The organism is Aliiglaciecola aliphaticivorans (genome assembly GCF_054782055.1).
Genome location: NZ_BAAGTF010000017.1, coordinates 1 through 57,671 on the forward strand (window position 1 = coordinate 1; position 57,671 = coordinate 57,671).

The window sequence follows — 57,671 nt, forward strand, 5'->3', positions numbered from 1 at the left end:
AGGAATGACACAAACGGTCGATCGGAATGAGGGTCAGAAAGTCCGGTACATTATTTGTACCATGTTTCTAGCATGAAACATTAATGGATGATTTACACTATTAAACAAGGCAAAGACATTATTACTATCTGAATGCACAATTGCGCTCCGCAAAGTCAATTTTGAAACAGCGGCAAATAGAATTAGAAGCCGCTCAATCTTTGGGGAAAAAGGGCTTTCAATCCCAATCGGCTTTGGCGCAAGCGGATGCTAATGTTGAGTTAGCAAAAGCGGAAATTGAACGATTGGAATTGGCAATCACTAAAACCACCATTGTTGCGCCTTTCGATGGTGTCTTAAACCGTCGTGAAGTCGAAGTGGGAGATTTACTCAGAGATGGCGACACTATAGCTACTGTTATTGATTTAGATCCTCTAATTATTTCAGCTGATGTGACAGAAAACTGGATTCAGAAAATTTATCTTGGTCAACCTGCCCACGGCAGGCTTACCACTGAACAGACTGTGGCAGGAAAAATTCGTTATATCTCCAGTGTTTCAAACCAAGGTACTAATACCTTCAATTTGGAAGTTGCAGTACCTAATCCCGAAAGGACTCTGTTAGCTGGAATGAGTACTGAATTGAAAATTCCACTGCGCCAAGAGCGTGCTATCAAAATTACACCAGCGGTAATGGCCTTGGATGAAGAAGGTAACTTAGGCGTGAAAATTGTGGAAGGTGAAACCGTTAAATTTGTTCCCATCGATATTGTTAAAAGTGACAGTCAAGGGGTATGGCTAACGGGGTTAGGTGAGCAAGCGCGGATTATTACCCGTGGACAGGGGTTTGTCCGTGATGGTGATAAAGTGGAAATTGTCGAAGATTCGACATCAGAAAAGTAGCATTACTATCTTCCTATGAAAAATATTATAACCGCTTCAATCGACCATACGCGCACTGTATTAATGATCTTTGTGTTATTGATAGTTTCAGGTGCAGTAACCTATTTAAATATTCCCAAAGAATCGAATCCAGATGTTCCGATTCCATTTATTTACGTTTCCATTGTCCATGATGGTATTGCTCCTGAGGATGCAGAGAGGATGCTTGTTAAGCCAATGGAAAGGGAGCTGCGATCCATCGATGGCCTAAAAGAAATGAAAGCGACTGCGGGCGAAGGGTTTGCTAGTCTCACCATGGAGTTTGTGGCGGGCTTTGACTCAAAAGAAGCGCTGGCTGATGTGCGTGATAAAGTCACGGTCGCGCGGGCTAAATTGCCTGATGAAACCGAAGAACCCACGATTCATGAAATTACCATGGCAGGTCAACAGGCTGTATTAACGGTGGTTTTGTCAGGGCCCGTGTCAGAAAGAGCGCTAATTACAACTGCCCGAGAGTTACAAAATGGACTCGAAGGCATATCTGAAGTACTCGAAGTCGACATCGGCGGTGACCGTGAAGATTTAGTCGAAATTATTGTCGACCCATTGTTATTAGAGTCCTACGGACTTGATCAAAGTGAAATTTTAACCCTTCTATCACGAAATAATCGCCTTGTCCCTGCCGGCACTATGGATACTGGTGTTGGCAGTTTCGCGGTAAAAGTGCCGTCGGTTTTCGAAACAGTAGCGGATGTATTAGAGCAACCCATTAAAGTGGATGGTGACAGAGTGATCACTTTTGAAGATGTTGCTCAGGTACGACGATCTTATAAAGACCCGTCTGGTTTTGCACGTCTAAACTCTCATCCTTCAGTGTCAGTTGAAGTAAAAAAACGCCCTGGTGAAAACTTACTTATCACCGTTGAAAAAGTAAAAGCATTTGTTGAGCAAGCTCAAGGTTCTTCGGTTTGGCCAAACAGCGTGTCTGTGACATACACAGGTGATCAGTCAATAAATATAAATATGATGCTGGGCGACTTACAGAACAATGTCACCAGTGCCATAATCTTGGTGGCTATCGTCATTGTCGCTATATTAGGAGTGCGCACTGCAACCCTAGTTGGGGTATCTATTCCTGGGTCATTTTTAACCGGTATTCTAGTGATTTCCTTGTTTGGCTATACCATGAATATGGTTGTGTTGTTTTCACTGATCATGGCCGTGGGGATGTTAGTTGACGGCGCCATTGTGGTAACTGAGTTTGCCGATCGATGTATGAGTGAAGGTCAAGATAAGAGAACCGCATACAAAAATGCTGCGCAACGAATGGCTTGGCCGATTATTGCCTCTACAGCCACTACTTTGGCTGCATTTGCGCCGCTTATGTTTTGGCCAGGCATGATGGGGGAATTTATGAAATATTTACCCTTTACGTTGATTGCCGTTTTAACTGCTTCCCTGTTAATGGCATTGGTGTTTGTTCCAACGCTGGGGGCGGCTTTCGGTAAACCTAGATACATCAGTAGCAAAACCAAACAACAACTTGAGCAAGCTGAAAACGGCGATATTTATTCCCTTGAAGGATACACAGGTCGTTATATACGCTTCCTATCCTTGGCGATTGCGCACCCTTTAAAAAGTTTAGCAATTGCAGTTGTTTTTGCTGTGATCACTTTTACGCTTTATGCATCGTCTGGTTTAGGTGTGGAGTTTTTTCCAAAAGCAGATTCCCAGGGCGTGAATATTACTGTGAGGTCCATTGGAGATTATTCAGTCTACGAAAAAGACAATATTATTAAAGAAGTGGAAGCAGAGTTAATTGATATGCCAGAAATAGAAACCTTGTATTCGCGTTCTGGTGGGCAAGATCAAATAGGTACCTTAAGGTTGAATCTCGTTGATTGGCATTTAAGACCGCATTCAGATGAGGTTTTAAAAGACGTTGAAAACCGCATCGGTAATATGCCTGGATTGGATATTGAAGTTACTCCTGATCAAGAAGGACCTCAATCTGGTAAGGATTTACAAATAGAGATTTCCTCTCGTTTTCCGGAACTTCTAAATGAAGCGGCATTAAAAATTCGTAAAGCGTTAGATGCAAACGATAAATTTACCTCCATTGGTGATACTGCCTCAAAACCGGGTATTGAGTGGCAATTAAAGGTGAACCGGAGTGATGCTGCTCGATTTGGCGCTGACGCAACCTTAGTGGGGAATACGGTGCAATTCGTGACTACGGGGTTACGGATCGGAGAGTATCGACCCGATGATGTGGATGATGAGTTAGATATTCGAGTGAGATTTCCAAGTACCGATAGATACATTGGAAAACTTGATGAATTGAGACTTAAAACCGCTAATGGTTTAGTGCCCATTAGTAATTTTGTTGAGCGTACTGCCAAATTGAAAACCGACTTGATACGACATGTTGACAGTAAACGAGTGCTGCGAGTCGAAGCTAATATGGTTCCAGGTGAGTTGTTAAGCATTGCCCTTCCTGAGCTAAAGCAACAATTACCGACGCTGAATTTAGATCCCAGAGTTGAAATTACTATCAAAGGTCAAAATGAGCAACAAGACGAATCTCAAGCTTTTTTACTTAATGCCTTTTTGATCGCGTTATTTGTTATGGCTATTATTTTAGTGACTCAGTTTAATAGTTTTTATCAAGCCTTCTTAATTTTAAGTGCAGTCCTGTTTTCCATTGTTGGCGTAGTGCTGGGATTACTTATATTCCAAAAACCGTTTAGCATCGTCATGTCAGGTGTGGGGGTTATCGCCTTAGCCGGCATAGTGGTCAATAATAATATTGTACTAATTGATACATACAATATTTTAAAAAGTGAAGGGCTAAAAAGCACCGAGGCAATCTTGCGCACAGGTGCGCAACGATTGCGTCCTGTTATGCTAACCACTGTAACCACTATTTTAGGTTTATTACCTATGGTGCTTGGCATCAATATTGATTTTATTGGGCGCAATGTTGATATAGGTGGACCTTCAACCGAATATTGGTCTCAGTTAGCCACAGCGGTTGCTGGTGGCTTAGCTTTTGCCACAGTACTAACTCTGGTGCTTACCCCGTGCATGTTAGCGTTTAAGGATAATCTGCACTTATCTTCTGACAAGTAGTCGAATTTAAAAGGCAAAAAAGGTTAAGTGGGAGAGGGAAAAATAGGCTTTAGATAAAACAAGTGAGGTGTGTCACCTCACTTGTATATTGGTTTTTACCGTGTCACTGTTAGTTTAATTTAGACCGATTTCTTTCTTTAAGCTCACTGTCAAATACGTCAGGAAAAACTACAATCCCTTCTTCATCTGGGTTTGGGAATACTGCGATATTGACCCCGTCCCCTTCTAGACCTCTTGTCCAGCGTTCAAACCAGTCTGATAGGGTTATTGCCTTAGGCGTGCAGTCAGCCCAATCACCCGTTGCCCAATATTTAGCAAATTCTTCAGATGGCCAAACTGGTACACAGTCTTCATCTTCACTATTTAGCATCACGCAACCATGCTCGTCGGTGAGGATCCAAATCTTTTGGTGGATAGTTGCCTGAGTTAATAAGTAGGCATGGCGTTTTTCTGGAGACAGTTGAATAACATCGTGAAATTGCGAAGACATAAATGTTTCCTTATTTGAAGCAGAAGTTAGGTACAAGAAAAATCCATATTGATGTTAAAAAAGTTAAAACACGTATTTGAAAAATTATGAATTAAGTAACACTATGAACATGCAAAGACTTATATCACTAAAACCTATATTGATACTAGTATTTAGGCAGGGATTTATGTGTCTAGATGCCAACTATTTTAGATACTCAAGGTAAGGTGAGATGTGCTTTCATCATTTATTGAAGGTAGATTTTTTATGGGCTAGCCATTATCCAATATTTTAAGTCAACTGATAGAGGGTGGGTACTTACTTACATTACTGATTCACTGCCTACTTTCGTTTGTGTTTTCGTCCTGCTCCCCAACCAATTATGCCAGCACCAATAATTGCGCCTAACCAGGCAAACGGCATAATTTGCGGATTCAGTTCTTTAGCAAACACAATAGTGAGCATTGACGATGCACATAATATCCAGCCGAATAGCTCTATTTTATTGAAATATTTTGTGACGAAGTTAGATTTACTTTCTGGTGAAGGTGGCATTCAAGTTTCTTTATTTGCTATTAACTGTTGATTGTAGCTGGGAATATGCCATATTTTGGTCTTACAATAACGCTTTTTACTTGATTAATTTTAGGCTACGCAACAATTATTACGACCTAAACCTTTCGCTTGATACATTGCACGATCTGCTCGGCCTAGCCATTCAAAGGCGGTTTCATGAGGGCTATATTTAGCTGTTCCTATTGAAATAGTGATTTTATGCTCTGCTAACCAACCTTCTTTTTCAATGGCTAAACGGAGTTCCTCGGCTAATGTAATAGCTTCTTTCAGGGGAGTGTTGTCTGCAATAACCACAAACTCTTCCCCTCCAAACCGATATAAATCATGGGATGAACGGATACTATTTTCTAACGTTTCTACAAATACTCTTAAAATATCGTCACCTTTAGCATGACCATAGGCATCGTTAACCTTTTTAAAGTTATCTAGGTCCATCAAAATTAGCGAGACGGGTGAGTTATGCTCTTTTCTCTGCAAAGCAATGACTTCCAGCATTTTTTGCTCCATAGCGCGTCTATTACCAGCACCTGTTAACGGATCACAGGTTGCCAATTCTGTTAATTGTTGTTGCTGTTTTCGCATTCTATCTGAAAATGCATAACTGAATAGCAAAGTCGCTATGGCCGTCACATAAAACTCTAATGCCAAAAACACAGTCAACTGCTCTCGCAGCACATATCCTATAGAGAAAAGAATTAACATACTGTAAATAGCAGCCATGTTAGCTGGAAGCAGGAAAAACACAGCAGTGAGTGCTGGAAAGATCCACATTAATTGGCTAATACCTTTGAGCAATATAGTAACAAAGACAACGAACATGGATACAAACGCAAGAATACGGCCAGGTAATTGGGTATTATGGGTGCGGTAAACATAAATAAATAGAGAGCCTAAAGCTAAAACTGCAAATAAGTCTAAACATGCAACCGCCCAGTCTGATTCTAAAAAACGATAGATAGCAAAGGGCAATACGCCGATGGAGCTTGCGCCGCTAAGTGTTAGAATTATGCTCTCTTCTGCACTTCGCTTTTTGATGGGGGCTGAATGCGTAATCATAATATTTGCATCTTCCGTGATACGTTTACCATTTAATTATTCTTTGTGAATATTTAGCACAGCATATCAAAGTCTACAGATTCTACTTATGATTATTTACACTAATACAAATATCTTTAATAACCTTAAATAGTAGTTATCTTACGCCTAAAAAAGAGTTAACTGGCTTATTAGTATCCCTTTTTCCAATCGACCAAATGCATTAGAGTTTGTTTGTTTTGAAATAATCGAAAATTCTCTAGAAAAATGTTGCTGATTTCCTTTGGCTTTGAAATTGCAGCTGTATGCTGGGAGATATATAGGTTATTTAAACTCCAAAAAGGGTGGCCTTTAGGTAAGGGTTCTTCAGTAAAAACGTCTAAAACTGCGGCTTGCAATTGATTTTGCGAAAGCGCATGAAGCAAGGCCTTTTCATCAATGACTTGACCTCTGCCTGCATTAATTAAGATGCATTGCTCATTTAACTGAGATAAAAATCGTTGATCGATTATCTTGTCAGTTTCATTTGTGTGGGGCAATAAAACCACTAGGTAGTCTAAACGATGGGCGAAGCTTGCGAGTTGTGAAAGCCCATAAAACTGATCGACGCAATCTAATTTTCGCGCGCTTTTTGCGACACCAATAACTTCCATCTGAAAGTGCTTTGCTGTTTTAGCAACTTCCACTCCAATTGATCCCATACCTAATATACCTAGGGTTTTTCCTTGTAACTGGGAGCAACTCGGCTGCGACCAATTTTGCTGCGATTGCAGTTCGTTGAAGGTTTGAATTTTCCTAGAAAAATACAACAAATAACTGAAGACATATTCGCGCATTTGTGACCCAAAACAATTTTTAATGCCAGTTAATTTAAAATTATGAGGTGCCGAATCCACAAAAGGTTTAATCCCTGCCCAAGTCGACTGAACCCACTTAACGTTTGGGCAGTAAGGAAGTGCGCTAATACATAACTCAGGTTCGCCAAGCAACACATCAACCTCTTGCCCATTGATTATTGACCCAGGAGATTTAGGGCTAATTTGAATCTTGAGGTTCGCTATTTTTGCCTGTTCAATTTGCTCTATATAATCAAGTGCGTCTCGGCTACATATCAATAAATTAGTCACATTGAAGTCCTACAGTAAACTTAACTTTCCTATTTAAATACAATTTATTTGAAATTATATTTGGTTGTTTTGTTATTTTTCCGAATAAAATTACCTGGTATGTTTTTAATCGAAATGAAATACAGTCAGGTGGCCTGTTAAATATAAGGTAACTTTATGAATAATGAGCAACAAGCTAACCAAGTTAAATTACTTTCTCCAAAACGTAATACCACTGAAGCAGCCAGTATTGATGAACTGGCTTATGAGCAGTTGGCACACTTTGGTATTGAAGCAAGCTCCGACTATGGTAAAGCATTGTTTGCTGTGGCTAAACACCTTTACTTAGCGCAACTTGATGTAAACAATCTTTGGAAAATTACTAATGAAACCCTAGATGGTTTGAGCAGAGAAAATAAATTGGCATATTTTAATGCGAAAAAGTTTCTTTCTTTTCAAATTGCTAAAATCTTAGACACTTTACAGAATCCGTTCAGGGCAACTTATCAGAGTATGGCCCACCAATCTGGTTCTCAGGTTTGCAAAAGTCATTATCCCCTGTTTGATAATATTCCCGCGTTGTTTTCAGCTACACCTGTTATTGTTCGCACAGCCACTTATGTTTATGCTTGCACAGAGTGGGTAGATGATGCCTTTCACGGCAAAGAGTTTACTCACCAAATATATTCAAGGTTACTTAATCCTACCAACATTTCCCTGGCAAATGCGATTGTAGATTTAGAAGCTGGACCCTATTCTGCAGACTACTTAGCATGGAACTTTAACTCAGGGATGGCTGCAATTGATGCGCTACTTTGCAACGTACTTTCCCATTCTGATGTACTGATTGTTTCACGCAACGTGTATGGCGGTGTTTACCAATTGTTATATGATTATTTCGCGCGAGAAAATCGATTGAATATTCAGCTTGAGTGGTTCGATGGATATAGCGCTACGGCGTTTTCTGATTTTATGCGGCAAGTTAAAAATAAGCATGCTGCTAGATTAACAAAGCATAATTTGCATGTGTATTTGGAATCACCTTGCAACCCTCATGGTTTCATTTTGGATGTTGCGGGAATTTGTGAAATTGCCCATAGCAATAACCATCTGGTAATGCTAGATGCAACCCTAGCAACGCCTATATTGCACCAACCTTTGCAACAAAAAGATAAATCTCTAAGACCTGATTATGTAGTACACAGCTACACTAAGGATATTTGCGGAACCGGTGCCACTACTGCAGGCGTGGTGATTGGCGAAGGCTTTCGTATGTTTCAGCCAAAAGGAAGTTGTGTTGATGGTTTCGACTGGTCGCAAACAATGTTTTGGGATGTGTACTACATCAAAGGTGCTTTTCTTGATTCGGAAAAAGCTTTTGACGTTTTAAGTGGTATGAAAACTCTAGAGCAAAGAATTATGAATAAAGTGATTAATACTCGAGTGTTTAGTCAGTTTTTAGCTGCTCACCCATTGTTCAATGTAAATAGTCATGGGTTACCTAACCATCCCAATGCCGAATTACGAGAGCAGCAAATGCGACATGGTTGGCCGTGCGCACTGTTTACCATTGATCTTGAAAAAGCCGGCTTACCGAGAGACGTTTTTGTGCGCTTCTTTGATGCATTGGAGCCGGCTTTTAGTCATCAGGTGAGTATTGGGCAAAATAACACCATTATTTTGTGCCCCGCATTAACTTCCCATTCCGAGTTATCTGTAAAGGAGCAACAAAAAGGTGGAATTCACCCCACCACCATGCGGATCGCAATGGGAACAGACAACGTAAAAGCACTCATTGCCCACTTAATAAATACGGCAAAACTGCATATCGATCCCTGTGTTGCCAATTTTAGTCAGCAATTTATGAGTGCAGACAAAATCGATGAGTTGTATTTACAAATAAGTTCACATGTTTGTCAGCAACACTTTGCTTCTGGCCCCAAAATGCAACAGCTAATCGATTAATAACACCAAGTGGTGCAGATGACGAATGGTCGGATAGGATAACCAATGGTTAAGTTGGCGAATTGTGTTATCTCTGGTGATTGACGTTAGGCAGAGTATGACTGATTTGATGATCATAAACTAAGGCCGTTTCCACATGGTTGACTTCTTGTCTTGCGGTAATGGCATTAAATACGAAGTCTCTGAGGTGAATGGAATCGACAACAGTGACGTGTACAAAAAAGTCATTCTCCCCTCCCATATGAAATACACTCAATACTTCATTCATGGGTAACAGCGATTTTTGGAAGTTATCTACCGTTGCTCGATTATGGTCTTTTAAACGCACTGATATCATCGCTTGAATATGGCCGCCAAGGGCTTGTAGGTTTACCTGCATATTCAGTGTTTCGATGATGCCATCTGACTGTAGTTTTTTAATCCTTTCCAAGCTTGAAGAGGGAGCTAACTTAACTTTCATGGCAATATCTTTATTGCTTAAACTGGGGTCAGCAAACATGACGGCTAAGATCTCTAAGTCTATTTTATCTAAAACTCGTTTTAAATTTTTCACGTTATATTTTCAATCTTATTGAGTATTGTTGCGCCACAAAAACGTTTAACCGGCAGGAAAATAGCCCCCTAGCACCGCAGGACGGCTGGCACCAGTAACCGACGGTAAATTTCCTGGCATATCTTGATTGAAGGCATATGCAAGCCAAGCAAATGCCACCGCCTCTACACTATCTGGGGAAATGCCCAACATATCTGTTGTGTGTAAGTCGCACTCTACAAGTTCGTTCTCCAAGCATTCCATCAAGAAATCATTTTTTGCCCCACCACCACATACAAAGACTTCTTCCACACCATCAAGTTGGTTAATTTGTTGTGCGATGGAACAGGCTGTTAACATTGAAAGGGTGGCTTGCACGCTTTCTTTGGAAACCTCATTTGGGAAATCAATCAGATGTTTCTCTAACCATTGTAGATGAAATAATTCTCTACCTGTGCTCTTCGGGGCTGGAAGACCGAAAAAAGGCTCTTTGAGTAGTTGCTGTAACAACTGTGAATCATGACATCCTTGGGCAGCCCAAGCACCGTTTGCATCATAAGCCTTATTAAGGTGCTTTTGGCACCAAGCGTCCATCAAGGTATTGCCAGGACCAGTATCAAAACCTAACACTGACTGTTTGGCATCACTTGGAATATACGTAATGTTAGCAATCCCGCCAATATTTAAAATAACTCTAGAATGGTGAGAGTGACGAAATACGGCTTGATGAAATGCGGGTGTTAATGGCGCACCTTGCCCTCCCAATGCGATGTCTTTGCGTCTAAAGTCGGCGATGACATCAATACCTGTCAAAATGGCTATGCTATTGGGATCGCCGATTTGTAAAGTAAAACCGTTGTCACCCGTTGGGTGATGACGAATTGTTTGCCCGTGGGAGCCAATCGCGGCGATTTTGGATGCAGAGATTTCGTTTTTCAACAAAATATCGTTTACAGCGCTGGCGAAGACTCTGGCAACTTCTCGGTCAGCATGGCCCATGGTCACGACTTCGTTGTCAGAATTGGCGCATAATGAGTTCAATGTACGCGCCAGTTCAGGGGGATAGTCATAGGTTTGACAATCTATGATAGTGGGTTTAATTTTGGAAAAATCTACTAGTGCTACATCAACACCATCCATACTGGTGCCAGACATCAAGCCTACATAAAGGTTTGACATAGTGCTCCTAATGCTAACTAACGGTTCATTGCAAGCATAATTCGTTTTGTGTTGTTAAGCTGACTAACACGTTTTTCAGCAATTTTTGCAAATTGCGCCGCTTCAGATTTTGCAATGGGTTGTGCTTTTGGCAATGTCACGGTGCGCGGGTTGCGATGCACCCCGTCCACCAAAAATTCATAATGTAAATGCGGACCTGAGGCTAACCCAGTAGAACCGACGTAACCAATTACCTGTCCTTGCTTCACCGTTTGACCTTTCTTCACTGCGCGTTTAGTAAAGTGTAGGTATTTGGTCACATACTTTTCCCCGTGTTGAATAAACACATGGTTGCCATTGTATTTGTCATAAGTTGAACGAATAACTTTACCGTCACCCGCTGCAATCACTGGCGTCCCTTTATTGGCGGCATAATCTACGCCTCTGTGAGCCTTCCAGCGCTTTTGAACAGGGTGGAAGCGTCTTTTCTTAAAGCTTGAACTAATATATTTAAAATTAACGGGAGCACGCAAAAAGCTCTTGCGCATACTTCTTCCTTCAGGCGTGTAATAGTTACCATCGTCATATAAGATTGCGGTAAATGCTTCACCTTGATTAATAAACTCTGCAGCCACTATTTTGCCGCTTTCTACATACTCACCATCGATAAAATGTTCTTCGAAAACGACATTAAATGTGTCGCCTTCACGCAATCCTAATGCGAAGTCGATGTCCCAACCAAAAATACCTGCCAAGCTCATGATATGTTTTTCTGACAAATTTGCTTTAACTGCAGCGTTCCAAAAGTTGTTTTTTATTTCACCTTGAGCGTAGTTTAATCGGGTATCTACTTGCTTAGTATCAATGCTACTGGCAAAGCTATTGGCTTCTTGTCGTTTGATATATAAGGTTTGTGTAGAAGACAGCTCGTAACCTAAAGATTCAAGCTTTCCTTGGTCATCAATCAATAATTGCAAACTTTGACCCGGACGCATTTTGAGTAGTCTTTTGGCATCTTTTCCGGCATTACTGACATAATAGGTTTCTTGCGGAGTGAGATTAGCACGTTTAAATATATTAGCTAAGGTATCGCCTTTTTTGATTTTAAATGTTTGCCACTGTAAAGGTTCGTCATCTAACGCATCTGCCAATTGTTCTGGGGTATCAATAGTGAGCGGCACGTCATAACGTTTGCCAACTTCCAATATTTGACTGTTTTTGGATGCTTTAGCGGATTCAGTCGGAATGAACAACAAGAGTAAGAAAAATAACGCAAAGCCAGATAATAAGGCTTTGTGTTTGGTGGGTAGGCGTTTTAAAGTTCTTTGTACCACTGTAACGAATATCTCTGAAATTAGTCGGCTAAATTGAGAATATAACGATTTTAGTTACTTTTCTAGTTTGAGGTCAAAAAATAACCAGTTATATGAGCATGTTACAGGATACATGATTATACAAAAATATACAGAATTCCTTTCACTATCGACTCTGCATGGGTAAAATGCGCGGCTGATAAAAACTAATGTGTGAAAATTGAGGTAGCAAAATGACAAATTGGCAGGACGCAATTCGTGAGATTAAGCGCGGAGCGGACGAAATTTTGATCGAAGAAGAACTCATTGCCAAGTTAAAAGAGGGCAAACCTCTAAAAATTAAAGCTGGCTTTGATCCTACAGCACCAGATTTGCACTTAGGTCACACCGTTTTAATCAATAAACTGCGGACATTTCAAGAGCTAGGCCATGAAATAATATTCTTGATCGGTGATTTTACCGGAATGATAGGTGACCCAACAGGTAAAAATGTAACCAGAAAGCCGTTGAGTCGAGAAGATATTATTGCCAACGCAGAAACCTATAAAGAGCAGGTGTTTAAAATTCTCGATCCTGAAAAAACCACTGTACGATTTAATTCCGAGTGGATGGATAATTTGGGAGCCGCTGGTCTGATTAAGTTGGCCGCAAGACAAACTGTTGCGCGAATGTTGGAAAGGGATGATTTCAAAAAGCGTTATAACAATGGTCAAGCCATCGCGATTCATGAATTTCTATACCCGTTAGTACAAGGTTGGGATTCAGTGGCATTGCAGTCTGACGTGGAACTTGGTGGTACCGACCAACGCTTTAATTTGTTAATGGGGCGGGAGCTGCAAAAAGCCGAAGGTCAATCTCAACAGACAGTGCTGATGATGCCGTTACTTGAAGGTTTGGATGGCGTGCAAAAAATGTCTAAGTCACTGGGTAACTACATCGGAATTACGGATGCGCCTAACGATATGTTTGGCAAGATTATGTCTATTTCCGACGAACTTATGTGGCGTTATTTCGATTTGCTAAGTTTTAGACCGCTTACGGACATTGCACAACTCAAAGAATCGGTTAATGACGGAGCTAATCCAAGAGATATAAAAATTGAATTAGCGAAAGAGATTATAGCCCGATTCCATTCACAGGAAGCTGCAGAGGGGGCCCATCAAGATTTTATTCAGCGTTTCCAAAAAAATGCAATTCCAGATGATATTCCTGAAGTTGAAGTGGCCGCAGAGGGGGATGGAATGCCTATTGCCAATCTACTAAAAGAAGCTAATTTAGTTGGTTCAACGTCGGAGGCCATGCGCATGATAAAACAAGGCGCAGTTAAAATTGATGGTAATAAAGTTGACGACACTCGCCAATTAATTGCGCGCAACAGCGAAGGCGTGTATCAGGTGGGTAAACGCAAATTCGCTAAGGTTAAACTGGCTTAAAAATTAGCGGGTTCAAGCCTAGTATCAACGAGCCATTGTCGACTCACCAGTAACTTGAATGCCTTCTGGTTACTGGTGAGTGCTTAGTTGTTTTAATCTCGAAGTGAAGCTAAAGCATAATAAGCGCCTAAACCAAGCCGACGAAATCGTGCCAATGGAAACCTTGGAAGTTGACTCTGCCAAAAAGGCAAATCTGGTAGACTCTCCGGTTCACAAATACTTTGGGCTAACCGTTTGCCTGCCAATGTAGAAAAAGCCAGTCCAGAGCCGCAGTAGCCCATTGAATAGTAAACACCTTTATCGTCACTGTGATTTATTCTAGGGTAATTATCGTAGGTGGCACTTATCCAGCCACTCCAAAAGTGTTCAACCTCAATAGCATTTAGCTCCGGGAAGGTGTCTTTAAGCCCTGCCAACAGGCGCATCTTAAAGCTAGCGTTATTTGCATTCTTACCTTGAATTGCCCCTCGGCCACCAAACAGAATTCTATTGTCGGGTAACAGTCGATAGTAGTATTTCATTCTTCGAGTATCCATTGCCATCAAGCCAGATTTTAGGCCAATACTGCGAAGTTCACTGTCGGTTAGCGGGCGAGTGACAATAATGCTTGAAAGGACAGGGAAATGGCGTTGATTGACCAGTTTATGCATATTGGTGCCTGTATAGCCATTAGTGGCGATAACCACCTTGTCAGCAGTTACTCGGCCATTTTGAGTATATAGACAGTGATGATTCGATTTCTGCTGCCATCTTTTTACTGGGGAATTTGAAAACACTTTGACTCCAGCCTGGCTCGCCATTTCGTAATAGCCTAAGACCAACTTCATTGGGTTAACCGCAAAACTTTGGTCGAAGTAGATGCCACCATACATGTTGGCACTTCTCAAGAATGAGTTGCTAACATCTTGGCTACAAATAAACTTAACCGACTCACCATAGCGTTGTTGTAATTTATCTGCTTGTTTCCTTAATAATTCGACTTTGGCTCTTTTATGGGCGAGCTTGAGATATCCGCCTGGGGTTTTGTCACAGTCAATATTTCCCTGTTCAATAAGGTCATTAACCGTATCAATAGATTTCATATATTCTTGGAAGACACCTTGAGCTGTTGATTCACCCCATTTTTCTTCCATATCGAATAGAGATAACCTCCCTGTGCCGGGTAACACAAACCCCGCATTGCGGCCACTGCATCCCCAGCCAGGATCATTTGCGTCAATGACTACCACTGATTTCCCATAATTTTTGGCTAAGTGATAAGCACAGGAAAGGCCGGTGTATCCAGCACCAATAACTGCAACGTCAGCCTGTATATCATTGACTAAAGATGTAGTTTCTGGAAATTTTTCGATACTGTTTGCCCAATATGAATCTGGGTACTGTTGATAAGATTTTGGATAGGGTTCAACGATGGGATCATACATATTCAATTAAATACTTATTGTTATCTGTCGTTTACAGAAATTGAGTTACATACTACTAAGGGGAACACGAACATTTAGATCAATGCTTAGGTCAGATAAAGACCTGTTAGTAAACTCAAAAATAAAAGTGCTAGAACGTTAAAAGCATTTCAGCTGCGACACATTCACAATTTTGTTTGCAAACCGGACAAATATAACCATCTTCAATATAACTAGAATGCCATTTTCCCGGATGCCGCTTGATTAGCTTTCCACCACATTTAGAAAAATACCTAAATGCGCTATTCCCTGGGCTTGCTAGCCAAATATGTGCCAGACCGGCCAGAGCACCTTGTTCACGAGCTTTTTCAATGGATAAAGAAAGTAATTTTGAACCAATACCTGCTCCACGGTAGCTGCTATCTACGGTATTGCACTTAAAATAACAAACTTGCTTAGTAGCAATATTCCAGTGTTGCGGAGTACACCATTTATCGGGATGCCAATTATTTGCAGCAATTGTTAGTCTAAAGCCAATGAGCTTGTCTCCTTTTAGAGACACAAAGCTGGCATTGATATTATTTTGAGAGGATTGAGTGAAGAGGCGTTCCAAATCCCTCTCATTAAGGTAATTATCTCCATGAACATCATTTCCCAATGCAAGCACTCGCTGGAAGTGGGAGGGGTTCAATGAGCAATATTGAATGTCCCGATTACTTACTGGCTTCACTGCTAGACTCAAATTGTGCCAAAACTGATTGAACGAAACTAACACACTGCTGATAATCGTCGAAAATTCTTTCGTCTAGAGACGCTGGGTTTTTTGCGTCGCTTCGTATGCGTCTCATTTGTTCCCTCGACAAAGCTGTGCCCATGCAATAAGCATCTACTACGCAACCTGCTTTTTCTGTCTTCTGATGAGTCAGGTGGACGACACCAGTCGCATCATCGGTATAGGCTTGACACGCTGAAAAGTCGCCTACGTATGCAAAATACTTATCTGCTATGGAGTGTAGAATTTGGGTTAGATCGCGGTCGTATTGGGTGGCTAATTGAATTCCGATTGAGCCCGTTACCACGCCAGTTAATATCCTATTGCTATAGGATAAACTATAACTCGCATATCTATCTCTTCCTGAGTATACCGACATCATTTCTCTTTGGGGTTTAAGTGTTAAGTTTCAGATTTCAGTATATTAATAATAGCACTTAACCAGAATTTTCAAATAGCATATAGGAGGGATTAGACTAAAGTTGGCTGCTGACTGACTGTTATTCAGTGTTGCAAATAACAGTCAGTAAGTACTGGGCTTTGAAGATAGAAGTTCGAAACTGGAGTTAATAGCGATAAGCGTCGGTTTTAAAAGGCCCTTCGATGGGCACGCTAATATAATCTGCTTGCTGCTCGGTTAATTTAGTGATTACTCCACCAAAACCTTCCACCATATATCTAGCGACTTCTTCATCTAAATGTTTGGGCAGCACTTCTACCCGCAATAATTGAGCTTTTTGTGTATCATCAAGGTCTGCGTATCCTTGCTCATACAATAGAATTTGGGCTAGCACTTGGTTCGCAAAAGAGCCGTCCATTATACGAGAAGGGTGCCCGGTAGCATTACCTAAATTAACTAATCGGCCTTCAGATAATAAAATGAGATGATCTTGTTCATCCTCGCTTCTATAGACTTTATGAACTTGGGGTTTGATCTCATCCCAACGCCAATTTTTACGCATGAAAGCAGTATCTATTTCATTATCAAAATGACCAATATTACACACCACTGCGCCGCACTTAAGAGACCGGAGAATATTTGCATCACATACGTTTACATTACCTGTGGTGGTTACCACTAAATCGATGTTACTGAGTAAGGAAGAATTAACATCTTCAATCTTGCCGCTATTGTTGCCGTCAACATAAGGGGATACAAGCTCAAAACCATCCATACACGCTTGCATGGCGCAAATCGGATCAATTTCCGAGATCCGCACTATCATTCCTTCTTGTCGAAGTGATTGTGCTGAACCCTTACCGACATCACCATAGCCAATTACAAGGGCCTTCTTACCTGCCATTAAATGGTCTATTGCGCGTTTTATGGCATCATTGAGACTATGCCGACAACCGTATTTATTGTCATTCTTAGATTTAGTGACAGAATCATTAACATTGATTGCTGGGACTTTTAAGCTACCTGCTTCTAACATTTCTAATAAGCGGTGAACGCCAGTAGTGGTTTCTTCAGTGATGCCATGGACCTTGTTTAACACTTCAGGGTAATTGTCATGGAGCATTTGAGTTAAATCCCCACCATCATCCAAAACCATATTCGCATCCCATGGTTCTCCATCTTTTAAGATAGTTTGCTCTAGACACCATTCGTACTCTTCTTCGGTTTCACCTTTCCAAGCATAGACTGGCACACCTGCAGCAACAATTGCGGCAGCGGCTTGATCTTGAGTGGAAAAAATATTGCAAGATGACCAGCGGACATTCGCGCCTAAATCGACCAAGGTTTCAATCAGCACACCGGTTTGAATCGTCATGTGGATACAGCCAAGAATATTGGCTCCTTTTAACGGTTGAGAGCTTCGATACTTTTCGCGGATCTTCATCAATGCGGGCATTTCGCTTTCAGCAATGGTGAGTTCTTTGCGCCCCCAATCTGCTAAGTTAATATCTGCAACCTTATAATCGCCGGTGACCATAACATGATTTTCTTGATTCATATAAACTTCCGATTTTACTTAAGTGAAAGATAAGTCGTTTCTTGAATACAACACTAACTAAACGAATTACTGTTAGCTGTTTAATTAAACTACAAGTTGTTTAATTGTGCTAGCTCACATTAATAGAAAAGAAAATACCAAAAAGATCAGTTAAGACGATTTATAAATGATGGCCAATATTAAGGTGATTATGGTGAGGAATATAAACAACGTATAATTGATACTTTGCCAACTCCTTTGCAGATCAGCGAAGCGCACCTCTCGGCTAGCACCAACACGTGGATATCTAACTTTGGTATTGTGATAAATGGCGGGGCCACCTAATTGAATACCTAAAGCGCCACCAATCATCCCTTTAACGAAACTATTGATATGTGATTTTGAGGGAACGGATTTAACCCCTTTAAAAGCACCAACAGGGTTAGTTATCATTGAAAAAATCAGAGCAAAGATGAGCTGAGGTAGGCACACCAGCAATTGAGTTAATAATGCAATGGGCAAACCAAAGTAGCGATTTTTAGGCCGTTTCATATTCCAAACTTGATTTAATTCTATCAACATACGAACGACTAAGGCGCCTAGCCCTCCAGCTAACAAATACCAAAAAATAATAGCTAATTGCTGATATATGAATCGCTGATTCAGGGATTCAATTGCCGCTTTTGCTATCCCCATGGGCGAAAGGGTACTGGTATCTCGAAGTACAATTCCATTTAAGTGATGCCTTGCCAGATTCTTTTTCTCTGACTTTAAAGCTTTTTCAAGTCCTTTAAAATGACGTCTGATAGGTTGAAACTGAATGGCAACAAGTAACATTATGGCATCAAAAAATAGTGGGTATTGGGCCAGAAATAAGGGGATTGAAATAATCACTAAAATTGGAGCTAACAGAACGATAATTGCTAGACTGCCAGAGATACGTTGCTGCGCTGTGCTTCTAGGTGCATTAGGATTAACTCTTGCGGCTAGATTGGTTGCCATTAGCCGCAAAAGTGTCAGAGGGTGTGCTTTTTCCGGCCAAGGTATTAGCCACTCCAATAGCAAGGCGATTATGATTACCAATAAAGGTAAAAAACCAGATTGCTGAAGGGCTTCATACTCAGCCATCATCAGGGTTAACTCTGCTGCTCAGCCATTTCTGCAATCATACTCATTACTAGCTCAGCAGAATTTTTAGCGGCTTGATCAATATATGATTTAAATGAAACCGATGAAGTTTGTCCGGCAATATCTGATAACGAACGAATCACTACAAAAGGCGTATCCAGCATATAACAAGTTTGGCCGATAGCTGCGCCTTCCATTTCCACTGCTCTCATGTCAGGAAAGAGTCCTCTTAACCGTGAAGCTGCATCATCACATCCAATAAAGGAATCGCCAGTACATATTAAACCGCGCTTACTTTTAACATGTACAACGTCTTTAGCGGCGTGCTCTGCGGCCTCTATGAGGCGTTGGTCACAAGGAAAGATGGCTGGCATACCATATACCTGACCGCGTTCATAACCAAAATGAGTGAGATCGACATCATGGTGCTGAACACTGGTTCCAATAACGAGATCACCAATATTCAAATCTGTGTCAAAGCCACCTGCTGAGCCGGTGTTCACCACAAAGTCAGGGGCGAAACGATCTATCAGGATTGTTGTGGCTACGGACGCAGCTACTTTACCTATTCCACATTTTGCGACTATTACATCGACGCCATTTAATTGACCAGAATAAAAATTAAGGTGGGCGTACTCAGATACTTCTACGTTTTCAAGAGTTTCTTTTAGCAATGCTACTTCTTGATCCATAGCGCCTAGAATTGCTATTTTCATGATATTTTTAGTTAATTGAATTTGCGCGAATTTTAATATTTACCGACTCAAAATGCGAGGATTGCGGCAAGATAAAATGAAAAGAACAGGATTAGATGTTCGAAAAACGCCCTTTGATGTTGTTTTCAGCAAAGGGCGAGCAATTTATCCTAATAAGTCTCTTGTCAATTAGGCTGCGACAGGACGATTTGAGCGTATAGGTCTTTTCGGTTTATCCGCGCGAGGGTTATCTGGATTGTTGGTACCTGGTACAACAGGCTTAGGTGTTTTGCGTTGCACTGTCGCAAGCTTCGCATCTATACATTCTTTTAATTCCGCTTTTGTGTATCCCGATTTTACCTTTATACGCAAATGGGGGATTCGAGCGGCATCCAAAGCACTGGTGACATACCAATCGCGTTGGGTTTTATAACCACCTTTGCCGCCGTTGTGGACTAAATCTATTGCCATAACTGGGCTCATATCGGATTTATGGCACAATACAAAATCTAACTGACGACTTGACGCTTTGATAAGTGCATGTTTCGCGGCACGTTTGTCAGTATTTTGACGCAAAGAAACGATTTCAGACAATCTTGTTCTACACAATACCCGGTAGCGCTGGCCCATGGCGCTTTCGATTAAATCTAAAAAGCTAAGCTCAGTGTGGGTGAGTAGGGAGGCTTTTCGTTTAAATGGGAATGATAAACCATTGTCACTTAACTTAAGTGCAGCTATTGCGACTATGATTAACATCATCATTAAAATAATGGCTAGTTCCATAAGGGCTTTCCTCAATAAAAAAGACAAAAAATTGACGTTTTTGTCAATTCATCATCAAATTTGTAATCTTTATGGATAAATAGCAAAGACAGTGCCACAAGGTAACAACTCTGTCAGAAGTGGAGCTTAAAATTTTTTAACTAAAAGTGCAGAAGTATAGAGCAGCAACCTAGTCGTGAAAACACTAGGATTTCACTAATACATCGATTTGTGTCCCAGCCCCATCTTTGGATAGGATAATGATTTTTTTCGCGTCATCATATTGCATCATGATCCGACCTTTTAGGGTTTTAACCTGGTCAGCTTGTCCTAATTTCTCGGTATAAAAGCCCATGGCACTTTGTTGATCAGTAACGGCATGGTAGGTCAAACTGGCAGGCAGTTCAGGAGCAAACACTTGACACAATTTGGGATTAGGGAACAGGGGTAACGAATAAAATTCCTCGGGACAAGTTTGTGACGTCATCTGCAACGTCTCATTATCTTGGGCGTTAGTTTCCATTGAAAAAATCAGTGTGGCAGATAAAACTGTCACTATTGAATGGATTTTTGAGCTTAAACTAAACTTCACTGCCTTTTACCTGTCATAAATGTGCGTCTTGCTTCACTATAGAAGTTGGCGAGGTTAGGAGCAAGACGATTCACTTCTTTTAACGTATACAATTGAGTAAGTCAGTATGATCAGATGGTTACTCCGACAATTTGCAGATTATCTACGACTTTTTTTATTCGCAAGTGGCGTGTTGATTGGCGTGCAAGCTCCCGGCTTCATGCAACAATATCAACAACGAGTTGATGCCCACTTAACCGAAGCCAAACAAAATCTTTCGGGCTTTCAAGTCACTGCAAATAGGCATTTTGGCGGCAATATTGAAAAACTCATTGCTCATTATAGTGAAAGTAACGATCCTGTATTTCAACAAGATGCTAATAGTATCAGGGCAATTTATCAGCGTGTTGAATTGCTTCAAGCTGAAAATTTTGCGATGTCACAACATCCCATCAAACAAGCTTGGCATTTAATTCACGATGCTGACGAACAACTTAGGTTAGAAGCCTTCCAAGGCTTTAATTTTACGGTACCTTTGAGTCCTTTGGCGATTTTATGGGGGATAGGTTTCGCAGTGATATTACTGCTAAGCATAGATACCACAACGTTCACTTGTCGTAAGTGTGTGGCTAAACTTCGTAACCATCAACATAGCCATTCTTAAATTAAACTCAGTTATTTGATAAGGATTAAAATTGAAAAACATGCAAATCGACATAGTTTCCGATGTATCTTGTCCATGGTGCATCATCGGTTATAAATCACTCTCCAAAGCAATTAGTCATTTGGCTGGAGAAATAACGGTTAATATTGACTGGCAACCCTTTGAACTTAATCCGCAGATGCCCCCCGAAGGTCAAGAAATTGGTGAGCACATTACCCAAAAGTATGGCATCAGCCTGGAACAAGCAGAACAAAATCGTGAAGCAATTAAACAGCGCGGTTTAGAGGTAGGGTATGAATTCGGCAACCGTGGAGGAGGGCGAATTTTTAATACCTTTGATGCTCATCGCCTGCTTCATTGGGCCCATGAGTGCGGTAAACAAACAGAACTCAAACTCGCATTATTCGATCTCTATTTTAAACAATCAGGTAATCCAAGTGATCATAAGCAATTGCTAGAGGTAGTTGAACAGGTCGGTTTAGATACAGAAAAAGCAGCTGAAATTCTCAACTCTGATATGTTTGAACAAGATGTACGAAAAGCCCAAGCCCATTACCAACAAGCCGGGATCAGTTCTGTTCCTGCTGTCATTGTTAATAACAAACATCTAATCAGCGGTGGCCAGCCAACAGAGATTTTCGAGCAAGCGCTAAAACAAATAGCCAAAGAAAATTAACCTTGCAAAGGTTGAGTCGTCGGTGCGAAGGAGTGCCTGGCGTAAAGTACCCAAGCAAATTAATAAAAAAGGGCCATTAGGCCCTTTTGTCATTCTTAATTATTTAAGTGTTCGTTAAAGCAACTTAAACACCCAGGTAATCCATAATACCGTCGGCAGCCTTGCGACCTTCGTCAATGGCGGTAACCACTAAGTCTGAGCCACGCACCATGTCGCCTCCAGAGAATATCTTCGGGTTCGAGGTTTGGAACGGGAAACGCCCTTGTGCAGGAGCACGAACGCGACCTTTTTCATCCAAAATAATCCCATAATCAGAGAACCAATTAGCCGGGCTAGGTTGGAAACCAAAGGCGATAATCACAGCGTCAGCTTCTAGCACATGTTCAGACCCTTCAACTACAACCGGACGTCTGCGCCCTTGTGCATCAGGTTCACCCATTTCAGTTTTTACCAACTTAACACCACAGGCTTTACCCGATTCATCTACGGCAATATCTAGAGGCTGTAAGTTAAACTGGAATTTCACACCTTCTTCTTTAGCATTCACCACTTCACGGCGAGAGCCAGGCATGCTTTCTTCGTCACGACGATAGGCACAAGTGACTGAACTAGCGCCCTGGCGAATAGATGTGCGCACGCAGTCCATGGTGGTATCACCACCACCCAATACAACGACTTTTTTATCTTTCATGTCGATGAAATCAGAGGCTTGTTTTTCAATCCCCATAACACGATTAATATTGGCGATGAGGAAAGGAAGCGCTTCATAAACACCTTCAACCCCTTCATTCTCAAATCCACCTTTCATGGAGTTATAGGTTCCCATGCCAAGGAATACCGCATCATATTGGTCCATTAACTGTTGAAATTCGATATCTTTGCCGATCTCAGTGTTCAAAACGAATTCAACACCCATATTGGTAAATATTTCACGACGCAACTTGATAACGTCTTTTTCCAGTTTAAATGAAGGAATACCAAAGGTAAGCAATCCGCCAATTTCTTCATATTTATCGTATACAACGGGTGTTACACCGTTTCGAACAAGGACATCAGCACAAGCAAGACCAGCAGGTCCTGCGCCGACTATGGCGACTTTCTTGTCAGTTTTAATCACACCTGACATATCTGGACGCCAACCCATTTTAAACGCAGTGTCAGTGATATATTTTTCAATACTGCCAATGGTGACTGCGCCAAAATCGTCGTTAAGTGTACAAGCACCTTCGCAAAGTCTATCTTGTGGACATACTCGTCCACAAACTTCTGGCAAACTGTTGGTTTGATGAGATAGCTCGGCGGCTTCTAATATTTTCCCTTCATTCGCTAGCTTTAGCCATTGGGGAATATAGTTATGAACTGGACATTTCCACTCACAATAAGGGTTACCGCAGTCCAAACAACGATCTGCTTGTCCTTCGGTTTGAGATTGAGAAAGTGGTTGATAGATTTCACCAAAGTCCTCTTTGCGCATAATTATGGGCTTTTTCGGAGGATCAATTCTTTCTACATCTACAAATTGGTATACATTTTTAGCCATTTTTTAAACCCTACCTTTACTGAGCCTGAACACGTAATTCTGCTGTTGACCGACTGATGTGGCCTAGCAGATTTTTCACGTCGCTAGTCTTAGGTTTTATTAATCTGAATTTTTGCAACTGTTGGGCAAAATTAGTTAATAACATAAGTGCATGCTCACTACCCGTTTCTTCGTAGTGTTGGTTTATCAAACCACGTAAATGCTCAGACAAAATGCCTTTTTCTTCAATCGACATGATATCCACAAGTTCACCATTAACTCGATGCTCGATATCGTCAAATTCATCATATAAATAAGCGAAACCACCGGTCATGCCTGCGCCAAAGTTCACGCCTACACTACCTAAAATGGCAACAATACCGCCGGTCATGTATTCACAACCGTTGTCACCTGCACCTTCAATAACGGCTATGGCACCTGAATTACGTACACCAAAGCGTTCACCGGCTTTACCTGCAGCGAATAACTTTCCGCCAGTTGCCCCGTATAAACAGGTGTTCCCCATAATCGTACTTACGTGAGGATCAAAGGTAATATTGCGCGGTGGGAAAATAACCAATTTACCACCCGTCATGCCTTTACCAACATAATCGTTGGCATCACCACAAAGGGTTAGCTCCAATCCACCGGCATTCCATACTCCAAAACTCTGTCCCGCCGTACCCGTTAAATGCACTTTAATGGGGTCATCATGCATGCCTTGGTTGCCATGCTGTTTGGCTATTTCACCAGAGACAAGGGCGCCTACAGAGCGATCGGTATTACGAATCGAGAAGGTCAAGTTCGCCCCGGACAAGGAGCTGATCGCCTTCTGTGAAGCCGCTAAAATTTGTTTGTTAAGTAAGCCTTCATCCAGAGGTGCATTGGCATCCTGAGAGCAAAATAGCTTAGTATGTGAGCCTTCTTTAGGTTTCACCAACAACGGACTTAAATCGAGTTTTCTTTGGCGAGCAGTAAGACCATCAATCACTTTTAATAGCTCAGTACGTCCCACTAAGTCTTCAAACTTAGCTACCCCTAAAGAAGCCATGATTTCACGCACTTCTTGAGCAATGAACTTAAAGTAATTCATCACCATTTCAGGCAAACCGATAAAATAGTTATCACGCAGTTTTTCATCTTGGGTTGCAACACCTGTTGCACAATTATTCAGATGGCAAATACGTAAATATTTACAACCTAAAGCGACCATAGGACCTGTTCCGAAACCGAAACTTTCTGCACCTAGAATACCGGCTTTAACCACATCTAAACCGGTTTTAAGACCGCCATCGGTTTGTACCCTAACTTTATGACGTAAACCATTTTCGACCAATGCTTGCTGAGTTTCTGCTAGACCAAGCTCAAATGGGCTACCTGCATATTTAACAGAAGTTAAAGGACTAGCACCTGTACCACCGTCATAACCTGAGACTGTGATTAAGTCTGCATAGGCTTTCGCTACACCCGTTGCGATAGTTCCAACCCCTGGTTCAGAAACCAGTTTTACTGAAATAAGCGCTTTGGGATTAACTTGTTTTAAGTCAAAAATAAGTTGCGCTAAATCTTCTATCGAATAAATATCGTGATGGGGAGGGGGCGATATCAATGTTACACCTGGAACTGAAAATCTCAGTTCAGCTATGTAATTATTCACCTTATCACCAGGCAATTGTCCACCTTCTCCTGGCTTAGCACCTTGCGCGACTTTAATTTGGATAACATTAGCATTAACCAAATAATGTGGTGTTACACCAAAACGACCTGAGGCAACTTGTTTAATCTTGGAGTTTTTCTCAGTATTAAAGCGTGCTGGATCTTCTCCACCTTCACCGGAGTTTGATTGTCCGCCTAATCGGTTCATGGCAATCGCGAGGGCTTCATGGGCCTCGGGACTTAGCGCTCCGATGGACATAGCTGCAGTATCGAAGCGAGGGAATAACTTATCCGCTGGCTCTACTGCATTAATGTCAATGGGATCCGTATCAGGGTTCAGTTCAAGTAAGTCTCGGAAGTGGGACGGTGAACGCCCATTTACTAACGCTGAATAAGCTTGATAGTCTTCATATCGTCCAGATTTGACCGCTACCTGTAATGTGGTAACAACATCGGGGTTATACGCATGATACTCACCGCCATGAACGTACTTCAATAGTCCGCCATGGGACAAAGGTTTACGCTTCAACCAAGCTATTCGATTTAAATTGATTTGATCTTGTTCGAAGTCTTCAAAGCCTGCGCCTTGAATACGACTTGGAATGCCTTTAAAGCAAAGCTCAGTAACCTCTTTATTAATACCGATAGCTTCAAATAATTTTGAACTACGGTAACTGGCGATGGTACTGATCCCCATTTTCGACATAATTTTATACAAGCCTTTATTAATTCCCTTGCGGTAATTTAAGGTGGCTTGCATTGCGGTCAGTTCAATTTCACCTTCTTCTACCATTTGTTCAATGGTTTCATAGGCTAAGAATGGGTAAACAGCCGTTGCGCCCAGACCAATTAACACTGCGAAGTGGTGAGGGTCACGGGCCGACGCTGTTTCTACCACTATATTCGCATCACAACGAAGTGACTTTTCAATTAAGCGGCGCTGTACTGCACCTACAGCCATCGCTGCAGGAATAGGCAATCGGTTTTGTTTAATATTGCGATCAGATAACACAACAAAAGCGGCGCGTTTTTGCTTAACTAAGTACTCTACTTCGTTACAAATGCGTTCAATTGCTTTTTTGAGTCCTTCTTCAGGAAGGTAATTCAAATCGATAATTTCTGAATAATAATATTCTGAATCGTATTCGCGAAGTTGTTTTAGATCGGTATACATCAATACAGGTGAGTTGAATAACACTCGATTTGCATAACCGGAAGTTTCACTAAACACGTTTTGTTCACGACCAACACAAGTCGCCAACGACATAACGTGATTTTCCCGCAAAGAATCAATTGGCGGGTTGGTTACCTGGGCAAACTGTTGGCGGAAATAATCGTATACAGTGCGTTGCTTCGATGACATAACGGCCATAGGAGTATCATCACCCATAGAACCAACTGCTTCTTGTCCATCATTGGCAAGTACTTTTATGATTTGCTGATTTTCTTCGTAGCTATAATTAAATAGCTTGTGATAGGTGCCCATCATATCGTCGTCAAAAGCGCGCTTGCCAATTTGGCTCGCATCACACTCTTCTATTGGCTTAAGGTGTTTGATATGTTGATCAATCCACTCTTTATAAGGGTGGCGTGTTTTTAATTCTTCATCAATTTCGTTGGAACGCCAAATCTTACCCGTATATGTATCTACGGCAAGCATTTCACCAGGCCCTACACGTCCTTTTTCAACCACGTCTTCGGGCTTGTAGTCCCATATACCAATTTCTGATGCTAAGGTTATAAACCCGTCTTTAGTTAAAACATAACGAGCAGGGCGAAGACCATTTCTATCAAGGTTACAGGCAACATGTCGACCATTGGTCATAACAATACCGGCAGGTCCGTCCCAAGGCTCCATATGCATTGAGTTAAATTCGTAGAAAGCACGCAAATCATCGTCCATGGTGCTGTTGTTTTGATACGCTGGTGGCACAAGTAAGCGCATGGCTCTGAACAAATCCATGCCGCCGGCTAAAAACAATTCCAACATATTGTCTAACGAAGATGAGTCAGAGCCTTCCGTATTAACAAAAGGGGCTGCATCTTGAAGATCCGGTAACAAAGGCGTGATAAATTTTTTCGAACGAGCTAATGCCCAGTCTCGGTTACCACGAATTGTATTGATTTCGCCGTTATGAGCTAAGAATCTGAAGGGTTGGGCTAAAGGCCATTTAGGTAATGTATTCGTTGAGAATCGTTGATGGAATACACAAATAGCCGATTTCAAGCGTTCGTCGGCAAGATCTAAATAAAAGTTTGGTAAGTCTTTAGGCATTACCAAACCTTTGTAAATCATGACTAACGCAGATAGACAGGCGATATAAAAGTCATCGTCTTCAGCCAGTCTTTTTTCAACTCGTCTTCTAACCATAAATAAGCGGCGTTCTAAATCTCTTTTGCGCCACCCTGGAGGTGCATTGACGAATACTTGTTCAATTTGTGGTACACCTTGAGCTGCAAGATCACCTAAAACCGAATGATCAACCGGCACTTCGCGCCAACCAACCACTGCTAGGGTTTCTTTAGATAATTCTTCTTCAATGGTTTGGCGGGCTATCTGTGCCTTTTCCTTATCTTGATTGAGGAAAATCATGCCTACGCCATACTTTTTGCCCAATTTCCAACCGTTTTCTTCGGCGATTAAATTGAAAAACTCATCGGGTTTTTGCAACAGCAGTCCACAACCATCACCGGTTTTACCATCCGCCGCAATACCACCGCGATGCTGCATGCGATCGAGGCCTTCAATTGCGGTCGTTACTAGTCTATGACTAGCGTCACCTTCAGTGTGCGCGATTAATCCAAAGCCACAGTTGTCTTTTGAATCATTTGGGTTATACAAACTCATTAACGTAACTCCTTCAACCTTTGGCTGAGAAAGGTTGTATATGCCAACTTTAACGTTGGAATTTAGCTGCACAGAGCCTGACTTCTGTGGTCAGTTTTGCTTGTGCTGGTTATATGTTGTTTTCTTGTCGTTTGTTTGAGGGTACCAGCCGGTTATCGAATTTTTATGAATTTTTAGCCGAGCAGCCTGACAAAATACCGACATTAAAGGTAGAAATCAATGTGCACGACAAGCGAATCATTCAATTTTTTCGATGTTTAGCGATTACTGGTAATAAAGTGAAATAAAATCAATTGGTTATAAAATCTATTTTAATCAAGTAAATCACTTTAAAAAGCCTGAAATTAGACAATAATTTGTTAATAAAACGTTTATTGTTTGATTGTTTTTGTAACAATCTGTTTTGTTGGTCCTTTCTAATAGCATAATTATTTAATTAAACTGCATAACTGTAAAGAACTAGCTGAGAATAATTTATATCTAATTGTTTCGATTGTGAATTAAATAGCCCTTTGGACCTGTTTCCAGTCGCGTTCCTTTATTATTTAAATTGTTAGTGTGAATATAAAGAGTTAGTGAATTTTTGTTCATGTGAATTTCAAGCTAGTGGCAGAAATGAGACTAAGTTTATACCCAAAAGCCTTAGGTTTTAGCCTTTTGGGTAAGCAATTGCATACAAATTCAGTTTATTTAATATTAATTTAATTGAAACATTCACCTAGGGTAGTGTTTCTTGATAGCATTGACTTTCTACTCATTCAGAGATTTCAAAAATGCATTCAAAAGCTCCAATTGAATCTTGGGCAATCGACGTAGCTCGATTTGTGATCCGTTTCGGCACACTCAAAATAAGTATATTTTTTGTTTTATTAACTTTGCTTTTTACTATTAGTGGCTCTTATGTGATACGCATGGTGATGAGTGGTGAAGTCGAAATTGAGGATTTTATTAGCGCAGTCATTTTAACCATGTTGAGTGCGCCTTGGGTGCTCACTATTTTTGTTAAGCTGGTAAAACAATTGGAGCAATCTAGGGACAGTTTATCTGAAGCCGTCCATCAACTAGAATTATTGCGTGAAGAAGATGTATTACGCAATCATGAATTACAGTTAAGTGTGCAAAAGCTCAATTACGAAATTGAGCAACGAAAAAATGCCCAATTAGAACGCGAGATGGTTTTACACGACTTAGAACGTGAAATTAATAAAAAATCTGAACAAGAGTCTCAAGCTAAACGTTTATCTACCTTGCTCCGCTCGATAATAGACGCCTCACCCGATTTAATATATTACCGCAATGAAGAAGGTCAATTTGCCGGCTGTAACCGAGTGGCAGAGCAAATGACAGGGAAAACCGAAGAAGAACTAATCGGTTTAACGCCGCACCAAGTATACGATGAAGATCTCGCTCGGCAAGTGGTCGCTAGTGATCATGAAGTGTTAGAAACGAATGCCAGTATTACCGAAGAAGTCTGGTTGCGATTTGCCGATGGTCGTCGCCGTTACTATGAAATGCGTAAGGTGCCATTCTACGATAAAAAAGGCACACGCTTAGGCTTACTTGCGTTTGGTCGCGATATTACCGAGCGTAAACAAGCAGAAAATGTAGTGACGAAAGCGAACAAAGATAAAACCGCCTTCATTGCCACCATCAGTCACGAACTCCGTACGCCTTTGAATGGGATTGTTGGCCTAAGCCGCATGCTGCGAGATACAAATTTATCCGACGAACAGTATGCTTGGGTAAGTACGATTTATGCCAGTGGTATCACCTTAGGTAATATCTTCAATGACATAGTTGACTTAGATAAACTGGATCGCGATAGGCTAGAGCTCTCCCTAAAAACCGTGTCGTTGAAAGAGTTTACCAATGAATTGGGCAGTATTATTCAGTTGCTTGCCGCGGATAAAGGTTTACGTTTTGAGACGCAAATTATTGAACCTCTGCCATTTCAAGTTGAAGCTGATGGCACCCGTCTACGTCAGGTCTTATGGAACTTGCTGTTTAATGCGGTGAAATTTACCCAGAAAGGTAAAGTCAATCTAACCGTTGAAGCAACGGAAGAAAAACCAGGTATCAGTTCGGTTAAATTTACCATAAAAGATACCGGGGTCGGTATTCCTAAAACGGAATTGGATAAGATCTTCGCCATGTATTATCAGGTGAATCATCCAGATCATCAATCTGCCACAGGAACCGGTATTGGTTTGGCTATTTGTAAAGAAATGGTCACCTTAATGAATGGCGAAATTAAGGTGAATAGTGTTGTAGGAGAGGGAACTTGCTTTACCGTAGAGCTGCCTCTGACGATTAATAACAAGCCTCTGCAATTACAGGAATTACTGGTTCATGGTTTGCAGATACTGCTAGTTGAAGATATCGAACTCAACGTAATGGTCGCTAAGGCCCTATTAGAAAAGCTTGGGCAAACTGTTGAAGTCGCTATGAATGGTCAAGATGCGCTAAAAATGGCCCGTGAGAAGCAATACGATTTGATTTTGCTAGATATTCAGTTACCCGATATGACCGGATTTAACGTCGCTTCAGTCTTACATGAAGAAGGTTTAGTAGAGCAAACACCGATAGTGGCGTTAACCGCAAACGTAATCAAAACGCGACAAGAATATCTTAATAATGGCATGGATGACGTTATCGCTAAACCAATTAAAAAGAGTCGCGTAATCGAAGTCTTTAATAACCTATTTGTTGATCAAAAAGATATACCACAATTTTCGGTAGAGGAAGCTAAACCTAGCGAACTAGAATCTATTTTGGACTTGGATTTATTAGAAATGTTAGTGGATACCATTGGCCATGAAATGGTGCGCACCAGTGTTGGTGTTTTCCAGGAAAACATGCCTGATTATATGGAAATATTAAATATCAACTTAAGTGCAAATGATAAAGAAGAGGTCTGTTCTCAAGCTCACAAAATTAAAGGGGCGGCAGGTTCGGTTGGTTTAGCCAGAGTACAAAAAATTGCGAATCGAATCCAACAAGGGGATCACCCAACATGGTGGGAAAACGTCCATGACTGGGTAGAAGAACTTGAGATGGCTGAAAAGCAGGATACAGGGAAGTTAAATGATTGGCTAAACTCAAAAAATATAGATGATTAATCTAACTGATTAATCATCTTTTCTTCTTTCTTCGAGAACCGGATTAGTTTGTTTGCTGTTGTTTACCGTAGATTACTAATCCGATACCGCCAAGGATTGCGCCACTGGCAATTAACATTTTTGCTGTGAGTAGCTCATCCAACAGCAATAAACCCCCTACTGCAGCTATTGCCGGCACACTTAGTTGTAAAACTGCAGCCACGCTAGAACGAATGTGAGGAAGTACTTTATACCAAATGGCGTAGCCAACCCCAGAAGTGATCATTCCAGAAGCTAGTGCATAAACAACTCCCATGGTTTCAAATTGACTTGCTTCAATCAACAACAATGGGACCAATATTAAACAAATGAGTGAAGCTCGAATGAAGTTAGACGTTGTATCAGTCAAAGGGGTTGATGAACGACTCCCGATGATAGAATAGTATCCCCAAGCAATACCAGCCCCGGCCATTAACATTACACCCATTATCGAAGGCGAATCGACACCAGGCGATACAAGGTAGATGAAACCGGCGAATGCAACCAAGACACCCAAAGACTCGACTAAGGTTAAGCGAGCTCCGTAATACCAACTGATGATAAGCATGGTAATTTGTACGCAAGCAAATAAAATTAGCGCACCTACGCCAGTATCCAATTCAATATAAGCATAGGAAAGCCCAGCAGCATAAATGAAAAGTGCCAAGCTAGCAGGCCAGGTGCCACTCTTTTTGACTTGCTTGGAATTACCTTTCACAACCAAGATTAGCATTAACATTGCCGCGCCCGATATTAAGCGAATTAATGTGAAAGACGTTGCGTCTATGCTTGATTCTGCTAAGGCGAGTCTACACAAAATAGAGTTACCAGCAAAAGCCAATAATGCCACAATAATAAATCCGACTAATTGTGGTGTAGATTTAATAATTTTATCTCCAGTGACTAGACAAGCAGCAAGGTGGCAGTGCCTAAAAATGCAAAAATACCGACCACATCAGTGATCGTGGTTAAAATGACGCTTCCAGCAAGGGCTGGATCAATTTTTAATTTTTTCATCACTAGGGGGAGCGTAGCCCCAGCTAGTCCGGCAGCAACCATATTTATCATCATTGCGAATGCAATCACGCCACCTAACATCCAATCTTGTTTCCAAATGGCGATGACGGAAGCGATTAATATTGCCCAAACTGCTCCATTTAGAAAGCCAATGGCCAATTCTTTACTTATTAGCCACCTTGAGTTATCGGTGCTCACATGACCTAGAGCCATGCCGCGAATAACCAGTGTTAAAGTTTGATTACCGGCAACTCCCCCCATACTCGGTACAATGGTGTTTAAGATGGCTAATACCGCCATCTGACTTAAGGTCGCTTCAAACAAGTCGCTTACCGCTGCGGCGAGCAGGGCCGTGACTAAATTAACCGCAAGCCACACAGAGCGGCGCTGAGTACTTTGCAGTACGGGTGCAAAAGTATCTTCTTCGTCATCTAAACCGGCCATACTCATCATGGAATGTTCAGCGTCTTCACGAATAATATCCACTACATCGTCAATAGTAATTCGCCCTAGTAATTGTCGATTTGAATCGACTACTGGGGCGGACAACCAGTTATAGCGTTCAAATAATTTGGCTACGTCTGTTTCAGCCATATCAACTGGAATGGCCTCAGCTTCCTCATCCATAATATCTTCAATACTGGAGTCAGGTAATGCGGTGAGAAGCGCTGTTACAGGTACAGTTCCAATGAGGGTGTCATTTCTGCTTACCACATAAAAAGTGTCAGTGCTTTCGGGAATTTCGCCTTTGAGTCGTAAATACCGCAAAATCACGTCAATATTCACATCAGAGCGCAGGGTAATGGTATCGGTATTCATGATGAACCCGGCTGTGTCCTCGCCATATGACAGGGCCTTTTCCGCTCGCTGACGGTCTTGTTCATCCATGGACTTGAGAACGTCTTTGGATACGGATTGCGGCAAACTGCTTAAGGTTTCCGCTAAGTTATCAATCTCCATATCTTCAAGGGCATCAACCACTTTATCGGGAAGCATTTGTCCGATAATACCGTTGCGCACATCTTCGGATAGCTCCTCTAAAACATCACCATAAAAATCGGCGTCTAACATTTCCCATAGTTCGGTTCTAGACTTGCTTGGGGATGATTCAAGGAGTAGAGCGATATCACAAGCGGGCAAATCGTGAATGGTTTTGCGGACATGCATAAACCGGCCACTGGCCAAGGCTTTATTGATAGCCTTCAATTGACGTTGTGCGTGTTTAACCTCTAATGCTTCAGCCATGGAGTACAGCTCGATGAAAAAACTACTATTATGAATAGTTTAGAGGGTTACGGGCGACAGGTCAGCAATTATTTGCATAACTTGAAAACTGACGTGTTATTCGTTTTCGTGAAATTTTTCTACAATGAGCTTTTCAATCGCCGCCAGAGCCGGTTCCGCGTCTACACCTTCACTGATAACTTGGACTTTTTTGCCTTGAGAGCTTTCCAACATCATCAAACCCAACACACTATTTGCCGATGCTGATTTTTCACCTTGAACTAGTGTTACTACAGCGTCAAATTGGTTGGCTACTTTGACTAATTCGGTGGCTGCTCGTGCATGTAAACCTAGCTTATTGACGATAACGATTTGTTTTTCGAAGCGGTTCATCGGTTTAACTCTCGGTGTCTAATTTGCACATCAGGGTGAGAAGCTGAAAATGTTTTTGCTAATGACTCGGCAACATAAACTGAGCGATGTTGTCCACCGGTGCAGCCTATTGCGACTGTTACGTAACTACGATTATTTCTTTCTAAATGAGGAAGCCAGGTCGATATGAGGTTTTGAATTTGCCAAATAAATTTCGTTACTATTGGCTGGGAACCTAAAAATATCTCTACTGGTGAATCTAAACCCGTCAAATGTTTCAAATCGGGTTCCCAATGGGGGTTAGGCAAAAAACGTGCATCAAATACGTAGTCTGCATCTTTGGGTATGCCATATTTGAATCCAAAAGACTCAAATACTAAAACCAGCCTAGAACTCTTTTTGCCTAATATTCGTTCTCGCACTAACTCCGCTAATTGGTGAACTGAAAGCTTGTCAGTATCTAAATATAAGTCAGCACGTTCTGCGATAGGAGCTAATAATTGACCTTCCGCTTGAATCGCATCTGAAAGGGATTTGTTTTGACGTGACAGCGGGTGCAGTCTGCGGGTTTCGCTGAAACGTTTAATTAGCATGTCATCACTGGCATCTAAATAAACGATGGTCATATCCCAGTTTGCTGGCAAATAATCAAGAATTTCGACTAGTTCACCAGATACCTTAGGAAGGTTTCTCACATCGATACTGACGGCTACTTGATCATACTCATCCATCACCGTATGGGTCAGGGTGGGCAGAAGATTAACTGGAATATTATCAACACAATAATAACCTAAATCTTCTAAAGAGCGCAGTGCAATAGACTTTCCTGAGCCAGAACGACCACTAATAATAATCAGCTTCATGCAACGATTGCCTCATATAACTGGCTATTGTCTTGTGCGCTGCGGATACGTTTAAGAATCTCTTTGTCACTTAACTTTGTTGCTATGGTTGCTAAGGTTTGCAGATGGCCTGCAGCTTTATCTTCAGGTACTAAAATAGCAAAAAATATATCGACAGGGCAGTTATCTATGGCGTCAAAGTTGATGGAAGGATCACTGGTGATTAATATGGCAACGACGTCTTTTAAGCCGGCTAATCTGCCATGGGGTAAGGCAATACCATTACCGATTCCTGTACTACCCATTTTTTCGCGATTTACCAAACTATTTAAAATGGTAGTCTGATCAATACCGTCAATCTTTTCTGCCGCTATCAGGCTGATAGTTTCAAGAATTCGTTTTTTACTTGTCCCCTGAACTGCACAACTTGTGCAGTCAGAGGAAAGGATGTCTTTAATTTCCATTAAATAATCTAATATAGGTTAATGACGTTTGATTTTTTCCTTGTGCTTGATCACCTGTCGATCAAGCTTATCGATTAATCCGTCAATGGCTGCGTACATATCGTTATGTTCTGAGGTTGCAAACACTTCCCCTCCGCTAAGATGAACTGTCGCTTCAGCCTTTTGATTAAGCTTTTCGACATTGAGAATGACATGGACATTGTTGATGTGATCAAAATGCCTTTCTAACTTTGTAAATTTGTTGTCTACGTAATCTCGCAATGAATCTGTAATTTCTACATGATGGCCAGTAAGGTTAATTTGCATAATTAGCGTATTCCTTCTGTTGTCGAGCCTACAGCAGGCTCTTGCGTTGGTTAGACGGTGGGATCGATAAAGACTCCCGGTATTTTGCTATGGTTCTACGGGCAACCTTTATGCCTTGGTCGGCCAGTAGATCAGCAATCTTACTATCACTAAGCGGCTTCGTTGGAAGCTCGGCAGCAATAAGTTTTTTAATGAGCGCGCGAATCGCCGTGGAAGAACACTCTCCGCCAGAATCTGTTGCCACATGGCTGGAGAAGAAGTACTTCAGCTCGTATATCCCTCTTGGTGTATGCATATATTTTTGTGTAGTAACACGGGAAATGGTTGATTCATGCATATCCACCATTTCTGCGACATCATTTAACACCATTGGTTTCATCATTTCCGGTCCATGCTCGAAAAATCCGACTTGCTGTTGAACAATACAGTTGGCTACTTTTAGTAGCGTATCATTTCTACTTTCAAGGCTTTTGATAAACCATTTGGCTTCTTGCATATGTGAACGAATAAACTGGCTGTCACTGGTGTTTTTAGCGTTGCGGCTCATAGCTGCATACTGCTGATTCACATTCAGTTTAGGCAAGCTATCGGGATTTAACTCTACTTGCCAACGTCCATTTTTCTTCATTACAGAAACATCAGGAATGACGTACTCTGAATCACTAATTATTAACGCGCTGCCTGGGCGAGGGTTCAAGGTTTGCAATAAGCGCATGGCCTCACGTAATTCATCTTCTTTTAAGCGCGTTTTACGCATTAGTGTTCGGTAGTCTTTGCTACCCAACAGGTCTGCATATTCACTGATCAATAATTTAGCTTCATTCAACCATGGCGTATCAGGCGCAAATTGATTCATTTGCACCATTAGACACTCTTGGGGAGTTCTTGAACCGGAACCAATAGGATCGAACATTTGAATGCGTTTTAAAACACATTCAACTTCATCTAGCTCTACATCTTCGTGGTCGAGACTTGCAAGCACATCTTCAGTGCTAATGGTGAGATATCCAGATTCATCGATTGAGTCGATGATTGCAATGGCGATGGCGTTATCAACTTCTGAAAAAGGGGTCAGCCGCATCTGCCATAACAAATGATCTTGTATGTTTTCACTGGTTTCGCCTTGGAAAACTTGATCATCATCCCCGCCGCTACCACCACTAATAGATGCGGGTGCTGAAGATGCACTGATATATTCATCCCAGGTACTATCTATGGGTAATTCGTCTGGTATATCCGCTTTTTCTAACGCTTCGTTAGTGTCAATGGAATCTGAACTTGCGGAAACGGTTTCTTCAGTGAATTTATCATTACTATCTGCTAGAGCGGAATCCCCAGTGGGGACATCAGAACCATCCTCTACTTCCAAAAGGGGGTTGGATTCTAACGCTTCCTGTATTTCTTGTTGTAAATCCAGCGTTGACAACTGCAATAGACGTATCGCCTGCTGCAATTGAGGCGTCATTGTTAGTTGCTGACTAAATTTTAATTGTAACGAGGGTTTCATTTAGTTTTTTTATTCTTACTTGTTTAGCCACAAAGCTTTGGTTAAAAACAACATACCTGTACTATAGCTTGAATTGCTCGCCAAGGTATACATCTCTGACTTGTTGATTATTTAAAACTTCTTCTGCAGTACCAGAAGCTATTAATTCACCATGACTCACAATATACGCTTTTTCACACACGTCTAGGGTTTCACGTACATTGTGATCCGTTATTAATACTCCAATACCTCTGTCACGCAAGTGTTGAATTATTTTTTTTATGTCATTCACCGAAATAGGGTCTACTCCAGCGAAAGGCTCATCCAATAGGATAAATTCTGGTGCGGCAGCTAACGCCCGTGCTATTTCTACTCTTCGACGTTCGCCCCCAGATAAACTCATGCCAAGGCTATTGCGAATGTGATTTATATTAAACTCATCGAGTAATGCATCAGCTTGCTCTTCGCGCTGGTCAGAACTCAATTCCTTTCGGGTTTGCAAAATTGCCATAATATTTTGGTAAACGGTCAGTTTACGAAATATAGATGATTCTTGGGGAAGATACCCAATTCCTTTTCTAGCCCGAATGTGCATGGGCTGCAATGTCAACGCTGTTTGGTCAATAAAAATATCGCCTTTGTCTAAAGGTACTAGCCCAACAATCATATAAAACGTGGTTGTTTTACCTGCACCATTAGGACCCAACAAACCAACAATTTGTCCAGTAGACACTTCCAAACTAACATCACGAACTACCTGTCGAGATTTATATGATTTAGCTAAATTGGTTGCTTTTAATGTTGCCATTAAGGTTGTTCATCCTGCAACTTGTTAATGTCTTGCTGTTCTGAATTTTTGGATTCTTCGTTTGCACTTTCGTCCTGACGTTTACGAATACTTTCAGGTTGAAAAATAGCCGTAACACCACCTTCTGCATTGCTGTCACTTTCAGCTATTAATTGTTCTAACTCCATATTGAATTGAATGGATTCACCTTTAACAAGGCTGCTATCCTGATTCAATTCAGCTGATCCAACTAAGGTTAATGTTCGATTAGACACTTGGTATTTTATTTCATTGGCAGCAGCACTAATTTTACTGCCATCATCTAGTGTTTGACTGTATTTTGCGGGTTCCCCCCGAGCAATAAATATTTCTTTACCTTCACCTAAGCCAGCGATAACTTCAACTTCATCCGCCAGAATCTCAAGGGAGCCTTGGGTAATCCTAACGTCTTTTCTAAAAATAGAGGTTTTGGTTTTACCATCAAAAAAGTTTGACTTAGAGTCAACTTTAATCGGTAAATTAAAGTCGTTTTCACCTGCCAATATAGCAGTGCTAAACAGTAAGCTGGTTATTAAGGCGCTAACGAGGCGCATATTGAGTTTGCACATGATTTTTAAGTTCATATTCCTGCGTAGTTAAATTTGCAACAAAGCCATTACTTTTAACAACAAAATCTTTTCCGTTTATCTCAACTGGCTCATCTGACATCATTGTTTTGTCTACCAAATTAATTTCTAAAAATTGTGTTCTAATTGTTTGCACAAATCCAGAATCATCAAGGCTTCTAATTTCTACGTCAGTTTCTAATTGAATGCGATTGTCCTCATAAAGTGTGCCTTCATCTGCTTCTACATGCCAAGGATTTTGTTCATCAGAAACATAGATGGTGTATTTAGGATGGCTGAATAAGGTGAAACCTAGAATTTGATAATGTTCCATTTTAAGGGCGAAAACTTCATGGTTCACTTCGCCATTTTCATTGTAAAGAGTACTGCGCATATTCCTCGCTTGGTAATTTGGCTGCCAAGAATCTTCGCTATTAGAGTTAGTTTGTTCTGTATCTGAACCCATCCACCCTGGTACATATACCATTAAGATTAGCACAAACAAAATGCCAATGCTTAGGGTGATTCGATTCATACACTACTACCGTATATACGATTTAATTTATTATTAGCGAACAAAATAAGGTCACATATTTCTCTCACTGCACCCGCTCCACCTTGTGTTTGCGTGACATACTCAGCCACTGATTTTACGTAGGGGTGACCATTTGGAACACTAATTGATACATTACTTTGTTCAAACATGCCGACATCGGGCATATCATCTCCCATCGAAGCGATATTTTCTTTCTTTAAATTTAACCCATTTTTAAGCTTTTGCACCGCATTTTTTTTGTCCTCGACACCTTGGATTATCAATGACACGCCCAGTGCAGACATTCTATTTTCAACAATGGCAGATTGGCGACCAGTCACGATAGCTACATCAATGCCAATTTCTAACATGGATTTCACACCATAACCGTCAAGAGTATGAAATGCTTTCAATTCCTCACCATTATTACCCATAAAAATGCTGCCGTCTGAGAATATGCCATCGACGTCACATACGAGTAATTTTACTTTGCTGAGCTTGTTAATGAAATGGTTATTAACTGGCCCATAAAGCGTTTCAATAATCGCCACTATACCACTCCAGCTTTAAGCAACATGTGCATATTTAATGCACCCACAGGCTTATTTTCACGATCTACTGCAAACATTGAATTGATACTGTATTTCTCCATTAAATTTAACCCTTCAACCGCTAACATTTCCGGTCGGCTTGTTTTACTATTTGTTGTCATAACATCAGAAACTAGGGTTTCGTGGATATCAACCCTATCATCAAGAATTCGGCGTAAATCGCCATCGGTAAAAATTCCAACTAACTTACCTTCTTTGTCAGTAATGCCAGTCATTCCTAAGCCTTTTTTCGATATTTCGAACAATGCATTACGCACCGTTTGATTAAACTCCACTAAGGGTAACTCATCTCCAGTATGCATGATATCTGCAATGGTTAGTAACAATCTACGACCTAAACTTCCGCCAGGGTGAGATAAAGCGAAATCAGCAGAAGTAAAACCGCTGGCATTGAGCAGGGCCACGGCTAAGGCATCTCCCATGGCTAAAGTAGCGGTAGTACTGGCGGTGGGAGCTAACCCCAAGGAGCACGCTTCTTGTTCAACCTTAATACAAAGAACTTCGTCTGAGTGTTTCCCTAAAGAACTTTGTTTACTATTGGTCATTGAAATAATAGGGACTTCCAATCGTTTGACCACGGGAATTAAATTGAGTAACTCTGCGGTTTCACCGGAATTAGAAATGGCTATCAAAACATCTTGGGGACTAATCATGCCTAAATCTCCATGATTAGCTTCTCCTGGATGCATAAAAAACGCAGGTGTGCCAGTACTGGCCAACGTAGCCGCAATCTTATGGCCAATATGGCCTGATTTTCCCATGCCGGAGACAACTACTTTTCCCTTGCACTTTCGAATAATTTGGCAGCTTCTTGCAAAACTTTCATCAATATATTGTTGTAACTGCAAAACAGCCTGAGACTCGATTTCTAAAACTTTACGTGCTGATGCAATATAATCTGAAGACACAACCAGTTCCCTTTATTTAAAAAAACAAGAAGGCGCAATAAGCTAGATAACAACCAACTAAGGCTATACCTTCCCATCGGTTGATTTGCCTTTTACCGCGTATATTAAAACTAAAAATAATCAGTAATACGGTCACGATTAACATAGCGTACATGTCTCGTTGAGCGACATTTGCGTCGATAATACCCGGTGCCAAAAGTCCAGGCATCGCCAACACAGCTAAGATGTTGAAAATATTTGAGCCAATAATGTTGCCCAACACAAGATCGTCTTCTCCTTTAAGCACACCGGCGATGCAAGCTGCTAGCTCTGGGAGGCTAGTACCTAGGGCTATGATTGTTAATCCAATTACCAGTTCACTCATCCCCATATATCGTGCAATATGAACTGCTGAGTCAACCATAAAATGCGCACTCAAGGGTAAGAAAATAAGGCCTAAAATTACCCAGAATATGGCTTTTGAGGCGGGCACTCCGCGGGGAACTTCATCTGCGGTTTCTGTATGTAGAGGATCGTTTTTCTCAGCACTTAAGGAAATCCAAGTTAAGCCTCCTATGGTTAAAAAGAACAAAACGATTAATATTACACCTTCAATAACACTCAAGTGACCATCTGCTAGAAAGTATACCGCCAGCAAGGTAACCGCGAGCAAAACAGGAAGTTCACGTCTAATGGTGCTACTGGATACCATTAAAGGTTTGAGAATGGCAGTAATACCTAATACTAAGGCGATGTTGGTAATATTAGAACCGATTGCATTTCCAACTGCGGTATCTGGGTTGTTACTCAAAGATGCGGTTGCGGAAACAACGATTTCCGGTGCTGAAGACCCCATTGCTACAATTGTTAGTCCAATTATCATGGGGGAAACACCGATGTTGGTGGCGAGCGCTGAAGCACCATAAACAAATTTGTCAGCGCTCCAACTTAATGCTGCCAGACCTGCTATAAAAATAAGGAATTCTAATATCACTTGACTATTTCTTTAAAAAACAATGATATGATTATCGCAAAATACATATGTAATTCCTAATGTCTTTACAATAATAATTAACGCCGCCAGATAATAACCTACTATGCTTATCTTAACGTGCCATTACTTTGTATTCTTCCAGATTAACAAGACCTTTATATCACTAGATGTTGAGGCCGATCTTGTAAAATCAAGGTTAAATATGTCGTACCTATTATAATACAGCACCATGATTACAATTTGCTTGGTGTTACGCTTTGTTACAAATCGAAGTAGTTAGTCAACATCCTTCTTAATCTATACTGTTATTATCTATTCAATAACAAAAAGTATATGAGGTTTTAGGTTGATTAATTATTTATTCACCTTGAAAAACGTTAAAATGGCCTCAAATCGTCGCATCGGTTGAAACATTTTAGGTGTTTGTCTTGTCTACTCATCCAGGCCATTCGGAGTTTCGGTGAAAAATTTAATAGAAATAGATAGTTTAACCTTTAAACGCGGTAGCCGTGTAATATACGACAATATCTCGTTGCACATACCAGAAGGTAAAACCACTGCGATAATGGGTCCTAGTGGTATTGGCAAAACAACACTACTAAAATTAATAGGTGGACAGTTGCGTCCCGATAGCGGTGATATTCAATTTCGAGGGGAATCCATTCCAGGTATGTCCCGCAAACGATTGTTTCATGTGCGTCGTCAAATGAGTATGTTGTTTCAAAGCGGGGCATTGTTCACCGATATCAGTGTATTCGATAATATTGCTTATCCTTTGCGAGAACACAGTAATTTGTCTGAAGACCTGATTAAAACCATTGTGTTGTTGAAACTTCAAGCTGTGGGATTGCGCGGTGCGGTTAATTTAATGCCAAGCGAATTATCAGGTGGAATGGCTCGTCGTGCAGCCCTCGCTCGAGCAATCGCTTTAGACCCTGAGTTGATATTGTACGATGAACCCTTTGCTGGGCAAGATCCTATTTCCATGGGGGTTTTGGTTAAACTGATAAAAGAATTAAATAACGCGTTGAATTTAACCAGTGTGGTCGTTACCCATGATGTAAATGAGGTAATGAGTATTGCTGATCACGTTTACATTTTGGCCGAAAAGAAAATTATTGGTTCAGGAACGCCAGAACAAATTAAACAAAGTGATTCAGCGTTAGTTCAACAATTTTTACGTGGTGAAGCAGATGGGCCTGTGCCATTCCATTATCCTGCGAAGTCGCTGGAGCAAGAATTTTTAGGGGTGAGTTAGTGGATTGGTTAGCGAAACTTGGACAATCAACACTGGAGCGTTTTGCGGCCATTGGGCGCGCGACGGGGATGTTGTTAGGCGCACTATTAGCAGCCCCGCAAATTAAAAATATCTCGTTAACCATTAAACAAATTTATGTGGTAGGTGTGCAATCGCTTTCCATCATTATTGTTTCTGGTTTATTCATCGGCATGGTAATGGCTTTACAAGGTTATACTATCTTGGTGGATTATGGGGCAGAAGGTAGTTTAGGGCCAATGGTTGCCTTGTCTATTTTGCGAGAACTTGGGCCAGTTGTAACAGCTCTTCTTTTTGCCGGGCGAGCGGGCTCAGCTTTGACAGCTGAAATTGGTTTAATGAAAGCCACTGAGCAGCTGAGTAGTCTAGAAATGATGGCCGTTGATCCCTTGCGCAGAGTCGTCGCACCACGACTTTGGGCTGGTTTAATATCAATGCCTATGTTAACTCTGATTTTTAGTGCCGTAGGTATCCTAGGTGGACACCTAGTTGGCGTAGAATGGCTTGGTGTGGATGTGGGAAGTTATTGGTCAATTATGCAATCTACGGTGGAATGGAACGAAGATGTGATGAATGGTGTCATTAAAAGTGTTTTCTTTGCATTCGTGATTACTTGGATAGCTATTTTTAAAGGGTATGATTCAGTGCCTACATCAGAAGGTATTAGTGCAGCAACGACACAAACAGTGGTGTATTCGTCATTAGCTGTACTTGGATTAGATTTTGTTTTAACCGCAATTATGTTTGGAATAGAGTGAGGAAATAAGCATGACATCAAGGAAAGTTGAAGTATTAGTTGGATTGTTTGTTGCCCTGGCAATTGCTGCCTCGTTAATGTTAGCACTTAATGTCGCCAGTCAAGGTACTGTAGGGCAAGGCGATACCTATACCCTGTATGCGAAGTTTGACAATATTGGTGGTTTAAAAGAACGTTCTTCGGTGAAAGTAGGTGGAGTAGTGATAGGTCGAGTAGAAAAAATCGCGCTCGACCCAAAAGACTTTACTCCCGTAGTTACCTTAAATATCTCTACTGCATATGACCAGTTTCCTGAAACGAGTTCTGCCTCTATTTTAACGTCAGGTTTATTAGGGGAGCAGTATGTGGGATTTCAACCAGGCTTCACTATTGATGATATCGAGAACTTAGCCGACGGCGATTATATCGCTGATACTAAGTCAGCTCTGGTATTGGAAGATTTAATAGGCCAATTTTTATTTAGTAAAGGCAGTGACTAAACTGCCAATCTCGTTGGGAATAATTATGAGAAACAGATTTTTGATAAAGTTAGCGTCAATCGCATTATTGGTGGTTGGACTGAGTGCCAATGGGCAAACCATTGATGAAACGAACCCTTACAGCATGGTAAAAGATGTTGCGAGTCAGACATTCGACCGAATTAAACGTGAGAAACAAAAAATCACTGAAGACCCGGAAGTGTTGCGTGCCATTATGAAAGAAGAATTGTTACCCCATGTGGATTACAAATTTTCTGCGTTTAAAGTATTGGGAAAATACGTCACTAAAGCTGAAAAATCACAGCTACAGGAATTTGTCGCGGTTTTCAGAGAATATTTGGTAACCACCTATGCTGTGGCTATGGGTTATTACGATGATCAAACCGTCGAGTTTGAACCTGAGTCTGATTTTGAGAATGAGCGTAGCGTCACCGTCCGAGCCATCGTCAAAGACGGCGAACGTCCTGATATTAAGATTGCGTTTAAAGTCAGAAAAGACCGAAAAACCAATGAGTGGAAGGCCTACGATATGGTTGCCGAAGGCATTAGCATGTTGTCTTCGAAGCAAAGTGAATTCGAAAGTATTTTACGCCAACAAGGGATCGATAAAGTTATTGAGCTAATGCGCGAAAAAATTGAACAACCAATTTCACTTGAAAAGAAAGAGGCTTAAGTGACTGAGCAATCTAACCTTGTTGAGGTTACTTCATCCGATAACGGCGTATTTCATTTAAAAGGTGATTTAAATCGTGAAACGGTGATGAAGTGCTGGCCGCAGCAAAAAAACGAGATTCAATCTAGTCAGGCCAATGGGAGCAAATTAAAGGTAGATTTTGCTGAGGTGGATCAGGTTGATACGGCTGGGCTGGCTTGGGTTATGGAATTGTCGAAAAATTGTCAATCCGCAAATGTCGCGCTGGAATTGCTTAACTTGCCCGAAGGATTAATAAAACTAGCTAATTTAAGCAACGTTAATCGTATTTTGTCGATACAATAGCCGAAATTTATAAAGTGAAAGAGAGCAAATGGATAATCAACAAATAGCAGCCCTGCTTAAAGAGCAGTTAGAATTAAGCGAAGTTCATGTAACAAGTGAAGGTTCGCATTTTCAAATCATCGCAGTGAGCGACAAATTCGAAAACATGAGTCGAGTCAAAAAACAGCAATTCATTTATGGCCCATTAAAAGAGCAGATTGCTGATGGCACCATGCATGCCATTTCTATAAAAACCTTTTCTGAAAAGCAATGGCAACGTGAACGTATGTTCAACGTGCCTCAATAATTTTATAAATCATGGATAAACTTAGTATCAATACCAGCCTCGGCCTGCAAGGAGAGGTGGTGATTTCTGGCGCAAAAAATGCGGCTTTACCCATTTTGATGTCTTGCATATTAGCTGACTCATCGTGTTTTTTCGATAATGTTCCAAATCTCAGAGATATCAATACCAGTATCAAGTTATTGGCTGGTTTGGGAGTTAAAGCCAAACGCCACGATAACCAAGAATTAGAATTGGATGCAAGTCAAATAGACAATATGACCGCTTCATATGAACTGGTTAAAACCATGCGTGCATCGATTCTTGTGTTGGGCCCTTTGTTAGCCAAATACGGTAAAGCGAATGTGTCTTTACCAGGTGGTTGTGCCATTGGAGCGCGTCCGGTGAATTTGCATCTAGAAGGCTTAAAACAGATGGGTGCGAATATCAGTGTTGATGCTGGATATGTTCGCGCAGAAGTAGAAGGGCGCCTTAAGGGGGCTCACATCTTTATGGATATTGTGAGCGTAGGTGCAACTGAAAATTTGATGATGGCCGCTACTTTGGCTGAAGGGGAAACTGTCCTAGAAAACGCTGCACGGGAGCCTGAGATCGTCGATTTGGCCAACTGTTTAAATCGCATGGGGGCAAAAATAACTGGAGCGGGTACTGATAGCATTAAAATTGTTGGCGTGAAACGTTTGCAAGGGTGTCACTATCGGGTTTTACCCGACAGAATTGAGACTGGGACATTCTTAGTTGCTGCGGCAGTAACCGGCGGCAATATTCGTTGTGTCAACGCGGCTCCCCATTGCTTAGACGCGGTATTGTCTAAACTAACTCAAGCTGGCGCTGAAATTGAGACTGGCGAAGACTGGGTGTCATTGAATATGCATGGCAAGCGTCCTCGAAGTGTCAATATTAAAACGGCTCCTCACCCTGGATTTCCCACCGACATGCAAGCACAATTTGTAGCGTTAAACTGTGTCGCGGAAGGAAACGGTGTGGTCACGGAAACGATATTTGAAAACCGATTTATGCATGTCCCTGAATTACAACGGATGGGGGCTAAAATATCCCTTGAGACTAATAACGCGGTGTGTGAAGGGGTAGAGCAACTCACTGGCGCTCAGGTGATGGCAACGGATTTACGGGCCTCGGCTAGTTTAATCATTGCAGGTTTAGTGGCAAAGGGGGAAACCATCGTTGACCGTATTTATCACTTAGACCGTGGTTACGAACATATTGAGACCAAATTGACAAAATTGGGTGCGAATATCAGGCGTTTTAGTTAGCCAATATTGGACTGATCATTTCAAAAGCGAAGATGACCGGTACCACTAATACCATCAACAATAACAGTGCAGCAACAGAGATCACGAAAACCCGCCAATTAGATTGGAAGGTGAATGAATCATTTTCGATTATTTGTGGCTTGCTGCACTGGTATTGAATGCTTAGCTGTCGAGCAGCAACACAATAAGCTACGGGCAAGACGGTGTTTGGGAAATTATCGGGAATAAATGGTAACAAGCAAACAAAAATAAAACATAAAGATAAACCCCATATTAAGGTTTTTTGTGCCTTATCAAATTGATTTAATCCTGCAAAATTCTGATATAAAAAATATACCGCCGCAAGGGGACCACCGAAAAATGCGCCAACTGTAATTTGATTTGGTGAGTACATGGGAATGATTTTAGCAGCTGCTAATGTGCCTATATCACTTTTGGGTGTACTGTAAGGGTTGTCCATGTTGATTATTTTCCCTGTTAAGTATGATGGCTAGATAAATTGTTCATTCGCCCCCAGCTATTTGCCCTGCGGGTTTTAAGAGCTGGCTTCACCTACGGTGACTTTAATATTCATCACTTTACCATTGCGGGAAATAGATAAATCTAACTCTTCACCAGGACGACTCTTGGCAATCATGTCAAATGTCTGATCTAAGGTTTCTAATTCCACTTGATTCATGGATAGGATAATGTCGAATTGTTGCAAGCCAGCAAGCTCTGCAGGCCCTCCTGAGGCGACCTCGGTCACAATGATACCTGCTACATTAGGATCGATACCGCCGGTAAAGCCAAGTTGTCCATGGGTAGCTTTACCATTTTCGATTATCTCATCCATAACGCGACGGGCTAACGTATATGGCACGGCGAAAAAGATCCCGTTTACGTCTATTACTCTGCGTTGACTATCTAATGTTTTAAAGTTGGCGTTATTAATTCCGATTAATACGCCGTTACTATCGACCAAAGCGCCACCTGAGTTACCTTCGTGCATTACCGCATCGGTCTGAATAAATTCTCTAAAATTTTGGGTGATGGTGTGACCAGAGCGGCTAATAATACCTTGGGTAATTGTTTGCCCAATATTCAGGGGATTACCTATGGCTAAAACCACATCTCCTACCCGGGTTTGTGGATCTTCAATTTGCGGAATAACTTGCAGATTATCAGCCGTTATTTTTAGCACAGCTAGGTCGGTAAGTTCATCGTATCCTGCCAGTTCTGCGGTCACGCGACGACCATCGGGAAGGCCCACAATGGTGCTTTCAGCGTTTTGAATAACATGCCAGCACGTGAGGATATAACCGCTTTCGGTCATAATTACGCCTGAGCCTAAACTGGTGCGGCTGACCTGTCGACGCCTAACAATATCAATACTACTGCTATAGATGTTGACGACAGCGGGGGCAGAGCGACTTATCGCGTCATAATAACTTTGTTTTTCAGGTTCAGATTCACTGCGATTAAACACATCGAAACTCAGGCCACTACCTCGTCTTAGTTCTGGCACTAATACTAATATAAGCGCTGAGATGATTAATCCCAAAGCTACGGATTTTGTTAAAAATTGGAGCCAGACTGGTATTTTCACGTGGTAGATCAAGTTAAATGACTGATTATTAAGAGTAACACTGAATAATCATTGATGGTAGGTATCTTGATAGGATAAAAGCATAACAGCCCTATATTTTTCGGACTGTTATGCTTTAAAAAGTGACAATATTTAGCGAATGACTAAATACAACGAAGTTTTACCACGTTGAACGTTAAGGGCTATAACGCCATCAGATTCGTCCATTTGTCTGCGTAAATCCGCCACAGTAGTGACTCTCGCTCTGTTAACACCCACGATTACGTCACCATCTTGCAAACCGATACTGGCTGCAGGTGAACGATTTTGAATATCGGAGATAACGACGCCGTCATTGCCGCGAGCTGTTTTTCCGTTAGTTAACGTTGCCCCCTCTAATGCTGGGTGAATTTCACGCGCTGCAACCACTGCTCCTGTCGCATCACCTAACGTCACTTCGATGTCGCGGGACTTACCTTTTCTTAAAATGGTTAGTTCCACTTCAGTTCCGGCTCCCATAGTGCCTATTTTTGCACGCAACTCTTGGAAACTGGTTACGGCTAGACCATTAATGTGAGTGATTATATCACCTGATTCAATGCCACCTTTTTCGGCCGCTGAATCAGGGCTGACTTCACTTACAAATGCGCCTTTATTAACATCAAGATTCATTGCATCGGCTAATCCAGCATCAACATCTTGGCCAATAACACCTAACAGGCCTCGACGCACTTCACCAAATTCAATAATTTGATCCACTAAACTTTTCATCATGTTGCTTGGAATGGCAAAGCCAATTCCAACATTTCCGCCGTTTGGTCCAAAAATAGCTGTGTTGATACCAATTAGCTCACCACGAAGGTTCACCAACGCACCACCAGAGTTACCTCGGTTGATGGCCGCATCAGTTTGAATGAAATCTTCGTAGCCACCGATATTGAGGCCAGAACGTCCTAAAGCACTGACGATTCCCGATGTGACGGTTTGATTCAGACCAAAAGGGTTACCGATGGCAACAACAAAATCACCAACCCTTAATTTATCAGAGTTAGCCAAAGGAACCGCGTGTAAATCTTTTGCTTCAATTTGCAGCAACGCGATATCACTTTGTGCGTCAGCACCAAGCTTCTTAGCTTTTAATTCTCTTCCATCGGTTAATTTAACGGTAATTTCGTTGGCGTTGTCGACCACATGGTTATTCGTTACCACGTATCCTTGTTTTGCATCAATGATGACGCCAGAGCCCAAACCTTTAAACGGTCTTTCCTGCACTTGTTCATCGGAACCACCAAAAAAGTGACGGAACATTTCCGGGACTCGTTGCCTTGATACTTGTGTACCTTCCACTGCGATGCTGACAATAGCTGGGGTGGTTTCTTCTAACATAGGTGCTAGGGTTGGCACCTCATTTTTGTCTGAAGAGAAGAATGGTAAAGCGGCATTAGCCGACATACCTATAGAGGCCGTCCCAACAATAATGGCGGTGGTAAGTACTAAACGATTAACAACTTTTTTCATCGTAGATTTGTCTCCAAAGAATTCAACTAAAAATCAAATTAACGTAGTTAACCTAAACTCGGGATAAGAAGCGTTACCTAAAAAGACTCTTATTGCCATTCATCAATGCTGTTGGGTTAGCCAACAAGCTCAAAGAGTAAGGCCTCTATAAACATACGGCTGTAAACAAAAAAGATAAATATCGAGTTACCCTACTTATCCCTAGTTTAGGTCATTTAATCAAATGACCTAACATTGGTGTGCAAAGTTCAGATTAAATTACTTCTCGTCGACGACTTGCTTATTTTTTGCGTCAGTGAACAATCCCGTGCGTTCGCCAGAAAAGTCTTTGGGTTGAAACTCTGTGTTTTCCGACTTACGTTTGTGTTTAGATTGTTGATGACCAATGTAAACCGATGCTTGTTCACCAAAGTAAGTAAGCTTATCGTCGTCATCCGATTGACTTCTTTCTATTGCACTTTCAAACGCATCCAACTGTTCTGATAAGCCTTCACACTGATTTTGTAAAGCAGTCACAATATCGCGAGTTTGATTGATGTGATCAGAAGCGTTTTGCGCCATAATTTCTTTCGCTGTATTCTCATCCTGTTTCGAAGTTTGCTGCGCTAGTTTTCGTTCAACAAAGAATTTTGATATAAAAAAACCAAAAATGATGCCTACAACTAATAGCAATAGCCCTACTATCCAGTCCATAATGTCTCCAAATTATATTAATGCTTTACTTAATCATACTCGCTTAGCAAACTATGCGGACAATTTTTTTTTGATCAAGATGATTTAGTAACAATTTTTAATATTAGCGGATGTATATGAAAACGCCTTGGGAAAAATACCAACAGGATCTGAAAGACCCTGAATTTCATTTCGATGCCGCTCAAGAGAATGCGGTAAAAGAATTACAACGACTTTTTGAAGAACTAACACAGCCCAGAAAAAAACTGACCTGGCGAGTCAAGCTTGCGAGTAAGTTTGGAAAAGGGATGCATAAACCAAGCATCCAAGGTGTCTATTTTTGGGGTGGGGTAGGTCGTGGTAAAACTTATTTAGTTGATACTTTTTACGATTGCTTGCCGTTTAAAAATAAAATGCGCATTCACTTTCATCGATTTATGCATCGAGTCCACGAAGAGCTCAAATCCCTCGGTGGTAAAAGTGATCCTCTTAAAATCGTTGCCAATATCTTCGCCAAAGAAACCAAAGTCATCTGTTTTGATGAATTTTTTGTGTCAGACATAACCGATGCAATGATTTTGGGAACCTTGATGGAAGAGCTTTTTGCCAGGGGAATATGTTTGGTTGCGACTTCTAATATTATTCCCGATGAACTGTATCGCAATGGTTTGCAGCGCGCACGATTCTTACCCGCGATTGAACTAATAAACCAAAATTGTCGAATAGTTAACGTAGATTCTGGAGTTGATTATAGAATGCGGACCTTGGAGCAGGCCGAAATCTACCACTATCCGTTAGACAAAGTAGCGAATCAAAACTTAGATAAATACTTCGCCCAGCTCTCCCCTGAAATTGGTGGTGTAAAACGAGACATTGAAATAGAAGGGCGTAAAATTCCTTCTTTGAAAGATGCAGATGGCATAGTTATGTTTGAATTTAGGGCTTTATGTGACGGTCCTCGGAGTCAAAACGACTATATGGAGTTAAGCCAATGTTACCATACAGTGCTACTTGCCAATGTGGAGCAAATGGGCAAAGAAATTGATGATGTCGCGAGAAGATTTATTGCAATGGTTGATGAGTTTTATGAGCGAAACGTGAAGTTAATCATTTCTGCAGCGGTTCCAATGGAGCAACTTTATAGCCAAGGACAGCTTAATTTCGAGTTTCAACGTTGCTTAAGTCGATTGAAAGAAATGCAGTCTCACGATTATTTAGCAACACAACATTTGCCCTAGACCCACTACTCTAGGTAGAATTCATTGAATAAGTTATTAATTTCAGATTAAAGAGCTCAAATATAATGGGAAGAAAGTTCGAAGTTCGTAAAGTCTCTATGGCAAAAACAGCCGGAGCAAAAACTAAGGTTTACTCTAAATACGGTAAAGAAATTTATGTTGTAGCGAAAAACGGTGGAACCGATCCTCAGGCAAACTTGTCCCTACGACGACTTATCGATAAAGCCAAAAAAGACCAAGTGCCAAGCCATGTAATTGATAAAGCAATTGATAAAGCAATGGGTGGTGCGGGTGAAGATTATGTACCCGCACGATATGAAGGTTTCGGTCCAGGTGGTTGTATGGTTATCGTTGATTGCCTTACCGATAATCATAATAGAACGATCACCGATGTTCGTAATTGTTTTACCAAAACTGGCTCAAAACTAGGTGTTGAAGGAACCGTTGGACACATGTTTGATCATCAAGCTGTTTTTGCATTTAAAGGCGACGATGAAGATGCCGTATTAGAAGTGCTAATGGAAGCCGATGTTGATGTGACCGAGGTTGAATGTGAAGACGGCGTTGTTACTGTGTATGCTCCTCATACTGAATTCAACAGCACACGTACCGCATTGACTGAAGATAATGCTGATATTGAATTTGAAGCTGAAGAAATCACCTTCATCCCACAAACAGAGTCAATTGTAAGTGGTGAGGATGTTGCTGTGTTTGATAAATTTATGGATATGCTAGAAGACTGCGATGACGTTCAACACGTTTACCACAACGCAGTTGTAGAGCGTGATTAATATACACGTTAATCTGTTTACTGAACGATAGTCACTTATCTAATTAGTGGTAAAAATGCCCTCATATTTGCAGGGCATTTTTGTATGTATGGAAAACTCATTTTTTAGTACTCCATGTGGTTATAAGGTAATTTAACCCACTTAACTTCTTGATTGAAAGTCCCATCATAACCTTTGTCAAAAGACGCGAATCCCATTCCCATAATTGATTCTCTTTTTTCACATTTATTGTCAGTATTAAAGGCTTAACAAGACACCCATGATAGTGGCAAGCTTAACAAGACACCCATGATAGGGAGGCTTAACATGACACCCATGTTTAGCCATACTGAGTGCACCAAAATCTGTACCGTCTGTGCCGAGTAATTTAAGCAAGCTAAAACCTTCGCCGGTATCCAGGGGGATGCGAAAGATGCAATAGTCAATTATATGAAGGCTATGTCTGCCAATGAAGATGGTCGCAGGTCCCCACTATTTAATCAGATAGGTCTGTTACAAGCTAATTTGAGCACAGAATTATTTAAATAAAAGGTGTATTTAGGATGTGTATTTATTGTTTTGTAGCATGTAAACTAATCCCATGGTTTTATTTTTTTAAGTGTATACCGTGAAAATAAATACGTTTACTAATTTTACTTATCGCGCTTTGACTTATATGGCTCTCAAGGAAAATGAGCTTGTTACTACAATGGAAATTGCAAACGCATATGCAATTTCATACAACCATTTGAAGAAAGTAATGACGAAGCTCGCTGAATCTGGATACATAACAGGAATAAAGGGGCGAAGCGGTGGGTTTAAATTAGCGAGACCAAAAGAAGCGATTAATCTTGGGGAAGTATTTAGAATGACCATTGAAAACGTTGCAATAGCCGAATGCTTTGCATCACCAACCAATCAATGTGTAATTTCTCCAGATTGCAAATTGCGTCATATTCTTCAAGATGCAACCTCTCGTTTTATTGCCGAACTTGATCAATATACCTTGCTTGACTTAGTGCAAGGTAGAGAAGGTGCGCTAGCTTATCATCTAGAGCTTGATGTTATTAATGTAGAATAATTAGCATTCGTTCGTCACTCAGCTACTGTTATTTCCTTAGTTCCTACTAATCGTAAAAATCGATTAGAAGAATCGAAAAAATATAATTTAAAAGTATATCTAAAATGCCTATTATTTAAATGTAGATTTGATATACTTATTTAATATTTTGGAGATTATTATGACAACTGATACTGAAACTCAAGCGCTAGCTACCGTAACTTTCCCGCAGTTAAACAAGCCAGCACCGGACTTTAATGCAAAAACGACTCATGGCCAGCGTTCTTTAGCTGACTATAAAGGTAAATGGTTACTTCTTTTTTCACATCCAGCAGATTTTACACCTGTGTGTACAACTGAATTTATTGGATTCGCGAATGCGGCCGACAGATTTTCTCAAATGAACACAGAGTTACTTGGTTTGTCAATTGATAGCATCCACTCTCACATTGCTTGGATGCGTAATATTAAAGAAAATTTTGGTGTAACTATTCCATTTCCAATTATTGAAGACCTGTCAATGCGAGTGGCTAAGTCTTACGGCATGGTTCAGCCAGGCGCTAGCGATACGTCAGCAGTACGCGCTACCTTCATAATTGACCCAGAGGGCATTTTACGAGCAATGCTTTACTACCCAATGAGTAACGGTCGGGCAGTTGACGAATTTATTCGCTTGGTAGATGCGTTGCAAACGAGTGATGTTAATAGTTGTGCTACACCGGAAAATTGGAAACGTGGAGAAGAAGTTATCGTTCCTCCTCCGCACACGTTAGAAGACGCTAACTCCCGTGAAGGTCAAGGCTATAACTACGTTGATTGGTACTTTAGCAAAAAAGCACTTTAAATTAGTAACAACGACTATCTAAAAGCAGAGTGAAGCGGCGTTACGACGTCGCTGTTCTTTTTCAATTGTAGTTATAGGAGAATGATTATGTCTAATCAATTTCATGTTGAGTCCTTTTTAGATAATGACAGTGAAACCTTCACTTATGTAGTTAGTGATCCTACAACACGTAAAGCCGTTGTTATCGATCCCGTTCTCGATTTCGAGTACAGCGCGGGTCGTGTTCACACAACTAGCGCTGAAGCTATCGCCAAGTATATTGATGAAGCTAAATTGAACGTTGAATGGGTATTAGAAACGCATGCACATGCCGACCATTTATCAGCAGCTCCATTTTTCAAGGCCAAATATAATGCCTCTATAGGTATTGGTAAGCACATTACAAAAGTTCAAAAAACCTTTAAGGCCTTATTTAACCTTGAGAAAGAATTCCTGCCTAACGGAGCACAGTTTGATCGACTTTTTGACGAAGGTGACGAACTTAACGTTGGTAGTCTGACATTCAAAATAATGCATGTTCCTGGTCATACCCCAGCTGATATTGCTTACCTGTTGAATAATCAATGTGTCTTTGTTGGCGATACTATGTTTATGCCTGATGTAGGAACTGCACGTTGTGACTTTCCTGGCGGTGATGCCGCCACACTTTACGATTCGATCCAACGGATACTTGCACTTCCCAAAGACACAATAATTTACGTTTGTCACGACTATCCAACTGAGCTTAGAACACATGAATGCGCTGTAACGGTTGCTGAGCAAAGAGAATTTAACATTCACGTAAAAGCGGGTAACTCTAAGGCTGATTTTATTGAAATGCGAGAATCAAGAGATGCGACTTTAAGCATGCCTCGCCTTATTCTCCCGTCAATTCAAGTGAACGTAAGAGCAGGCAGCTTACCGCCACCTGAGACCAATGAAGTGCGGTATTTGAAAATACCAATCAACCAACTGTGAGGTTTGTCTATGAAATCGGCACAACAATATATTAATGAAGTTAGAGCAGAGATTGATGAAATATCAGTCGAAAATTTACATACTTTATTATCACAAACTGAATTGATTTTAATTGACGTAAGAGAGCATGAAGAATTCATCGCGGGACATATTTTAGGGGCGGTAAACTTTCCTCGTGGAGTATTAGAAAACAAATTATGTGATCATCCTGCTGTTTCACATCATTGTGACAGTTCACTTGCACTTGATGATTTGTCTCAACGCAATATATATTTAATTTGTAGAAGTGGTGGCCGCTCAGCTTTAGCCGCCCGTTCATTGGAAAATATGGGGCACTCAAGCGTATTATCCGTTGCTGGGGGGATGATTGCTTGGGAAAAGAGTCAATTCCCAACAGTTATTTAGTAAATTAATTTTTTGCGCCTATTTTACCAAGTTAACTTGGTATCTATTATTTGAAATTTCAAAGGAAACACTATGTTGAAGAAGTTAAGTTGGATCTATGTATGGAGTATGGCCATATCAGCGATAATATCGACCCATGCTCTGGCTGGACCCGAGTCGTTTGGCCCGGGGTCGGTGATTACAGGTTATGGTGATATTGCAAAAGTAGCTGATATGATCCCAATATCACCTGATGCAACATTTAATGTAGCTTTTGATATTACGGCCCAAGCCGAGCCTGGGGAAGTTAATCGCAGTCTTAATAGTTTAGCGCGGTTCATTAATATGCATGTTGGCAATGGTGTGAAATTAGAAAACATCCATTTAGCTGCCGTTATTCATAGTAAAGCGACCTACGATTTATTAAATAACATTGCCTATCAAAAAAAATTCCAAAAAGACAATATCAATGTAGACTTAATTCGCCAGTTATTGGCGAATAATACACAAATATTCCTATGTGGTCAGGCATCTACAAAGATGGGGATAACTAAAGATCAATTAGTACCAGGAATCAAAATTACTTTATCTGCAATGACGGCGCACGCCTTATTGCAACAGCAAGGTTACACTTTGAATCCGTAACTAATTATGGGAACCCAAACTGTTGATAAAGAAGTGTTATTAACTAATTTCCCTTATCCCATAGGTTATTTTCAATAAGCTAGTGAGTCTATTATTGAGTCAGAATTTTCGTCTGACTCAATAGTAAGAAATAGCTAACTTATAAGCGCCTAAGTATTTTTTGTTGGCGTATTTTAAATACTATCGAACACTGCGCTATGCTAGTGTTTTTATATTATTGTCGATGGTTTTCATTTAAATTTAAGGCTGTGTAATTGAAGGTTTTAAGCATAATTACTCTCTCCCTTTTCTGTTTATTTAGTGCCGTAAGTTATGCTGATGCGGATTCCGGGGCCGCCATCGCTAACGTTGGTGATGGCAGTGGCGCGCCATGTGCTGCTTGTCATGGGATGCAAGGAGAAGGGAATCAAATGGCTGGTTTCCCTCGTCTGGCCGGTTTGAGTCAAGGCTACCTAGTTAAACAGTTAAATGATTATATCGAAGGGCGACGCATCAGCCAGATAATGGCTCCTAATGTGAATGATCTCACCTCAGAACAGGTAGAAGAAGTTGCCACTTATTATGCTAATTTACCGGTGACTAAGAGTGAAGCTTTAACTGTTGCTCCTTCTGGGATTGGAAAAATCTTAGTGGAAAGCGGTGATTGGCACAATTATTTACCACCCTGTGCCAGTTGTCATGGTGTCGATAGTGCTGGTGTCGGTGCTGTTTTTCCGGCGCTTGCTGGTCAACATGCAACGTACATAATGCAGCAGTTACAAGATTGGAAAACAGGGACACGCAATAATGATCCTCTTGGTTTAATGTCAAACATAGCCAAACGATTAAGTGACGAACAAATTCAAGCGGTTGCGCATTATCTGACTAGCTTAGAACCTAAAGCAACCAAAGCTAAGAGTAGTATTAATGACTAGCGTAAAATCACTTATTATTAATGGGTTAATCTTAATGTTTTGTTGCAGCGGTGTGTCTGCGGCACAAACGTCAGTTTCTGGAGTAATACTCCCAGACGCGAAACCTGGCCAATATATACATAACCCTCCCACGATTGAATCATTGATAAAGAATAAAAAAATAAATCCCGAACTTAAGAAAGTTATTCTAAAGGGATATGATATTTTTATGAATACCCAACAATTTCGCGGGAAGTATGTATTTAACCAGTTAAGTTGTAAAAGTTGTCATATGGGGGAAGGTGGATTGGCGTGGTCTGCTCCAGTTTGGCCAGCGGCAACGACTTTACCTGACTTTCGGGGGAAAAATGGCCATGTTAATTCGATAGAGGAGAGGATTGCCGGGTGTTTTTCTTATTCACTTAACGGCATCCCTCCTGCTTATGATAGTGCTGATATGCTGTCTTTAGTTGCATATCATTCTTGGTTGGCGACAGGCGCACCTATGTATGAGAATAATATTGCGGGGCGAGGTTTTAGCTCTCTTGGCAAAACCAAACCTGTATTCTTGAATGATGCT

The 57,671-nt window shown here is 41.1% G+C and carries 57 protein-coding genes (1 of these 57 running past the window's edge); 23 read left to right on the forward strand and 34 right to left on the reverse strand.

Translation table 11 applies throughout. From position 1 onward, the window contains the following. Positions 1–140 precede the first annotated feature (140 nt). Entirely contained in the window at positions 141–881 is a 741-nt protein-coding gene (locus tag ACYVIL_RS09105) for an efflux RND transporter periplasmic adaptor subunit (RefSeq protein ID WP_460312266.1), read from the forward strand. A gap of 15 nt (positions 882–896) precedes the next feature. After that, a complete protein-coding gene (locus ACYVIL_RS09110; protein ID WP_303476018.1) occupies positions 897–3,992 on the forward strand; it encodes an efflux RND transporter permease subunit in 3,096 nt (1,031 codons plus the stop codon). 109 nt (positions 3,993–4,101) lie between these two features. Here ACYVIL_RS09110 and ACYVIL_RS09115 read toward each other — a convergent pair whose 3' ends face one another. From ACYVIL_RS09115 to ACYVIL_RS09130, 4 genes are all read right to left on the reverse strand, one after another. Continuing rightward, positions 4,102–4,482 (reverse strand): DUF2750 domain-containing protein, encoded by a 381-nt coding sequence (locus ACYVIL_RS09115; protein WP_303476015.1) that lies wholly within the window; start codon positions 4,480–4,482, stop codon positions 4,102–4,104. 321 nt (positions 4,483–4,803) lie between these two features. Next, positions 4,804–5,016, reverse strand: a complete 213-nt coding sequence (locus tag ACYVIL_RS09120) for a hypothetical protein (RefSeq protein WP_303476012.1) — start codon at positions 5,014–5,016, stop codon at positions 4,804–4,806. A 90-nt stretch (positions 5,017–5,106) separates the two neighbouring features. Continuing rightward, positions 5,107–6,093, reverse strand: a complete 987-nt coding sequence (locus tag ACYVIL_RS09125; RefSeq protein WP_460312267.1) for a GGDEF domain-containing protein — start codon at positions 6,091–6,093, stop codon at positions 5,107–5,109. A 170-nt stretch (positions 6,094–6,263) separates the two neighbouring features. After that, positions 6,264–7,199 carry a D-2-hydroxyacid dehydrogenase gene (locus tag ACYVIL_RS09130; protein WP_460312268.1) on the reverse strand — a complete coding sequence of 312 codons (936 nt, stop codon included), beginning with the start codon at positions 7,197–7,199 and terminating at the stop codon, positions 6,264–6,266. Between the two features lie 156 nt (positions 7,200–7,355). On the opposite strand from ACYVIL_RS09130, the gene ACYVIL_RS09135 reads away from it, so the two are divergent. Beyond that, on the forward strand, positions 7,356–9,143 hold the full coding sequence (locus ACYVIL_RS09135) for a trans-sulfuration enzyme family protein (protein ID WP_460312269.1): 1,788 nt from the start codon (positions 7,356–7,358) through the stop codon (positions 9,141–9,143). A 67-nt stretch (positions 9,144–9,210) separates the two neighbouring features. Here ACYVIL_RS09135 and ACYVIL_RS09140 read toward each other — a convergent pair whose 3' ends face one another. From ACYVIL_RS09140 to ACYVIL_RS09150, 3 genes are read right to left on the reverse strand one after another with little or no spacing between them, the layout of a single operon-like run. Beyond that, positions 9,211–9,696 carry an Lrp/AsnC family transcriptional regulator gene (locus ACYVIL_RS09140; protein WP_303476003.1) on the reverse strand — a complete coding sequence of 162 codons (486 nt, stop codon included), beginning with the start codon at positions 9,694–9,696 and terminating at the stop codon, positions 9,211–9,213. A 45-nt stretch (positions 9,697–9,741) separates the two neighbouring features. Continuing rightward, a complete protein-coding gene (locus tag ACYVIL_RS09145) occupies positions 9,742–10,854 on the reverse strand; it encodes an anhydro-N-acetylmuramic acid kinase (protein WP_460312270.1) in 1,113 nt (370 codons plus the stop codon). 17 nt (positions 10,855–10,871) lie between these two features. Next, entirely contained in the window at positions 10,872–12,167 is a 1,296-nt protein-coding gene (locus ACYVIL_RS09150; protein WP_460312271.1) for a peptidoglycan DD-metalloendopeptidase family protein, read from the reverse strand. A gap of 212 nt (positions 12,168–12,379) precedes the next feature. Between ACYVIL_RS09150 and tyrS the strand changes: the two genes are divergently transcribed. Then, positions 12,380–13,579 carry a tyrosine--tRNA ligase gene (gene tyrS, locus ACYVIL_RS09155; RefSeq protein WP_460312272.1) on the forward strand — a complete coding sequence of 400 codons (1,200 nt, stop codon included), beginning with the start codon at positions 12,380–12,382 and terminating at the stop codon, positions 13,577–13,579. Positions 13,580–13,671: 92 nt separating this feature from the next. Here the strand turns inward: tyrS and ACYVIL_RS09160 are convergent, their stop codons facing one another. From ACYVIL_RS09160 to ACYVIL_RS09195, 8 genes are all read right to left on the reverse strand, one after another. Beyond that, entirely contained in the window at positions 13,672–15,003 is a 1,332-nt protein-coding gene (locus tag ACYVIL_RS09160; RefSeq protein ID WP_460312299.1) for an NAD(P)/FAD-dependent oxidoreductase, read from the reverse strand. 130 nt (positions 15,004–15,133) lie between these two features. Then, positions 15,134–15,712: a GNAT family N-acetyltransferase gene (locus ACYVIL_RS09165; RefSeq protein WP_460312273.1), complete on the reverse strand. Its 579-nt coding sequence runs from the start codon at positions 15,710–15,712 to the stop codon at positions 15,134–15,136. Continuing rightward, entirely contained in the window at positions 15,696–16,133 is a 438-nt protein-coding gene (locus tag ACYVIL_RS09170) for a hypothetical protein (RefSeq protein WP_303475993.1), read from the reverse strand. The genes ACYVIL_RS09165 and ACYVIL_RS09170 overlap by 17 nt, the downstream gene beginning before the upstream one ends. Positions 16,134–16,320: 187 nt before the next feature. Next, a complete protein-coding gene (gene ahcY, locus ACYVIL_RS09175) occupies positions 16,321–17,712 on the reverse strand; it encodes an adenosylhomocysteinase (protein WP_460312274.1) in 1,392 nt (463 codons plus the stop codon). A 150-nt stretch (positions 17,713–17,862) separates the two neighbouring features. Further along, positions 17,863–18,822 (reverse strand): cobalamin biosynthesis protein CobD/CbiB, encoded by a 960-nt coding sequence (locus ACYVIL_RS09180; protein WP_460312275.1) that lies wholly within the window; start codon positions 18,820–18,822, stop codon positions 17,863–17,865. A 5-nt stretch (positions 18,823–18,827) separates the two neighbouring features. Then, complete coding sequence (locus tag ACYVIL_RS09185) at positions 18,828–19,535, reverse strand: 5'-methylthioadenosine/adenosylhomocysteine nucleosidase (RefSeq protein WP_303475985.1); 708 nt, start codon at positions 19,533–19,535, stop codon at positions 18,828–18,830. A gap of 168 nt (positions 19,536–19,703) precedes the next feature. After that, complete coding sequence (locus ACYVIL_RS09190; RefSeq protein WP_460312276.1) at positions 19,704–20,297, reverse strand: DUF2726 domain-containing protein; 594 nt, start codon at positions 20,295–20,297, stop codon at positions 19,704–19,706. A gap of 184 nt (positions 20,298–20,481) precedes the next feature. After that, positions 20,482–20,868: a hypothetical protein gene (locus ACYVIL_RS09195; protein ID WP_460312277.1), complete on the reverse strand. Its 387-nt coding sequence runs from the start codon at positions 20,866–20,868 to the stop codon at positions 20,482–20,484. Positions 20,869–20,974: 106 nt separating this feature from the next. Here ACYVIL_RS09195 and ACYVIL_RS09200 point away from each other — a divergent pair, with 106 nt between their 5' ends. Both ACYVIL_RS09200 and ACYVIL_RS09205 read left to right on the forward strand, forming a co-directional pair. Further along, complete coding sequence (locus ACYVIL_RS09200; RefSeq protein ID WP_460312278.1) at positions 20,975–21,511, forward strand: DUF2937 family protein; 537 nt, start codon at positions 20,975–20,977, stop codon at positions 21,509–21,511. A 40-nt stretch (positions 21,512–21,551) separates the two neighbouring features. Continuing rightward, the gene (locus ACYVIL_RS09205; RefSeq protein ID WP_460312300.1) at positions 21,552–22,187 is read left to right on the forward strand and encodes a DsbA family oxidoreductase; all 636 of its coding nucleotides are present in this window, start codon (positions 21,552–21,554) and stop codon (positions 22,185–22,187) included. Between the two features lie 124 nt (positions 22,188–22,311). Here the strand turns inward: ACYVIL_RS09205 and ACYVIL_RS09210 are convergent, their stop codons facing one another. Both ACYVIL_RS09210 and gltB read right to left on the reverse strand, forming a co-directional pair. After that, on the reverse strand, positions 22,312–23,727 hold the full coding sequence (locus ACYVIL_RS09210; RefSeq protein ID WP_460312279.1) for an FAD-dependent oxidoreductase: 1,416 nt from the start codon (positions 23,725–23,727) through the stop codon (positions 22,312–22,314). A gap of 16 nt (positions 23,728–23,743) precedes the next feature. Next, positions 23,744–28,210 (reverse strand): glutamate synthase large subunit, encoded by a 4,467-nt coding sequence (gltB, locus tag ACYVIL_RS09215; protein ID WP_460312280.1) that lies wholly within the window; start codon positions 28,208–28,210, stop codon positions 23,744–23,746. Positions 28,211–28,983: 773 nt separating this feature from the next. Here gltB and arcB point away from each other — a divergent pair. Further along, complete coding sequence (gene arcB, locus ACYVIL_RS09220) at positions 28,984–31,329, forward strand: aerobic respiration two-component sensor histidine kinase ArcB (protein ID WP_303475970.1); 2,346 nt, start codon at positions 28,984–28,986, stop codon at positions 31,327–31,329. Between the two features lie 43 nt (positions 31,330–31,372). Here arcB and ACYVIL_RS09225 read toward each other — a convergent pair whose 3' ends face one another. From ACYVIL_RS09225 to ACYVIL_RS09285, 13 genes are all read right to left on the reverse strand, one after another. Then, positions 31,373–32,197, reverse strand: a complete 825-nt coding sequence (locus ACYVIL_RS09225) for a DMT family transporter (protein ID WP_460312281.1) — start codon at positions 32,195–32,197, stop codon at positions 31,373–31,375. 53 nt (positions 32,198–32,250) lie between these two features. Further along, a complete protein-coding gene (mgtE, locus tag ACYVIL_RS09230; RefSeq protein WP_460312282.1) occupies positions 32,251–33,609 on the reverse strand; it encodes a magnesium transporter in 1,359 nt (452 codons plus the stop codon). Positions 33,610–33,705: 96 nt separating this feature from the next. Further along, positions 33,706–33,981, reverse strand: a complete 276-nt coding sequence (locus ACYVIL_RS09235; protein WP_303475961.1) for an HPr family phosphocarrier protein — start codon at positions 33,979–33,981, stop codon at positions 33,706–33,708. Continuing rightward, positions 33,978–34,823, reverse strand: coding sequence for an RNase adapter RapZ (gene rapZ / locus ACYVIL_RS09240; protein ID WP_303475958.1), 846 nt, complete (start codon positions 34,821–34,823; stop codon positions 33,978–33,980). The genes ACYVIL_RS09235 and rapZ overlap by 4 nt, the downstream gene beginning before the upstream one ends. Beyond that, positions 34,820–35,266, reverse strand: coding sequence for a PTS IIA-like nitrogen regulatory protein PtsN (ptsN, locus tag ACYVIL_RS09245; protein WP_303475955.1), 447 nt, complete (start codon positions 35,264–35,266; stop codon positions 34,820–34,822). The genes rapZ and ptsN overlap by 4 nt, the downstream gene beginning before the upstream one ends. Before the next feature lie 18 nt (positions 35,267–35,284). Continuing rightward, entirely contained in the window at positions 35,285–35,572 is a 288-nt protein-coding gene (gene hpf / locus ACYVIL_RS09250) for a ribosome hibernation promoting factor (RefSeq protein WP_216049721.1), read from the reverse strand. A gap of 28 nt (positions 35,573–35,600) precedes the next feature. Continuing rightward, positions 35,601–37,079 (reverse strand): RNA polymerase factor sigma-54, encoded by a 1,479-nt coding sequence (locus ACYVIL_RS09255; protein ID WP_303475952.1) that lies wholly within the window; start codon positions 37,077–37,079, stop codon positions 35,601–35,603. 61 nt (positions 37,080–37,140) lie between these two features. After that, on the reverse strand, positions 37,141–37,866 hold the full coding sequence (lptB, locus tag ACYVIL_RS09260; protein WP_303475951.1) for an LPS export ABC transporter ATP-binding protein: 726 nt from the start codon (positions 37,864–37,866) through the stop codon (positions 37,141–37,143). Then, a complete protein-coding gene (gene lptA, locus ACYVIL_RS09265) occupies positions 37,866–38,453 on the reverse strand; it encodes a lipopolysaccharide transport periplasmic protein LptA (RefSeq protein WP_460312283.1) in 588 nt (195 codons plus the stop codon). The genes lptB and lptA overlap by 1 nt, the downstream gene beginning before the upstream one ends. Further along, a complete protein-coding gene (gene lptC, locus ACYVIL_RS09270; protein ID WP_303475946.1) occupies positions 38,425–38,985 on the reverse strand; it encodes an LPS export ABC transporter periplasmic protein LptC in 561 nt (186 codons plus the stop codon). The genes lptA and lptC overlap by 29 nt, the downstream gene beginning before the upstream one ends. After that, positions 38,982–39,536, reverse strand: coding sequence for a 3-deoxy-manno-octulosonate-8-phosphatase KdsC (kdsC, locus tag ACYVIL_RS09275; RefSeq protein ID WP_303475945.1), 555 nt, complete (start codon positions 39,534–39,536; stop codon positions 38,982–38,984). The genes lptC and kdsC overlap by 4 nt, the downstream gene beginning before the upstream one ends. After that, positions 39,536–40,504 (reverse strand): KpsF/GutQ family sugar-phosphate isomerase, encoded by a 969-nt coding sequence (locus tag ACYVIL_RS09280; protein WP_460312284.1) that lies wholly within the window; start codon positions 40,502–40,504, stop codon positions 39,536–39,538. Before ACYVIL_RS09280 ends, kdsC begins: the two co-directional genes overlap by 1 nt. 16 nt (positions 40,505–40,520) lie before the next feature. Beyond that, positions 40,521–41,477, reverse strand: a complete 957-nt coding sequence (locus tag ACYVIL_RS09285) for a calcium/sodium antiporter (RefSeq protein WP_303475940.1) — start codon at positions 41,475–41,477, stop codon at positions 40,521–40,523. Between the two features lie 460 nt (positions 41,478–41,937). Between ACYVIL_RS09285 and ACYVIL_RS09290 the strand changes: the two genes are divergently transcribed. From ACYVIL_RS09290 to murA, 7 genes are read left to right on the forward strand one after another with little or no spacing between them, the layout of a single operon-like run. Next, entirely contained in the window at positions 41,938–42,735 is a 798-nt protein-coding gene (locus ACYVIL_RS09290) for an ATP-binding cassette domain-containing protein (protein WP_303475938.1), read from the forward strand. Further along, entirely contained in the window at positions 42,735–43,511 is a 777-nt protein-coding gene (mlaE, locus tag ACYVIL_RS09295) for a lipid asymmetry maintenance ABC transporter permease subunit MlaE (RefSeq protein WP_303475936.1), read from the forward strand. The genes ACYVIL_RS09290 and mlaE overlap by 1 nt, the downstream gene beginning before the upstream one ends. 10 nt (positions 43,512–43,521) lie before the next feature. Continuing rightward, entirely contained in the window at positions 43,522–43,989 is a 468-nt protein-coding gene (mlaD, locus tag ACYVIL_RS09300) for an outer membrane lipid asymmetry maintenance protein MlaD (RefSeq protein ID WP_303475935.1), read from the forward strand. A 25-nt stretch (positions 43,990–44,014) separates the two neighbouring features. Next, positions 44,015–44,662 (forward strand): phospholipid-binding protein MlaC, encoded by a 648-nt coding sequence (gene mlaC, locus ACYVIL_RS09305; RefSeq protein ID WP_460312285.1) that lies wholly within the window; start codon positions 44,015–44,017, stop codon positions 44,660–44,662. Beyond that, entirely contained in the window at positions 44,663–44,986 is a 324-nt protein-coding gene (locus ACYVIL_RS09310) for an STAS domain-containing protein (protein ID WP_303475931.1), read from the forward strand. A gap of 28 nt (positions 44,987–45,014) precedes the next feature. Continuing rightward, on the forward strand, positions 45,015–45,272 hold the full coding sequence (locus ACYVIL_RS09315) for a BolA family protein (RefSeq protein ID WP_303475928.1): 258 nt from the start codon (positions 45,015–45,017) through the stop codon (positions 45,270–45,272). Positions 45,273–45,283: 11 nt separating this feature from the next. Beyond that, positions 45,284–46,543, forward strand: coding sequence for a UDP-N-acetylglucosamine 1-carboxyvinyltransferase (gene murA / locus ACYVIL_RS09320; RefSeq protein ID WP_303475925.1), 1,260 nt, complete (start codon positions 45,284–45,286; stop codon positions 46,541–46,543). Here the strand turns inward: murA and ACYVIL_RS09325 are convergent. From ACYVIL_RS09325 to ACYVIL_RS09340, 4 genes are all read right to left on the reverse strand, one after another. Next, a complete protein-coding gene (locus ACYVIL_RS09325) occupies positions 46,536–47,003 on the reverse strand; it encodes a hypothetical protein (RefSeq protein ID WP_460312286.1) in 468 nt (155 codons plus the stop codon). The two genes, murA and ACYVIL_RS09325, sit on opposite strands and share 8 nt — an antisense overlap. A 75-nt stretch (positions 47,004–47,078) precedes the next feature. Then, positions 47,079–48,086 carry a trypsin-like peptidase domain-containing protein gene (locus tag ACYVIL_RS09330; RefSeq protein WP_303475922.1) on the reverse strand — a complete coding sequence of 336 codons (1,008 nt, stop codon included), beginning with the start codon at positions 48,084–48,086 and terminating at the stop codon, positions 47,079–47,081. Positions 48,087–48,263: 177 nt separating this feature from the next. Then, a complete protein-coding gene (locus ACYVIL_RS09335; protein ID WP_460312287.1) occupies positions 48,264–49,628 on the reverse strand; it encodes a DegQ family serine endoprotease in 1,365 nt (454 codons plus the stop codon). Positions 49,629–49,886: 258 nt separating this feature from the next. Next, entirely contained in the window at positions 49,887–50,321 is a 435-nt protein-coding gene (locus tag ACYVIL_RS09340) for a ZapG family protein (RefSeq protein ID WP_303475917.1), read from the reverse strand. 116 nt (positions 50,322–50,437) lie between these two features. Between ACYVIL_RS09340 and zapE the strand changes: the two genes are divergently transcribed. From zapE to ACYVIL_RS09385, 9 genes are all read left to right on the forward strand, one after another. Beyond that, on the forward strand, positions 50,438–51,538 hold the full coding sequence (gene zapE, locus ACYVIL_RS09345) for a cell division protein ZapE (RefSeq protein ID WP_460312288.1): 1,101 nt from the start codon (positions 50,438–50,440) through the stop codon (positions 51,536–51,538). A 65-nt stretch (positions 51,539–51,603) separates the two neighbouring features. Next, the gene (locus ACYVIL_RS09350) at positions 51,604–52,329 is read left to right on the forward strand and encodes a YebC/PmpR family DNA-binding transcriptional regulator (RefSeq protein WP_303475912.1); all 726 of its coding nucleotides are present in this window, start codon (positions 51,604–51,606) and stop codon (positions 52,327–52,329) included. A 607-nt stretch (positions 52,330–52,936) separates the two neighbouring features. Beyond that, entirely contained in the window at positions 52,937–53,389 is a 453-nt protein-coding gene (locus ACYVIL_RS09355) for an RrF2 family transcriptional regulator (RefSeq protein WP_303475907.1), read from the forward strand. A 160-nt stretch (positions 53,390–53,549) separates the two neighbouring features. Beyond that, entirely contained in the window at positions 53,550–54,212 is a 663-nt protein-coding gene (locus tag ACYVIL_RS09360) for a peroxiredoxin (protein WP_460312289.1), read from the forward strand. An 87-nt stretch (positions 54,213–54,299) separates the two neighbouring features. Next, positions 54,300–55,169, forward strand: a complete 870-nt coding sequence (locus ACYVIL_RS09365; protein WP_303475901.1) for an MBL fold metallo-hydrolase — start codon at positions 54,300–54,302, stop codon at positions 55,167–55,169. 9 nt (positions 55,170–55,178) lie between these two features. Beyond that, a complete protein-coding gene (locus tag ACYVIL_RS09370; protein WP_303475899.1) occupies positions 55,179–55,574 on the forward strand; it encodes a rhodanese-like domain-containing protein in 396 nt (131 codons plus the stop codon). Between the two features lie 72 nt (positions 55,575–55,646). Next, positions 55,647–56,198, forward strand: coding sequence for a DsrE family protein (locus ACYVIL_RS09375; RefSeq protein ID WP_303475896.1), 552 nt, complete (start codon positions 55,647–55,649; stop codon positions 56,196–56,198). 254 nt (positions 56,199–56,452) lie between these two features. Further along, positions 56,453–57,112, forward strand: coding sequence for a c-type cytochrome (locus ACYVIL_RS09380; protein ID WP_460312290.1), 660 nt, complete (start codon positions 56,453–56,455; stop codon positions 57,110–57,112). Then, positions 57,105–57,671 carry the 5' portion of a c-type cytochrome gene (locus ACYVIL_RS09385; RefSeq protein ID WP_460312291.1) on the forward strand. It continues 390 nt past the right edge of the window, so 567 of the gene's 957 nt are visible here — the first part of the coding sequence; it begins with the start codon at positions 57,105–57,107; its stop codon lies beyond the right edge, outside the window. The genes ACYVIL_RS09380 and ACYVIL_RS09385 overlap by 8 nt, the downstream gene beginning before the upstream one ends.

Bases quoted from the DNA above. Each gene is read 5' to 3' on its own strand.
- ACYVIL_RS09235 (WP_303475961.1), bottom strand. From the start codon at position 33,981: ATGAACCGCTTCGAAAAACAAATCGTTATCGTCAATAAGCTAGGTTTA.
- ACYVIL_RS09375 (WP_303475896.1), top strand. From the start codon at position 55,647: ATGTTGAAGAAGTTAAGTTGGATCTATGTATGGAGTATGGCCATATCA.
- ACYVIL_RS09125 (WP_460312267.1), bottom strand. From the start codon at position 6,093: ATGATTACGCATTCAGCCCCCATCAAAAAGCGAAGTGCAGAAGAGAGC.
- ACYVIL_RS09350 (WP_303475912.1), top strand. From the start codon at position 51,604: ATGGGAAGAAAGTTCGAAGTTCGTAAAGTCTCTATGGCAAAAACAGCC.
- ACYVIL_RS09205 (WP_460312300.1), top strand. From the start codon at position 21,552: ATGCAAATCGACATAGTTTCCGATGTATCTTGTCCATGGTGCATCATC.
- ACYVIL_RS09315 (WP_303475928.1), top strand. From the start codon at position 45,015: ATGGATAATCAACAAATAGCAGCCCTGCTTAAAGAGCAGTTAGAATTA.
- ACYVIL_RS09185 (WP_303475985.1), bottom strand. From the start codon at position 19,535: ATGAAAATAGCAATTCTAGGCGCTATGGATCAAGAAGTAGCATTGCTA.
- gltB (WP_460312280.1), bottom strand. From the start codon at position 28,210: ATGAGTTTGTATAACCCAAATGATTCAAAAGACAACTGTGGCTTTGGA.
- rapZ (WP_303475958.1), bottom strand. From the start codon at position 34,823: ATGAAGCTGATTATTATTAGTGGTCGTTCTGGCTCAGGAAAGTCTATT.
- ACYVIL_RS09190 (WP_460312276.1), bottom strand. From the start codon at position 20,297: ATGGAACTAGCCATTATTTTAATGATGATGTTAATCATAGTCGCAATA.
- lptB (WP_303475951.1), bottom strand. From the start codon at position 37,866: ATGGCAACATTAAAAGCAACCAATTTAGCTAAATCATATAAATCTCGA.
- ACYVIL_RS09110 (WP_303476018.1), top strand. From the start codon at position 897: ATGAAAAATATTATAACCGCTTCAATCGACCATACGCGCACTGTATTA.
- mgtE (WP_460312282.1), bottom strand. From the start codon at position 33,609: ATGGCTGAAGCATTAGAGGTTAAACACGCACAACGTCAATTGAAGGCT.
- zapE (WP_460312288.1), top strand. From the start codon at position 50,438: ATGAAAACGCCTTGGGAAAAATACCAACAGGATCTGAAAGACCCTGAA.
- ACYVIL_RS09180 (WP_460312275.1), bottom strand. From the start codon at position 18,822: ATGATGGCTGAGTATGAAGCCCTTCAGCAATCTGGTTTTTTACCTTTA.
- mlaC (WP_460312285.1), top strand. From the start codon at position 44,015: ATGAGAAACAGATTTTTGATAAAGTTAGCGTCAATCGCATTATTGGTG.
- ACYVIL_RS09255 (WP_303475952.1), bottom strand. From the start codon at position 37,079: ATGAAACCCTCGTTACAATTAAAATTTAGTCAGCAACTAACAATGACG.
- ACYVIL_RS09335 (WP_460312287.1), bottom strand. From the start codon at position 49,628: ATGAAAAAAGTTGTTAATCGTTTAGTACTTACCACCGCCATTATTGTT.
- ACYVIL_RS09210 (WP_460312279.1), bottom strand. From the start codon at position 23,727: ATGGCTAAAAATGTATACCAATTTGTAGATGTAGAAAGAATTGATCCT.
- lptC (WP_303475946.1), bottom strand. From the start codon at position 38,985: ATGAATCGAATCACCCTAAGCATTGGCATTTTGTTTGTGCTAATCTTA.
- ACYVIL_RS09160 (WP_460312299.1), bottom strand. From the start codon at position 15,003: ATGTATGATCCCATCGTTGAACCCTATCCAAAATCTTATCAACAGTAC.
- lptA (WP_460312283.1), bottom strand. From the start codon at position 38,453: ATGTGCAAACTCAATATGCGCCTCGTTAGCGCCTTAATAACCAGCTTA.
- hpf (WP_216049721.1), bottom strand. From the start codon at position 35,572: ATGCAAATTAACCTTACTGGCCATCATGTAGAAATTACAGATTCATTG.
- ACYVIL_RS09340 (WP_303475917.1), bottom strand. From the start codon at position 50,321: ATGGACTGGATAGTAGGGCTATTGCTATTAGTTGTAGGCATCATTTTT.
- ACYVIL_RS09170 (WP_303475993.1), bottom strand. From the start codon at position 16,133: ATGTCGGTATACTCAGGAAGAGATAGATATGCGAGTTATAGTTTATCC.
- tyrS (WP_460312272.1), top strand. From the start codon at position 12,380: ATGACAAATTGGCAGGACGCAATTCGTGAGATTAAGCGCGGAGCGGAC.
- ACYVIL_RS09145 (WP_460312270.1), bottom strand. From the start codon at position 10,854: ATGTCAAACCTTTATGTAGGCTTGATGTCTGGCACCAGTATGGATGGT.
- ACYVIL_RS09115 (WP_303476015.1), bottom strand. From the start codon at position 4,482: ATGTCTTCGCAATTTCACGATGTTATTCAACTGTCTCCAGAAAAACGC.
- ACYVIL_RS09135 (WP_460312269.1), top strand. From the start codon at position 7,356: ATGAATAATGAGCAACAAGCTAACCAAGTTAAATTACTTTCTCCAAAA.
- ACYVIL_RS09360 (WP_460312289.1), top strand. From the start codon at position 53,550: ATGACAACTGATACTGAAACTCAAGCGCTAGCTACCGTAACTTTCCCG.
- murA (WP_303475925.1), top strand. From the start codon at position 45,284: ATGGATAAACTTAGTATCAATACCAGCCTCGGCCTGCAAGGAGAGGTG.
- arcB (WP_303475970.1), top strand. From the start codon at position 28,984: ATGCATTCAAAAGCTCCAATTGAATCTTGGGCAATCGACGTAGCTCGA.
- mlaD (WP_303475935.1), top strand. From the start codon at position 43,522: ATGACATCAAGGAAAGTTGAAGTATTAGTTGGATTGTTTGTTGCCCTG.
- ACYVIL_RS09200 (WP_460312278.1), top strand. From the start codon at position 20,975: ATGATCAGATGGTTACTCCGACAATTTGCAGATTATCTACGACTTTTT.
- ACYVIL_RS09370 (WP_303475899.1), top strand. From the start codon at position 55,179: ATGAAATCGGCACAACAATATATTAATGAAGTTAGAGCAGAGATTGAT.
- ahcY (WP_460312274.1), bottom strand. From the start codon at position 17,712: ATGAATCAAGAAAATCATGTTATGGTCACCGGCGATTATAAGGTTGCA.
- ptsN (WP_303475955.1), bottom strand. From the start codon at position 35,266: ATGGAAATTAAAGACATCCTTTCCTCTGACTGCACAAGTTGTGCAGTT.
- ACYVIL_RS09365 (WP_303475901.1), top strand. From the start codon at position 54,300: ATGTCTAATCAATTTCATGTTGAGTCCTTTTTAGATAATGACAGTGAA.
- ACYVIL_RS09325 (WP_460312286.1), bottom strand. From the start codon at position 47,003: ATGGACAACCCTTACAGTACACCCAAAAGTGATATAGGCACATTAGCA.
- ACYVIL_RS09120 (WP_303476012.1), bottom strand. From the start codon at position 5,016: ATGCCACCTTCACCAGAAAGTAAATCTAACTTCGTCACAAAATATTTC.